At 52.2% G+C, this 57,671-nt stretch carries 52 protein-coding genes (2 of these 52 running past the window's edge); 16 read left to right on the forward strand and 36 right to left on the reverse strand.

Annotated elements, in window-relative coordinates; translation table 11 throughout:
* The 9 genes from IPM28_02385 to IPM28_02425 all read right to left on the reverse strand — a co-directional run.
* Window positions 1–835 carry the 5' portion of a glycosyltransferase family 2 protein gene (locus IPM28_02385; GenBank protein MBK9171839.1) on the reverse strand. Its footprint begins 341 nt before the window's first position, so the window shows 835 of its 1,176 coding nt (coding positions 1–835); the start codon lies at window positions 833–835; the stop codon falls past the left edge of the window.
* A 30-nt stretch (window positions 836–865) separates the two neighbouring features.
* Window positions 866–1,732, reverse strand: coding sequence for an O-antigen ligase family protein (locus IPM28_02390; protein MBK9171840.1), 867 nt, complete (start codon window positions 1,730–1,732; stop codon window positions 866–868).
* 619 nt (window positions 1,733–2,351) lie between these two features.
* Window positions 2,352–3,014, reverse strand: a complete 663-nt coding sequence (locus tag IPM28_02395; GenBank protein ID MBK9171841.1) for a hypothetical protein — start codon at window positions 3,012–3,014, stop codon at window positions 2,352–2,354.
* A 382-nt stretch (window positions 3,015–3,396) separates the two neighbouring features.
* On the reverse strand, window positions 3,397–4,125 hold the full coding sequence (locus IPM28_02400; GenBank protein ID MBK9171842.1) for a polysaccharide biosynthesis/export family protein: 729 nt from the start codon (window positions 4,123–4,125) through the stop codon (window positions 3,397–3,399).
* A 76-nt stretch (window positions 4,126–4,201) separates the two neighbouring features.
* Window positions 4,202–5,590: a TIGR03013 family PEP-CTERM/XrtA system glycosyltransferase gene (locus IPM28_02405; GenBank protein MBK9171843.1), complete on the reverse strand. Its 1,389-nt coding sequence runs from the start codon at window positions 5,588–5,590 to the stop codon at window positions 4,202–4,204.
* 61 nt (window positions 5,591–5,651) lie between these two features.
* Window positions 5,652–6,644, reverse strand: a complete 993-nt coding sequence (locus tag IPM28_02410) for a CpsD/CapB family tyrosine-protein kinase (GenBank protein ID MBK9171844.1) — start codon at window positions 6,642–6,644, stop codon at window positions 5,652–5,654.
* A 145-nt stretch (window positions 6,645–6,789) separates the two neighbouring features.
* The gene (locus tag IPM28_02415; GenBank protein MBK9171845.1) at window positions 6,790–7,734 is read right to left on the reverse strand and encodes an AAA family ATPase; all 945 of its coding nucleotides are present in this window, start codon (window positions 7,732–7,734) and stop codon (window positions 6,790–6,792) included.
* Between the two features lie 28 nt (window positions 7,735–7,762).
* Window positions 7,763–9,421 carry a hypothetical protein gene (locus IPM28_02420; GenBank protein ID MBK9171846.1) on the reverse strand — a complete coding sequence of 553 codons (1,659 nt, stop codon included), beginning with the start codon at window positions 9,419–9,421 and terminating at the stop codon, window positions 7,763–7,765.
* 236 nt (window positions 9,422–9,657) lie between these two features.
* Window positions 9,658–10,017, reverse strand: coding sequence for a hypothetical protein (locus IPM28_02425; GenBank protein ID MBK9171847.1), 360 nt, complete (start codon window positions 10,015–10,017; stop codon window positions 9,658–9,660).
* Window positions 10,018–10,810: 793 nt separating this feature from the next.
* On the opposite strand from IPM28_02425, the gene IPM28_02430 reads away from it, so the two are divergent.
* Together IPM28_02430 and IPM28_02435 are read left to right on the forward strand one after the other, a co-directional pair.
* Window positions 10,811–11,584: a thermonuclease family protein gene (locus IPM28_02430; protein MBK9171848.1), complete on the forward strand. Its 774-nt coding sequence runs from the start codon at window positions 10,811–10,813 to the stop codon at window positions 11,582–11,584.
* Between the two features lie 457 nt (window positions 11,585–12,041).
* Window positions 12,042–12,656: a DUF3761 domain-containing protein gene (locus IPM28_02435; GenBank protein ID MBK9171849.1), complete on the forward strand. Its 615-nt coding sequence runs from the start codon at window positions 12,042–12,044 to the stop codon at window positions 12,654–12,656.
* A gap of 58 nt (window positions 12,657–12,714) precedes the next feature.
* Here the strand turns inward: IPM28_02435 and IPM28_02440 are convergent, their stop codons facing one another.
* Genes IPM28_02440 through IPM28_02475 form a run of 8 tightly spaced genes read right to left on the reverse strand, consistent with a single transcriptional unit; the run spans window position 12,715 to window position 20,133 of the window.
* On the reverse strand, window positions 12,715–13,863 hold the full coding sequence (locus IPM28_02440; protein ID MBK9171850.1) for a divalent metal cation transporter: 1,149 nt from the start codon (window positions 13,861–13,863) through the stop codon (window positions 12,715–12,717).
* Between the two features lie 27 nt (window positions 13,864–13,890).
* Window positions 13,891–14,634 carry a LamB/YcsF family protein gene (locus IPM28_02445; GenBank protein MBK9171851.1) on the reverse strand — a complete coding sequence of 248 codons (744 nt, stop codon included), beginning with the start codon at window positions 14,632–14,634 and terminating at the stop codon, window positions 13,891–13,893.
* Window positions 14,635–14,664: 30 nt separating this feature from the next.
* Window positions 14,665–15,585, reverse strand: coding sequence for a biotin-dependent carboxyltransferase family protein (locus IPM28_02450; GenBank protein MBK9171852.1), 921 nt, complete (start codon window positions 15,583–15,585; stop codon window positions 14,665–14,667).
* Complete coding sequence (pxpB, locus tag IPM28_02455; GenBank protein MBK9171853.1) at window positions 15,582–16,256, reverse strand: 5-oxoprolinase subunit PxpB; 675 nt, start codon at window positions 16,254–16,256, stop codon at window positions 15,582–15,584. The genes IPM28_02450 and pxpB overlap by 4 nt, the downstream gene beginning before the upstream one ends.
* Before the next feature lie 6 nt (window positions 16,257–16,262).
* Window positions 16,263–17,072 (reverse strand): ABC transporter permease, encoded by an 810-nt coding sequence (locus IPM28_02460; GenBank protein ID MBK9171854.1) that lies wholly within the window; start codon window positions 17,070–17,072, stop codon window positions 16,263–16,265.
* The gene (locus IPM28_02465) at window positions 17,073–18,053 is read right to left on the reverse strand and encodes an ABC transporter permease (protein MBK9171855.1); all 981 of its coding nucleotides are present in this window, start codon (window positions 18,051–18,053) and stop codon (window positions 17,073–17,075) included.
* 57 nt (window positions 18,054–18,110) lie between these two features.
* The gene (ubiE, locus tag IPM28_02470; GenBank protein MBK9171856.1) at window positions 18,111–18,848 is read right to left on the reverse strand and encodes a bifunctional demethylmenaquinone methyltransferase/2-methoxy-6-polyprenyl-1,4-benzoquinol methylase UbiE; all 738 of its coding nucleotides are present in this window, start codon (window positions 18,846–18,848) and stop codon (window positions 18,111–18,113) included.
* On the reverse strand, window positions 18,832–20,133 hold the full coding sequence (locus IPM28_02475) for an insulinase family protein (GenBank protein ID MBK9171857.1): 1,302 nt from the start codon (window positions 20,131–20,133) through the stop codon (window positions 18,832–18,834). The genes ubiE and IPM28_02475 overlap by 17 nt, the downstream gene beginning before the upstream one ends.
* A 281-nt stretch (window positions 20,134–20,414) precedes the next feature.
* Between IPM28_02475 and IPM28_02480 the strand changes: the two genes are divergently transcribed.
* A complete protein-coding gene (locus IPM28_02480; protein ID MBK9171858.1) occupies window positions 20,415–21,734 on the forward strand; it encodes a TonB family protein in 1,320 nt (439 codons plus the stop codon).
* Window positions 21,735–21,806: 72 nt separating this feature from the next.
* On the opposite strand, the gene IPM28_02485 is transcribed toward IPM28_02480, so the two are convergent.
* From IPM28_02485 to IPM28_02515, 7 genes are all read right to left on the reverse strand, one after another.
* Complete coding sequence (locus IPM28_02485; GenBank protein MBK9171859.1) at window positions 21,807–22,190, reverse strand: hypothetical protein; 384 nt, start codon at window positions 22,188–22,190, stop codon at window positions 21,807–21,809.
* A gap of 22 nt (window positions 22,191–22,212) precedes the next feature.
* Window positions 22,213–22,485 carry a hypothetical protein gene (locus IPM28_02490; GenBank protein ID MBK9171860.1) on the reverse strand — a complete coding sequence of 91 codons (273 nt, stop codon included), beginning with the start codon at window positions 22,483–22,485 and terminating at the stop codon, window positions 22,213–22,215.
* A gap of 37 nt (window positions 22,486–22,522) precedes the next feature.
* Complete coding sequence (locus IPM28_02495; GenBank protein MBK9171861.1) at window positions 22,523–22,819, reverse strand: DUF971 domain-containing protein; 297 nt, start codon at window positions 22,817–22,819, stop codon at window positions 22,523–22,525.
* A gap of 26 nt (window positions 22,820–22,845) precedes the next feature.
* Window positions 22,846–23,178 carry a bacillithiol system redox-active protein YtxJ gene (gene ytxJ, locus IPM28_02500; protein ID MBK9171862.1) on the reverse strand — a complete coding sequence of 111 codons (333 nt, stop codon included), beginning with the start codon at window positions 23,176–23,178 and terminating at the stop codon, window positions 22,846–22,848.
* Between the two features lie 2 nt (window positions 23,179–23,180).
* Window positions 23,181–23,900, reverse strand: a complete 720-nt coding sequence (locus IPM28_02505) for a hypothetical protein (GenBank protein MBK9171863.1) — start codon at window positions 23,898–23,900, stop codon at window positions 23,181–23,183.
* Between the two features lie 80 nt (window positions 23,901–23,980).
* Window positions 23,981–26,122: an alpha-glucan family phosphorylase gene (gene glgP, locus IPM28_02510; GenBank protein ID MBK9171864.1), complete on the reverse strand. Its 2,142-nt coding sequence runs from the start codon at window positions 26,120–26,122 to the stop codon at window positions 23,981–23,983.
* A 189-nt stretch (window positions 26,123–26,311) separates the two neighbouring features.
* Window positions 26,312–27,025 (reverse strand): DoxX family protein, encoded by a 714-nt coding sequence (locus IPM28_02515; GenBank protein ID MBK9171865.1) that lies wholly within the window; start codon window positions 27,023–27,025, stop codon window positions 26,312–26,314.
* A gap of 116 nt (window positions 27,026–27,141) precedes the next feature.
* Here IPM28_02515 and mtnA point away from each other — a divergent pair, with 116 nt between their 5' ends.
* Entirely contained in the window at window positions 27,142–28,203 is a 1,062-nt protein-coding gene (gene mtnA, locus IPM28_02520; protein MBK9171866.1) for an S-methyl-5-thioribose-1-phosphate isomerase, read from the forward strand.
* Between the two features lie 73 nt (window positions 28,204–28,276).
* On the opposite strand, the gene IPM28_02525 is transcribed toward mtnA, so the two are convergent.
* The gene (locus IPM28_02525) at window positions 28,277–28,996 is read right to left on the reverse strand and encodes a hypothetical protein (GenBank protein ID MBK9171867.1); all 720 of its coding nucleotides are present in this window, start codon (window positions 28,994–28,996) and stop codon (window positions 28,277–28,279) included.
* Between the two features lie 214 nt (window positions 28,997–29,210).
* Here IPM28_02525 and IPM28_02530 point away from each other — a divergent pair, with 214 nt between their 5' ends.
* On the forward strand, window positions 29,211–30,923 hold the full coding sequence (locus IPM28_02530; GenBank protein MBK9171868.1) for an electron transfer flavoprotein-ubiquinone oxidoreductase: 1,713 nt from the start codon (window positions 29,211–29,213) through the stop codon (window positions 30,921–30,923).
* A 147-nt stretch (window positions 30,924–31,070) separates the two neighbouring features.
* On the opposite strand, the gene rpoZ is transcribed toward IPM28_02530, so the two are convergent.
* From rpoZ to IPM28_02545, 3 genes are read right to left on the reverse strand one after another with little or no spacing between them, the layout of a single operon-like run.
* Window positions 31,071–31,331 (reverse strand): DNA-directed RNA polymerase subunit omega, encoded by a 261-nt coding sequence (gene rpoZ, locus IPM28_02535; protein ID MBK9171869.1) that lies wholly within the window; start codon window positions 31,329–31,331, stop codon window positions 31,071–31,073.
* Between the two features lie 12 nt (window positions 31,332–31,343).
* Complete coding sequence (gmk, locus tag IPM28_02540; protein MBK9171870.1) at window positions 31,344–31,976, reverse strand: guanylate kinase; 633 nt, start codon at window positions 31,974–31,976, stop codon at window positions 31,344–31,346.
* A gap of 21 nt (window positions 31,977–31,997) precedes the next feature.
* Window positions 31,998–32,876, reverse strand: coding sequence for a YicC family protein (locus IPM28_02545; protein MBK9171871.1), 879 nt, complete (start codon window positions 32,874–32,876; stop codon window positions 31,998–32,000).
* A gap of 161 nt (window positions 32,877–33,037) precedes the next feature.
* Here IPM28_02545 and IPM28_02550 point away from each other — a divergent pair, with 161 nt between their 5' ends.
* Window positions 33,038–33,478, forward strand: coding sequence for a hypothetical protein (locus tag IPM28_02550; protein MBK9171872.1), 441 nt, complete (start codon window positions 33,038–33,040; stop codon window positions 33,476–33,478).
* Between the two features lies 1 nt (window position 33,479).
* On the opposite strand, the gene IPM28_02555 is transcribed toward IPM28_02550, so the two are convergent.
* The gene (locus tag IPM28_02555; protein ID MBK9171873.1) at window positions 33,480–35,276 is read right to left on the reverse strand and encodes an ABC transporter ATP-binding protein; all 1,797 of its coding nucleotides are present in this window, start codon (window positions 35,274–35,276) and stop codon (window positions 33,480–33,482) included.
* A 134-nt stretch (window positions 35,277–35,410) separates the two neighbouring features.
* Here IPM28_02555 and IPM28_02560 point away from each other — a divergent pair, with 134 nt between their 5' ends.
* A complete protein-coding gene (locus IPM28_02560) occupies window positions 35,411–36,952 on the forward strand; it encodes an OmpA family protein (protein ID MBK9171874.1) in 1,542 nt (513 codons plus the stop codon).
* Here the strand turns inward: IPM28_02560 and IPM28_02565 are convergent.
* Window positions 36,949–37,923, reverse strand: coding sequence for an ATP-binding cassette domain-containing protein (locus tag IPM28_02565; protein ID MBK9171875.1), 975 nt, complete (start codon window positions 37,921–37,923; stop codon window positions 36,949–36,951). The two genes, IPM28_02560 and IPM28_02565, sit on opposite strands and share 4 nt — an antisense overlap.
* 93 nt (window positions 37,924–38,016) lie before the next feature.
* Here IPM28_02565 and IPM28_02570 point away from each other — a divergent pair, with 93 nt between their 5' ends.
* Both IPM28_02570 and IPM28_02575 read left to right on the forward strand, forming a co-directional pair.
* On the forward strand, window positions 38,017–38,307 hold the full coding sequence (locus IPM28_02570) for a hypothetical protein (GenBank protein MBK9171876.1): 291 nt from the start codon (window positions 38,017–38,019) through the stop codon (window positions 38,305–38,307).
* A complete protein-coding gene (locus IPM28_02575; GenBank protein ID MBK9171877.1) occupies window positions 38,282–39,028 on the forward strand; it encodes a hypothetical protein in 747 nt (248 codons plus the stop codon). The genes IPM28_02570 and IPM28_02575 overlap by 26 nt, the downstream gene beginning before the upstream one ends.
* Here the strand turns inward: IPM28_02575 and IPM28_02580 are convergent.
* The gene (locus IPM28_02580) at window positions 39,025–40,830 is read right to left on the reverse strand and encodes a hypothetical protein (protein MBK9171878.1); all 1,806 of its coding nucleotides are present in this window, start codon (window positions 40,828–40,830) and stop codon (window positions 39,025–39,027) included. The genes IPM28_02575 and IPM28_02580 overlap by 4 nt on opposite strands.
* A 168-nt stretch (window positions 40,831–40,998) precedes the next feature.
* Here IPM28_02580 and IPM28_02585 point away from each other — a divergent pair, with 168 nt between their 5' ends.
* The 3 genes from IPM28_02585 (at window position 40,999) to IPM28_02595 (ending at window position 48,257) form a co-directional block, all read left to right on the forward strand.
* Complete coding sequence (locus IPM28_02585; GenBank protein ID MBK9171879.1) at window positions 40,999–43,248, forward strand: VWA domain-containing protein; 2,250 nt, start codon at window positions 40,999–41,001, stop codon at window positions 43,246–43,248.
* A 112-nt stretch (window positions 43,249–43,360) separates the two neighbouring features.
* Window positions 43,361–44,332: a hypothetical protein gene (locus IPM28_02590; GenBank protein MBK9171880.1), complete on the forward strand. Its 972-nt coding sequence runs from the start codon at window positions 43,361–43,363 to the stop codon at window positions 44,330–44,332.
* A gap of 136 nt (window positions 44,333–44,468) precedes the next feature.
* Window positions 44,469–48,257 carry a carboxypeptidase regulatory-like domain-containing protein gene (locus IPM28_02595; GenBank protein MBK9171881.1) on the forward strand — a complete coding sequence of 1,263 codons (3,789 nt, stop codon included), beginning with the start codon at window positions 44,469–44,471 and terminating at the stop codon, window positions 48,255–48,257.
* Between the two features lie 159 nt (window positions 48,258–48,416).
* Here IPM28_02595 and IPM28_02600 read toward each other — a convergent pair whose 3' ends face one another.
* Complete coding sequence (locus IPM28_02600) at window positions 48,417–50,159, reverse strand: S41 family peptidase (GenBank protein ID MBK9171882.1); 1,743 nt, start codon at window positions 50,157–50,159, stop codon at window positions 48,417–48,419.
* Between the two features lie 201 nt (window positions 50,160–50,360).
* Between IPM28_02600 and IPM28_02605 the strand changes: the two genes are divergently transcribed.
* The 4 genes from IPM28_02605 (at window position 50,361) to IPM28_02620 (ending at window position 55,278) form a co-directional block, all read left to right on the forward strand.
* Window positions 50,361–51,173, forward strand: coding sequence for a GAF domain-containing protein (locus IPM28_02605; GenBank protein MBK9171883.1), 813 nt, complete (start codon window positions 50,361–50,363; stop codon window positions 51,171–51,173).
* Between the two features lie 76 nt (window positions 51,174–51,249).
* The gene (locus IPM28_02610; GenBank protein MBK9171884.1) at window positions 51,250–52,059 is read left to right on the forward strand and encodes a S8 family serine peptidase; all 810 of its coding nucleotides are present in this window, start codon (window positions 51,250–51,252) and stop codon (window positions 52,057–52,059) included.
* A gap of 179 nt (window positions 52,060–52,238) precedes the next feature.
* Window positions 52,239–53,516 (forward strand): insulinase family protein, encoded by a 1,278-nt coding sequence (locus IPM28_02615; GenBank protein MBK9171885.1) that lies wholly within the window; start codon window positions 52,239–52,241, stop codon window positions 53,514–53,516.
* 64 nt (window positions 53,517–53,580) lie between these two features.
* Window positions 53,581–55,278: an insulinase family protein gene (locus tag IPM28_02620; GenBank protein MBK9171886.1), complete on the forward strand. Its 1,698-nt coding sequence runs from the start codon at window positions 53,581–53,583 to the stop codon at window positions 55,276–55,278.
* A gap of 87 nt (window positions 55,279–55,365) precedes the next feature.
* On the opposite strand, the gene IPM28_02625 is transcribed toward IPM28_02620, so the two are convergent.
* The 4 genes from IPM28_02625 to IPM28_02640 all read right to left on the reverse strand — a co-directional run.
* Entirely contained in the window at window positions 55,366–55,758 is a 393-nt protein-coding gene (locus IPM28_02625; protein MBK9171887.1) for a VOC family protein, read from the reverse strand.
* Between the two features lie 11 nt (window positions 55,759–55,769).
* Window positions 55,770–56,198, reverse strand: a complete 429-nt coding sequence (locus IPM28_02630; protein ID MBK9171888.1) for a VOC family protein — start codon at window positions 56,196–56,198, stop codon at window positions 55,770–55,772.
* 164 nt (window positions 56,199–56,362) lie between these two features.
* Window positions 56,363–57,334, reverse strand: a complete 972-nt coding sequence (locus IPM28_02635) for a nuclear transport factor 2 family protein (GenBank protein MBK9171889.1) — start codon at window positions 57,332–57,334, stop codon at window positions 56,363–56,365.
* Between the two features lie 20 nt (window positions 57,335–57,354).
* A protein-coding gene (locus IPM28_02640; GenBank protein ID MBK9171890.1) for a DUF1579 family protein crosses the window boundary here: on the reverse strand, window positions 57,355–57,671 show its 3' portion. It continues 160 nt past the right edge of the window; 317 of the gene's 477 nt are visible here — the last part of the coding sequence; the start codon falls outside the window, past its right edge; it ends in the stop codon at window positions 57,355–57,357.

The raw sequence follows: 57,671 nt of genomic DNA on the forward strand, positions 1-57,671 counted from the left end.
TCCATAGATCCGACAAGGTCTGGGCAATTATTCTTACTCGCATATTGAATTCTTTCCGGCCTTCAATATTCGTAACTTCGCTGCAAACCGCGTCAGGTTCAAATACTGTCACCAGGCCCTGTTTGTACATGACCGAGGCAATTAGAAAATCAGAGCAAGCCTCCGCATACATTGGCACATAAGCGTTTCGGCGAACCGCATAAAGACAACCCGAAACACCTATGAGAGAACAGATGTCGCTTTCCTTTTGTTTGATCAATGTCTCATAGTCCCAATAGCCACTCGAGTTTCTCCCGATCGATGATCCGGATTCGTCAACATATCGTAGTCGACCGGCCACACATCCAACATCCGGATCAGCGAATCTGGGCAGGAGTGTTCGAAGTATCCCCTTTGGATATTCTGTTGTTGCGTCAGTAAAAACAAGGATTTCACCAACAGCATTTTCAACGGCCAGATTCTGGGCCGCTGTCTTGCCAAGTCTGCGATCCGGTCTAATCAAGCGAACACCTTTGTCCGTAAACTGGCCGACGATCGAATCGGTGCCATCATCCGAAAAGTCCGAAACTACGAGAACCTCGAACTTATTCCGCGGATAGTCGATTTCGATCGTATTTTGAAGCTTTCTTTGGATGTGAAGCTCTTCGTTCCGCGCCGTTATAATTATTGAGACAGACGGCTCAATATCAGACGCAACACGATCACGTGTAAAGAACTTCGATATCAACGCCAATAGGGCCGGATACCCTATGTACGTATAGCCAAGTAGGACTAACGCTAGCCAAAAGGAAAATGCAGTGACTGTGTCGATATATGTATGGAGATTTTCAATCACGATTCGTACACAGATCTCGTCAGAATTCGTTCAACCAATTGAATCGGTAGGATCAAGGTCTTGTTCATTGATTATGTGGTCAAATCCTACCGCATACGCGATGGGAAAATAAACATACCAATGATAGGCAACGGATCCAAAAAAGCTAGCGAACATGTACCCAACAATGGCCGCCTGAATACCGACGGCCCAAAGAAAGTCCTTTCGACGCGCTTGGTTTTCGCCAATCGAATGCCCGATTCTCGACATACAGCGAATGGGGGTAACCAAAAGAATAATATACGCGCCTAAAGCGAACCATCCCAATTCAGAGCCGACTTGAGTATAGGCATTATGGGTTTGCAGATTACGAACGCCGACGATCGGAAAATTCCCCAAGCCAATTCCAAGTGGATTACGGATCGTTACCAAGATCGAACGTTCAAGGAGCTCTTGTCTTTGGCTCGACGAACCCGAAACGTCCATGCTCGAATCAAAGATTGAAAGAACACGAGCACTGTAATTTCCCGGCGCAATTGAAATCAGACCAATACCGATAATGATCGCCATGGCTAGGGCACTAATTCGTCGTTTTGGAAATAGTTTCCAAACCAACAACACCAGTACTGCAACAAGACCGATAAACCCGCCTCTCGATTGTGTGAGAATCAAAGCGTAAACCATAATGCAGGCCGAGGCACCATAGGCGATCTTAGCAAGCACGGACGATGAGGAAAGTCCGAGAACGACAGCGATCGGAATGAACATCACCAGGTGAATCGACATGTCATTCGGGTTTCCGAACATTCCTCCAAAGTCAACGCCGACCCGATATTCTTCAACAGCAAAGATGCCCTGTAGATAGAGATCGTAAGCCTGATAACTCAGATAAACGCCGATCCCTATCCCGAGCCACATTAGTCCCATTATTCGCCGACGTGTCGTAAGGACATTCGCCATTATTATGAAGATGATGAGTATCTTGCTCAGGTACTCGTCAAACGTTTTCCACGCAAGACTAACATCCTTGGCTAACGGCATCATTATAAGGGCCGAAAGAGCAATAAAAGTGACACATTTGACCTCGGTCGTCCACGTGGTCAATGTCATATGTGTAGAAAATTGCGTAACAAGGTAAATAACTAGTGTCAGGATCGATACCCAAAACGCCATCTTCGCGAACCCGGCGAGCGAAGGGAACATTTCGTAGGGGCGAAAATAAACGATGAAGGTAAACGCAAAAAGACCGACGTAAGTGAAGAGATGGCCACTGTCTTTAGCTTCTTGGCGCAATTCTGCCGTGCCAGAAGAGCGAAGGCTACCTCGGGACGTATGACTATGTGTCTCCGGCGTTTCAATTTCGTTCTTCGTGAAAGCCATGCCTGACGGAGTTGGATTGCGAAATACGGTCCCGTGATCCGAAGTATTATAGTTCAGCCGATTTGCCCGCTGCGGGCACGTCGAGAATCGACAAAACAGTCCACCGGTCTCTGAAGTCAATCAGCACAAACACGAGACAGCTTATCAGAGGTAATTGCTAACGGTGTTTCCGGATGATTGTCCCGCCAAAACCGACTGCAAAAATGTATTTGAGGGACGCGGCCACTCTTTCGAGCGTGTGTTGATTAGGTGATTGACTCCGAAACCAAGTTTTTCCTGAGTCGACAGTCTTTAGTATCACCCCATTCGAGCCGACGGCGATTCCGTTGAATGAATCGGTAAATATAACTGAATATAGATCTTCAGTTACGTTAGACGGGACCGATATCCATGAATTACCTCCATCTGTGGTCCGGACGATCCGACCTACATTACCAACTGCCACTCCAACCGACGAGTTGGAAAAAAAAACCGCATTCAGCCTGTGGCGTCGACCGCTATCTTTTAACACGGGGTTTTCCCATGTTCGGCCGAGGTCACTCGATCGAAGCAACAGCCCTGCTCCGCCAACAACAAAGAAAGTTCGGTTCGCGAGAATAGCCCCGTCGCTAACAATTCCCCGGTTAGCCAACTGAATTATCGAGGAAAATTCCCCGGCACTTTCGCTGAATGCAACCGATCCCTCTTCCCCTGCAACGAAAATGATCCGCTTCTGATCTGTGACAAACTTAATAAACTGTCTGTCTTTACCGTCAAAAGGTATAGTATGCCACGTTTGTCCGCCATCACGGGTCTCAAGAATGTGAGAAGTGCGTTCCAAAACACTTCCATTGGTTGGACCCTCACAAAGAAGCCATCCATTTTGAGGATCGGCGAAAAAAATGTCTCGAATGTTGTCTTTAGTTGGACGAGGCGATCTTTGCCAGGATTGACCACCGTCCGCTGTGAAAAAAAGGGCTCCAGAGCTACCTCCTATCCATCCGACATTGTCATTTGCGAAGTGGATCGCTCGCAGCCAAGAGAGGGTACCTGATTCGATCTTCACCCATTCGTTTGTGTGTGCAAGAGTGACTGATGAGCACGTGAGGTAGACACTCATCAACGTCGACATGATCGTGAAGCGCGCGATGCGGGCAACGTGAAAATGTGTATGCATTACCAAAAACACCAACGCTCATTTATCTCAGCACAAGTAGCGCAGATCAAAGGGGACTGCCAAGGATCATGCGCAATGTGCTAACTCGACCGATCGTCTCGAAGATCTTCGTTATACTCCATTTCTTTTCTGGGACAATTATCTGGTCGCCCGGAAGGATATAGGGAACTTGCGTCTTACCGCTGACGACCTTTTCGAAGTCAATAATCGTTTGGCTATATCCGCCTTGCGGGGTCATCCGGACCAATAACACACGTTTCTTGTCTCCCGATTTTGCGATCCCGCCGGCCTCGGCAACCGCCTCGTAAATATTATATCGTCGGTTCATTACTCGAACACCGGGTGAACCAACAAGGCCAAGGACACTAAAACGCGCCGACCCAACCTTATCGAGTGTCACAGTGACTTGCGGATCGATGATATATTCATCAAGTTCGCGCTTGATGATCGTGGCGACTTCGTCGGTTGTTTTTCCCCCTACAAAAATCCCGCCCTGAACCAACGGGTACGAAATTCGTGCAGTCGGCGGAATAACTATGCCGGCTTTTGAGTAATTCGGCTGTCCAAAAACATCAACAGTGATAACATCCTCAGGACCCAAATGATACTGGCGAAGGTAGTTGTTGTAATAAGGTACTATTGCCGCTTCCTCTTCCGAAAGTGCTTGCCCGTTTTGCGGTGTTGGAGTGGGACCCTGTCCGGATATCGCCGCAGAGGCGAACAAACAAAACGAGATCACATATAACCACTTACCACTACAAGTTGTTCTTTTCATAAAACCTCCAACCGAAAAGGAACATGTCCCGCAATTACTGCGACGCGGGCTTTATTCTCCCCCCAGGGGCGAATATCTATCGAGCCCCTCGTCCGAAGATCACCGTCTTTACCGTCTCGAACATTATAATAACGTCAAGTGCGAACGATTGATTCTTAATGTAATAAAGATCGTATTGAAGCTTCTGCCTCGCGTCTTCGATCGATGCACCATACGGATAGTTGATCTGTGCCCATCCCGTTAAGCCGGGAGCGACCAGATGCCGGTATTCGTAAAACGGAATATCGGCCGCAAGATGCGAAACGAAATGAGGTCGCTCTGGCCTTGGGCCGATGAAGCTCATTTCTCCTTTAATAATATTCCAAAACTGCGGTATTTCGTCTACTCTTATCTTTCTTATGATCTTTCCGACTTTCGTGGCTCTTTCATCGTCATCAGTGGCCCAAACAGGCTCGCCGTTAGCTTCTGCGTCCTGATGCATTGAGCGGAACTTATAGAGTGTGAATGAAACACCGTTCTTTCCAACGCGCTCTTGTTTGTAAAGGAAAGGTCCCTCAGTTTCTAGCTTAATCAGTAAAGCAGTAACCAAGGCTATCGGTAGCGAAATCAATAAACCGACAAGTGCGATCCCGCGATACAACGACTCTCGAACGAAGGTACTCAATCGAGTATCCCGCGGCCGAAATGAAAATATGAGCCATGACGGTCGCAAATTATCCAGATGTACCTTTCCAGTGACCCGTTCAAAAAAGGATGTACTTTCTTCGATCGAGACATTTCCCGCGAGCCTCAACTTCAAAAGCGATTCAGCCGGAAATGTGCCACGCCTCTCTCGAACTCCGAGGACGATCCTGTCGATCTTTTCCTTTTCGACCACCTCCTCAAGATCTTCGATCCTGCCAAGATCGCGAAGCAGCGGAGCGGACACGATTGCAGCCTCAGGGTCGTTTGCTAGATAACCAACGATTCGGTGTCCTGCGTCCCTTCTGCTCAACGTAGCCTGCGCTGTATCGATTATTACTTGTCGGTCGCCAATGATAAGAATCTTTTCGCCAAGATCGGGATGCCCTAAAAAATAGTGAATTGAGAGCCTAAAAGAAAGAAGGAGAACGAGGGTGACGAAGATCGAGAAAAACGCTGCTCCACGACCAACAAGTAGCGATGGAACAAAATAAAACAGGATCGCCAGAATGGCCCACGAAATGCCCAGCGCTTGAACGAGTCTTAAAACAAGCTCACGGCGGCTGTTGACAACCGCATAATCATACAAGTCAAAGATGTAAATCGAAATCAGGCAGACGACGGTAACTAGCGCGGTCTTGGCCCAACCGTTATTATCAACGAGTTGCTCGGCAGCCCCCTCGACTCCCAATCGCAAATAAAGTCCGATCAAGATACCGCCATATATTATGGCGAGATCCGCAATGATCAGGATCGTTGTCCGGGTACTTAATCGCGTATTCATCAACAATATTGAAAATCAAATGCATGAGTCGGCACCCGCACATCGAAACAACTGTGAAAAACTATGAATCACCCGATTTCTTGTAATATGAGTAGCCGTAATAGCCGCTATTCAATAACGATTCGTCGGAATCATTTAGTACAGAGCCAATTATTTTGTCTTTCGGGAACGTCTCCAGAATTCGATCGATGTCTTTATAACGAACCTGGTTCGTTCTGATCACCAGCAAAGAACTGTCTGCGGCATTTGCCATCAACGCTGCATCCGAAAACAGCCCCAGAGGAGGTGTGTCGATCACGACAAAGTCGTAAGTTCTATGAGCCTCCTCCAAGATCTCGCGGAAGGCGGACCCCGAAAGCAATTCACCCACGTCGTCACGTGTCTTTCCGGATGGTAAGAAATGAAGACCCGCGGGCTCTAGACAAATTACCGAGGTTGCCAGCGAGGACTTGCCAGTCAATATGTGCGAAAGCCCTACTTTAGGATTCACCGAGAGATAGCGTGCTAAGCTTGGCATCCGCAGATCGGCATCGATGACCAGGGCCTTTATACCGTCGGATTGTGCCAAGAGCCAAGCAAGATTCAATGCAGTTATCGACTTGCCCTCCCCGGGGCCTACACTCGAAACCACGATCGACCTGATCGTTTCTTTATGACTTCGGTGAATAATTTGCGTGCGAAGAACACGAAATTCCTCGGCGTAAATCGATTGCGGATCTGTAATGGCGACGACATGCGGGTTTACGGTGATTGGTTCGACCTTGAATTGGACGACTGGCCGCTCGATTTCACGAGGTACTTCGACGGGCCGGCCAATGGGGATGTTTTGTACGAACTCGTTAGTAATCGGATCGCGATCTTCGACGACATCATCGCGGCGCAATTCGACCGGGAGGACGGGTTTCCCGATTCGCATTTCCCGATCAGCCAAAATGCCGGCAGGCCGATTCGGCTCGAGCTCGACGATACGATCGGTCTGATCGTTACTGTCCACGGAGTTGGCTTGCCTCCGATGTTCCAGGTCGGCTCGTCGAAGGGTTTTTAAGAATCTCATCAATACACTATGACGTAAAATCGCCTATCCGCTTTTAATTCGGTATAGCGTAATTCTCGATCCGATCAATTAAAAAGCTACCGGATAAAACAGCAAAAGGACATCGATTTCCCAAAAATTCCGATCACCGGCGGTTGCTGTCGGATCAGCTTTCATCAACAAAGAGCGATTGTTCGATTCTGATATGATCGCTCAACAGTTCGTCCTTACCCATTGGGGTCAGCACACGGGCCGAAGTGACTCTTTCAACGGCCTTATCGCTTGCCATCAACATGTCCTTGTTCGGCAACAGATCTAGATTTTCTGCCACTTCCTCTACCATCTCGCGTTCGACCCGTCTCTGGTCCGCCGCAAATGCCGCAATCAAGGCGTTATCGCAAAGATTGTTTATGAGCCGCGGGATTCCCTCAGAACACTGAAATATGAAATCTATCGCGTCCGGTGTAAATATATGAGGATCCTTAGCACCTGCGATCGACATTCGCTCGGTCACGTATCTGGTAACTTCGTCAACATTCGGTAAAACAGGCATCGTGCAACGCAATGCGACTCTTTGCTTCAACTGACGAAGGTTTTGCTGCCGAAGTTTTTCACGAAGTTCTGGTTGTCCGGTAAGGACTATCTGTAGATGTTTGGAGCTGTCAGACTCGAAATTAAGCAACAGACGGATCTCCTCAAGAACCTCGTCCGAGAGTTCGTGAGCTTCATCGACGATCAAGATGGTTCTGAGGCCGCGACGATGGCGGTCTTCGAGGAGTTTACCCATCTGGGCGAGCATTTCAGTCTTATTATTCCACCCCTTGATCTCGAGCGTATCGGTCAAATGCTGGTAAAATTCGTCGATCGAGAGATGAGGATTGAAAATGTAGGCAGCCGATACACTAGAGTCCAATCTGCGGATTATCCAACGCAATGCCGTCGTTTTTCCAGTTCCGACCTCTCCAGTAAGCACAATTAGCCCTTTGGCCATTTCGATCCCGTAATACAAGCCGGCAAGTAGTTCGTTGTAGCTGGGCGTAAATACGATAAAGCGCGGGTCGGGCGTAAGACTAAATGGATATTCGTTTAACTCGAAAAATTCTTTATACATGCCTACTCTCGCGAAACAACATTACGGTTCAGCTCAGTCGTTCAAATATCTTGGTCATTTGCAGTACCACGATCAAAACAGGAACGCTCGCGATCGAGATCAGAACCGCAGCGAAAACCCGTACTAAATGAACACGCTTCAGCCGCTGTTTTTCTTCTTCCTTCAAAAGTGGCGGAACCGCAGCAAGCACCGGGATCCCGGTGTAATATTCCGCATCTTTGATAGTTTGCAGCTTGAACAATCTCGGGACCTCATAGACCCCTGCAAAGAAAAGGCCGAACGCCAGGCCGGCGGCCAAGCCGATTCCGAGGAAAAAAGGCTTCTTCGAAGCGGTCTCAGAAGTCTCAGGGAGATTTGCTGGATCGATCACCCGAATCGACTCGCCTTGAGCGTTCGTTTCGCGTTGAACCTGCTGCTGCGCATTGTTAAATTTCTTCAGAAGTTCATCGTAGTTCGATTTAGCCGACTGATATTGATTACTGATTCCTTCAAGAGCTACTTTCACATTCGGAATGGTGTTTATCTTTGCTTCCAATGCGGCGATTTGTACCAGATTCTGCTGTAAATCCCGATCGCGTTGCTGAATCTGGAGCTCGATCTGATTTATTTGTCCCTCGACCTTTTCTTTTTCGATTTCTATACTCTTTCGCTGCAGCTCCGCTTTTCTGGAAACGGTGAGATTTGCTTGCTTGACCCGCTTTTCGGTATTCAAGGCCAATTTTTCCAATTCGTCATTAATCTTATTTATCTCGGTCTGTGCTTGAAGGACCTCAGGGTGCTTCTCTCGGTACTGCTTTTTTAGCGATTCAAGTTTTGCACTGAATTCAGCACGTTTTTGAATCAATTGTCCGTAAGCAGGCGTGTCTTCGACACGAGCTGCCTGCGTAACAGCCTCTTGCGTCTCACGCTCACCGAAGTTATCGATCAATCTGATCTGACTGTTGAACGCTCGAATGCTCTCATGCAAGCGACCTTTCTCAGTAATGAGCCCCTCTTTATCTTTAGATATGGTCTGCTCACGTTGACGTAGACCGTTTAGCTGAGCGATCAAGCCCTGTGAGGACTCTGGAAGAGCCTCGACATTTCTTGTCATGATCTCAAGACGTTGGATCTCAAGCCCGTCCAGGTTAGACTTTGCCTGCGCGAGTTGGGCATCAATAAATTCCTTGGTAGTCTCGGCGTTCTGGGTCGATTCTGCCATTTGCGCAGCAATGAACTTATCTGCGATTTCGGCAGTTATGCGTCTGGCAACTTCGGCAACTGTGTATTCGTAACTGATCCGAAAGCCGCTAACTTTGTTATCGCTCGATTTTTCAGGTATCACCTCGATATCCGAACGCATCTTTTCAACTATCAATTCAAGCGGCACTCCTCCGCCACCCTCATTAGCATAAAGTGAATGTTTAGCAATTAGCCCCTCAAGCGATGAGCGGCTTAGGACGGTTTGGCTTATGGATTGTAAGCGTTGGGAGAGATCATCGTCGGTCAACGACGGAGCTACCTTTTCGGAGATCGTGGCCGGGGCAACCGCAAGAAACGTGGTCGATCGATAAACATCCGGAAGATTCGGAACGACCCATGCAAAGGCGAGAAAAACCGCGATTGTCGGCAGCATAATGTGCCAGATACGCTTTTTGACAATTACGAAGATCTCATCCGTCGTCCGTTTTCTAAATCCCACACTCATGAAATCCTCCTGTTATTAAAACGCCACTCGTGCGACTTGTAGCCTCTAACCCCCTCTTTCTCAGTGGTCGAAACCCGATAATTCCGAAAGCAACACTTCAAATTTCGTTCGTCACCCAATGTAATGCACAATTATACTCATAATTCGTTTAGAATCTTAGAAAAAATGACCGGCCGAATCAATGCCTACAAAACTAGGCGTTCTCAACGGCCGTTGATCGTTGAACGTGGTATGAATCAGCGCAATTCGGTTCCGTTAGACAATCGCCTAACGGCAAAACCGACCCCCGTGAGCCCGACTCCAAAAAAGAGGATGGTCAGGAATTCAGGTGTGGATAGGTTAGTGGAGCAAGCGCGATCGGAAACTACAGTAGATGAAGGCTGATTTTCTGCGCGGTTGATCTGCTGGTTCTTTTCCTGACAAGTATCAGCCGAGCTCTTCAATGGCAAAAAGTTCTCGGCTCCCTGAGTGATCGTGATAGTAAAAGAAACGACGATAACAAAAAGGCTGGCGCTCAAAAGTATACGGTTGTGGGCTCTGTAAGACATAACATCTCCTTCAATTTCGCTATCCCAGTGATCGACACCGAATGTCACAATAAAAGAGCGATTGAACGAAAATTCCTCATTTTCGGGGGGACTCGAAAGGAATCAACGAATCGCGTGCTCGTATGACTAACAGAGCAGACGCTGTCGGCTCTGGGATTTTGCTGAAAAACCATACGAACGATCGGGGGGGCCCTGAAAGTTCGTTAATGACCAATATTACGGTCGAAAGTATAAATCTATGTTAATTGCAAAGAGAAAATCTACACTCTCTTTTGCCTATTAGTCTAACCAACGATGCTATTTCGACAAAGTCTAGCTCTTTTATTTACTGCAGGCAAGCTTTTTTTCTTCAAATAACGCAATTAAAAAGACACACCAAATGCGAAACGATCTTTCGCTCAAGTTCGGATATTGCCGCGATCTTTCTATTTTGATGCAGACCATCAGCCAATTGGCGATAATTATTTCAATTCAAAGCAATTTAAAGGCCTGGGTAGCCGAAATCGGAGATCGCGACGGAAAGCTAGCAGATCCGAAAGGTCCGATAGCTTCTGATTTCAGACGAACCCGGTCACGGTCTCGACTCTTTGCAGTGCGTGAGAATTGCCATAAATGCTGGAAAGTTTTTCTTCCTTTTTGTTTTTTGCGGTGTTATACTCGCGACACGAACACAAATCTTGACCTGCCTGGTGGTTGATCGCCTCATTTGGCGATGATTTCCATTCGGCAGACTTCGGCATGTTTAATGAGTATTTCCTGAAACCCTTTATCAACGCATGAAGTATTTGCGTTCTGATCATTGGGGTCGGTCGAAACAGCAGTTGTTTGGAGGTTATAAGCAATGTTCAGATTATTCTCCGCCATTTTCGGGATAATTGTTTTGGCCGTTTCGGTTGGGGCTCAATCAACAACATCTTCGCAGACGGTCAAGCAAAAGGTCGCGGTCGTGGTCCCATCGGACACCGTCGATGAAAGTGTCAGCCTTATCGAAGGGAAAGTCGTTGTCGTTTATGATGGTGACAATATCGGAATCGAAGGGAAGGATTATAAGTTCTACTCGATTCGAATAAACGGTATCGATGCACCGGAAGAAGGTCAGGATCACGGCAAAGAAGCTCGGAAGAAATTGGTCGATCTGATAGAAGGTAAGGACGTTCGGGTCGTTGTAATCAAAAAGGGTGTTTTTGACCGTTATATGGGCAATGTTTACCTTGACGGTGCAGATGTCGGCTTATTGTTGATCAAGTCCGGGAATGCGTGGCACTTTAAGCAGATCGGATACGAACAAAACGCCGAAGATCGCAAGAAGTACACCCAAGCAGAGAAAAAGGCCCGAGCGGACAAAGTAGGGCTCTGGGCAAAAAATGCACCGATCCCGCCTTGGGAATTCAGGGGCGACGAATCTTCTGAAAAGGCAATTGTCGCTCCGGCCAAGCAAGCTTCGACAACAGCCGTCTCCTTGAAGTCTGCTTCAAATGAGAGTCGGGCTCCCGTTCAAGACAAGACGACCGGAAGGACCTACACTCTTGGCCCGCGGGGCGGATGCTATTACATGAGTGTTAGCGGCAGCAAGGTTTATGTCAAAGACAAGAGTCTTTGCGGAAAGCAGCAGTAAAAATATTATGAGAGCGCAAAGCAGTAAACTTAACGGAATGCGGCTCCCTTGTCCTCGCTGCCAACAGCCGGCGTCTATAGATGCTCGTTCGTGTTCGTGCGGATACCGGTTTGTTGCGGAACACTCGTCGCAGGTGAAACCCAGGATGCCGGAATTGAAAAGGGTTGTACCGGGCTTTAAGCCGATCGTGCATAAGTTTCCGACGCCCGGCGCAAATACTACGGCCGCGAAAACCGAAGGGACGCCAAAGATCGTAACGGGCGACGATGCTGTTGCCGCTGTTGCCAATGAAAGCCTTGGTCTTCCGGTCGCGTCACTGCAGAGCGAAATTGTCAAGACTGAATCTGTTGGATTGACAACTGTCTATTCAGAACCGCACATGGGTCTGCTTCCTCCCGGAAGATATAGCCTTTTCACTTATGTATTGGCAGGTACGTCGGTCGTTGCCCTTGCGTTCATGCTCGGAGCATTCGCCTTACTGAATAGTTGGGGGACGGGGGCTGCGGATACGCCAGATCAGGCACAGGCAACAGAAGTTCCCTCGGTGAAAACGGACGATCCGGCACCTTCAACAGAGGCCAAACCCGATGTTTCTTCCAACGGCGGATTTGCGTTCTCAAACGAAGATACGGCCGATATTGTCCGCGAAACGACTCCGTCGATCGACGAGAATTCGAGGGACAGTCATAAAAAGCCGATCGAGCATCCCAAACCTGTAGGATTGGTGGCAGAAAAAGCTCCCGAAGATTCTAAAGTGTTGGTCTCTTCAGAAAAACCGGCAACTGCGAACACGGTCGAACCCGCGAATACGGCAGTCGCGACTGCCCGGTGTGCGGACGGAACTTTCAGCTATCGGAAGACCCGGAGCGGGACTTGTTCGCATCGTGGCGGCGTTGCTGAGTGGTTGGACGGTTCTAAAGCCTCGACGAAGCCACCCGATGCAAAACCTGCTAAGACCGAGACCGCGACTCCGAACGGTGAACGTAAGTTTATACTTGGTTCGCGGGGCGGCTGTTACTACCTCGGACCGTCAGGCAACAAGAATTATGTAGACAAGAGTTTTTGCAACTAAAACTGACTGGTTTTAAGTTGCTGCCAACGGACGTGCTTGTAACCGGCACGTCCGTTTTTTATTGCTTTGGTAGAAGCGTAACGATGCTGAAGTAGAGCATCACTGCAACAACCCCCCAGCCTGCGGCCTGCAGCCAGATCGGATGACGATAGTCCTTCACGATCGAAGAGCGTCGTGATGCGAGCAGTACGATCGCCAGCCCGAAAGGCAAAATGAACCCGTTGACCGTCCCGGCCCACACCAAAACCTGCACCGGTCGTCCGACCGCGAGAAAGATCAACGTTGAAACAGTAATGAATGCGATGATCAAAAGATCGCTTCGCGCATTTAAGCGTTTGCTGAAGGTTTTCAGGAACGAAACCGACGTGTAGGCGGCGCCTATCACCGACGTTATCGCTGCGGCCCACATAACGACCCCGAAGATCCGATATCCGATATCCCCTGCAGCGCTCTGAAAAACTGACGCTGGTGGATTGGCATCGTCGATCGCAAAACCCGCCGACAGGACCCCAAACGCGGCAAGGAACAATAGGAACCGGATCGCAGCCGTCAGCATTATGCCGGTTATGGCGCTTCGGTTGACCTGCGGCAAGTTCTCGGTTCCGACGATGCCCGAATCGATCAGGCGGTGAGCGCCTGCAAAGGTTATATAACCTCCGACAGTTCCACCGACCAAGGTGACGATCGCCTGGGCATCGATAGTTAACGGGAGAACGGTCCGGTGGATGGCCTCGCCTATCGGTGGAGCCGATCTGAACACGACGTAGACGATCAACCCGAGCATCACGATTCCAAGGATCTTGACAAAAACGTCCATCGCCTTGCCGGCGTCTTTCGCCAGAAAGAGGCCAATGGCGATCAATGCGCTGAGAAATGCCCCGATCTCGACCGGTATGCCGAAAAGTACGTTCAGCCCTAAGCCGCTGCCCGCAATATTACCGATATTGAACATGAGGCCGCCAAATACGATCATCGCGGCTAGTATATAACCGCTGCCCCCGAGCGTTTCATTGGCTACATCCTGCCCGCGCTTGCCTGAAATTGTCAGTACACGCCAAACGTTCAACTGAGCAAAAATATCGAGTATGACCGAAAGCAGGATCACGAAACCAAAGCTCGCCAGGAGTTGTTTGGTGAAAACCGTTGTCTGCGTAAGAAATCCTGGGCCGACGGCGGAGGTCGCCATCAGGAAGGCAGCGCCCAGCATCGCTGAAGATGTCTTGACTGATGTCATTTACGGCTTTTCTATTGCAATCGCATTTTCTGCCAGCGCAGACTTGATCGAACGAGCGAAATCGACGGCGTGTGTGGCGTCACCATGTATGCAGATCGTCTCGGCTGTGATCTGGATCATAACGGCCTCTGTCGTTCGAACACGGCCATATCGGATCATATTAAGTACCTGTTCGATCGAAGTTGCAGAATCGCTTATCAAGGCGTTCACTTCGGTCCGCGGCGTCAGGCTGCCGTCGTTTTGATAGGTGCGGTCGGCAAAGGCCTCCGAAGCGGTCCGGAGCCCGATACGTTTCGCCTCAGTGATCGAATGGCTGCCAGAAAGACCAAACAAGATCATGTCGGCATCGGCGGCGTTAACAGCTTCGGCCACGGCAGCGGCGACCGTTGGATCTTTAGCCGATAGGTTATAAAGAGCGCCGTGCGGTTTGACATGAACGACCGCTGCTCCAAGGTCGTTACAAACCTCCTGGAGCTTCTGTATCTGGTTTGCAACCGTGTCAAAGATCTCGTCAGGGTTTAGATCGATAGCAATCCGGCCGAAATTCTGTTGATCTGCATATCCCGGATGTGCACCGATAGCGACGCTGTTCGCGATCGCAAGCTCTACTGTTCGCCGCATCAACTGCAAGTTACCGGCATGTCCACCGCATGCGATATTTGCCGACGAGATGTATTTCATCAGTTCAGCGTCGTTGCCGCATCCTTCGCCAAGATCACAGTTTATGTCGATGGACTCTCGCATTCGGATCAAAGAGTATCACAGACGACAAGGCTAGGAACGCATAGCGATCCCAGTTCGCAGCAGGGCCAGATTCGTCTCGAATTGAAGCGAGATGTCTTCGGCGGTCTCGATCTCGAGCTGTTCGAAAGAGACTGTGTCACCCGGACCTAGCTGTCCCAGGAGCGGAAGATCTGCAGAGATCACCTGTGCGATCCGCGGGTACCCTCCGGTCGTCTGATGGTCGACCATTAATATTATCATCTGACCGTCAGGGAGTAATTGGATAGTTCCGTATGTGACGCCTGACGAGATCAGTTCATCCGATTGCAGCAAATGCAGGGGCTCGCCGCTGAGGCGGTACCCCATCCGATTCGAATCTGATGAAATCGAGAATGTTTCCCGAAAGAACGTTTCCTCGCTCTTTGCGGTCAAAAATTGACTTTCATGGCCTTCTAATACTCGTACGGTGGGAGACCGAGAGTATCTTGGGATCAAATTCCTCGAAATGCCGAGTCCGGCGATCCGATGATTTGAAGAGAATGAATACGCAATTGTGAGATGTGTCCCGCCCTCGATCCGAACTGTCGGCTCGCCAAGCGGCGGATCGAATTCGAATCCGCCGGCAGCCGCGAGGTAAGCTCGTGCGCCTAGGCGTGGGCCGTTGAACCTCAAGACATCGTTCGCAGAAGCCCGGACGAGTCTCCAGTTATCGATCGGAATGCCGTTCAATTCAGGGGCGAAGTCGGCGCCGCCGATCGCAAATTCGATATCGTCTTCAAATTCGATCTCGGGCGCAGGGAAGTGCATTTCAAGGACCGCTGCATGGTCAGGATTTCCGAGAAGTATATTTATCAGACGGATCGCCGTTCGATCCATCGCACCTCCCGGTGGAACTCCGAGCGATCGAAAACCCGTTCGGCCAAATTTCTGAAGGCTAGTGAATATTCCGGGCTTCCTGATAACGACTCTCATTTTGCAATATTTACAAATCGGACCTCGTCACCCGGACGAAAAACACATGGCTCACTCCGGTTGGGGTCGAAGAGCTCCAATTCCGTGCGCCCGATCAGTTGCCAACCGCCGGGCGAATCACGCGGATAAATTCCCGTTTGAAACCCGGCGACGCCTACGCTCCCTTTGGGTACTTTTGTTCGCGGCTTCGATCGCCGCGGTACGGCAATTCGCTCATCGACCGAGCCCATATATGCAAAACCCGGGAGAAAACCGAGCATGAAAACGCGATAGGTCTTACCGAGGAATATATTTAGAAATTCATCAGGGGATAGGCCGCACAATGCCGATGCGTCGCGAAGATCGAGTGCTGATACCGGGTCAAAACTCACCGGGATCTCGATCGGCCGCATCTCGATCGGATCTGAGGCCGATAGTCGCTTGCACAGTTGTTCTACGATCGAAGCGACCGCAGCTGAAGCCGATCGATATTCGGGATATGCCTTACGAACGGCCATAACGTCGTAAAAGACGCTGGCCGACGCATATGCAGGAGCAGCCTCGATGAAGCCGGAAAACGGATCATCGGCAAATTTTTGGCAAAGCACGATCGACTTCAGGTTCAGTTCCTCGGAGATCACGTCACCGAAAGATACGATCACGGCATTGTCGCCAAGAGAGGATATGCGCATTTCGGTTCATCGAGTTCGCTGTTTTGGATCGAGATATTCTCGCAATCCATCGCCGATAAAATTAAATGCCAAGACGGTCAGTGCGATCGCGACACCGGGAAAGAAGAGCGTATGAGGATAGGTCGCGAAATAGTTTCTCGCTTCTTCGATCATCGTTCCCCAGCTCGGAGCAGGCGGTGGAATTCCAAGCCCGAGAAACGAAAGCGAGGCTTCGCTGAGTACCGAACCCGCCATTCCCAGCGACGCCTGAACAATAAGCGGCTGGATCGCGTTGGGCATGATATGAGTCACTAATATACGCATGTTGCTCGCTCCGAGTGCTTTGGCCGCCTGGACAAAATCGTACTCGCGAACCTTCAAAACCTGACCGCGCATCACTCGGGCATATCCGACCCAGCCGATTATGCAGAGTGCCAGGATAAGTTTGCCGAGTCCGGCTCCAAGAAATGCCACCAGTGCGATCGCAAGAAGCAATCCAGGAAATGCCAGAAACACATTGAACAAATATCCCGACAAGAGACGGTCGATCCAACCACCGTAAAAGCCGGCGATCGCTCCGATGATAATACCTATAAAAGCCGATACGGCAACGACCGTGATGCCGACCTGAAGCGAGATGCGGGCCCCGAACAACACTCGGGAAAAGATATCCCGCCCGAGCGAGTCGGTACCGAACCAATGCGCAGCTGACGGTTCGGCAAAACGCAGTTCGAGGTTCTGCGCGGTTACGTCGTGCGTCGCCAAATACGGCGCGAAGATCGCGACAAAAATGACGACGCTCGCAATAGCCAGCCCGATGTACGTAAGACGGTTCATCTACGAAAGTCTGATCCGCGGATCAAGCCAGCGGTAAACGAGATCTGTCAGTGAATTTGCGAAGATGTAAGTGACGCTGATGACCAGCACACAACCCTGGACCAGGCGGTAATCTCGTTTTGCAATGCCGTCTTCCAGCAGCAAAAGCCCAAGGCCCTGCCAGCTGAAGATCTTCTCTGTGATTATTGAACCCGCAAGCAGAACGCCGAGCTGAAGACCCAATATCGTAACGACCGGGATCAGCCCGTTTTTCAAAACGTGTTTGTAGACAACGGTTCTTTCACTAAGGCCTTTCGCCCTGGCAGTCCGGACGTAATCCTCACCGAGTTCTTCGATCACGCTGGAACGAACCATTCGAGTGAGTATGGCGGATAGAGCCGCACCGAGCGTGACGGCGGGAAGGATAATGTCCTCCGGATAAAGGCTGCCCGTGGCGGCAAGCCAACCGAGTTTGACCGCAAAGAAGTAAACAAGAAACGGCCCGACGACGAAAGTAGGAAGGGATATTCCCAGTAGCGCTATGAACGATGCCGCATTGTCGATCATGCCGCCTTTGTTCGTTCCGGCAAGCACGCCAAGCGGTATCGCAATAGCAATCGCAACCAGCATCGATGCCAGAGCGAGTTTTATCGTCGCAGGATAACGCTCAAGGATCATATCGCGGATCGGCCGATCGGTCCTGAACGATGTTCCGAGATCGCCCCGAAGAAGCCCGCCGAAATACTCGGCATATCTGTTATTCAGGCCGTTCCACACCAGACCGTTCTCACGGGAATAGGTTACAAAAAAAGCCGGACGGTCGAGTCCGTGTTTGACGTTGAAATTATCGATCTGTTCCTGCGTCGCCGTTTCGCCAAGGATCGCGGTCGCCGGCGAACCCGGAACGAATTCGATCAACAATGTGACCAGCGACACGACTGTCCAAATGACCAGAAGTATCAACCCGATCTGCCGGGCTAAATTTTGAAGCTTGTATTTCATTCGGCCGCGTATATTCTGGTATTTTTCGACTGACGTGGCAAATTGGCCGGCTGCTGATCAGCGAAGCGGTCGGATCCCGACATGGATCGCCGCGATGCCTCCGGAAAGGTTCGTGTAGCTGACGGATTCGAAGCCGGTCGCCGACATCAGATCTGAAAGTGCACCCTGGTCAGGAAACTTTGAAACCGAATCCGGGAGGTACTCATAGGCCCCGCGTTCTCCGCTGATGAGTCCGCCGATCCGCGGTAGTATATTTGAAAAATAAAATCGAAAGACGCCCCGAAAACCCGGAACTACGGGCGACGAGAATTCAAGAACGACCAGCCGGCCACCCGGTTTCAGAACACGATAAAGTTCCGAAAGGCCGTCTTTGAAATTCGCGAGGTTGCGCAGACCAAAAGCGATCGTTACGGCATCAAATTGCCTGTCATCAAAAGCGAGGCTTAACGCATCGCCTTCGACAAAGGGGATCGACTTTGATTTTGTTCGAGCGACCTCAAGCATCGGTCTGCAAAAATCAGTTGCTATCACCTTTGCGTTGCTGCCTGATTGGAGTTCGATCGAGAGGTCGCCGGTACCGCATGCGACGTCGAGCACCGAGGCATTGTCGTCTTCAAGGATGTCCGAGAGCTTTGAACGGACCTTTCTTCGCCATCGCTTGTCAATATTTGCCGAAAGCACATGGTTAAGAACGTCATAGCGCCCGGCAATGCCCGAGAACATTGCCCTGACGGCCTTGGCATGCTCGAGTTCACCGCGTGTTCGTTGCTGATCCAGGTTATTTTGCTTCGGCATTTGGACCAGTGACAATGATGATGGCCATCGGCGCTCCCGCAAGTTTCGCCATTACCCGTTTCACGTCTGCGATCGCGATACGGGTTTGAGCCTCAGTATCGGCCTTTACCGATACTATGCGATACGTGTCACCATCAAGCCAATCGGTGACCTTGTCCTTTCGTGCCCGTTCAGACCGAGCGACAGCGAGAGCAGCGGAATATTCACTGTCAGTGATCTCCTCGGAAAGTATCTTTTTTGTTAATTCAGCTGCCTCTAGTTTATTGGCCCCATCTGCCCCGGTGACAGGTTGGAACATGATGTTTGAAAAACCGACCACCAATGCACCCGGTAAGATATGGGATTCGAGTCTGACGAAAGCGGCGGTACTTCGTTCGGCACCGAGCCTCGACCGCAATCGGCTTTCGATGATCGATCTCGCGACCTCGGCCGCAAAATGATCCTTGTCATTGCGGGAAAAACCGCGTATCGCGATCCGAACCTCTTTTCGAGATGGGTCCGGCGAATCGATCATCTGAGGAGCTGCGTCGGGAGCCTCGGGCTGACGAAAGGTCGACGGCACTTTCTTGTCTGATTTGAGCCACGAACCAAAGAACCGTCGGGCAGCACGATACGCCAGGGCCGGGTCGAAATTGCCGCTTACGGCAAGCGTCGCATTGTCGGCACCGAAAAGCCGATCGTATGCGAACCGAAGGTCTGCGAAATCGATCTTTTCCAATGATCGCTGCGTGCCCAGGATCGGTCGGCCATAAGGAAATGAGCCAAACAGCTTCGCTGCGGCACCTCGATCCGCAACATATGCCGGGTCTTTTCCGGCTTCGGCCTCGAGGGCGGTCACCATCGCTTTGACCGCTGCTGTCGTTTCTTTGTCGAGACTCGGATTTGAAACTGCACCGGCAAGCGTTTCGAGAAGCGTCAGGAATGCATCCGGACGCGATGACGCATTGATCTGAATGTAATCGTAATTAGTGATCAGCTCGAGAGTGCCGCCAAGATCGTCTGCGAAGTATTCGCGGGACGAACTATTCGGGAAGATGGCCTCGGCCAACATCTTCATCTGGCCTTCCTTTCCCTGCGGGTCAAATGATGCTCCGGCATGTATCCGAAGTTTCACCTCGACCTTTTGCGATGTTTTGTCCGGCCACATCTGCACCTTGAGCCCATTGAGCAATTTCTCTTGCTGCGGCACAAGGACGGATGACTGGCCGAATGCCGGCCCAATTAATAACATTGCGGCGACGAAAATCGCCGCCGAGCGGGTAACAAAATCAATAAAGATCTTCATCTGATTAGTTCGTAAAAACAAGATGTTATCCTTTTTAGTTGCAGAATTCCATTACCGTGTTGTAAGCCATGGCGGGGACATCGCTTTTATGCCAAATTGTTTTTGCATGAGGCGGGCATCGCGTCAACAATCGCACGCATCTACAAGTATTGAACGGACACGCGGGCATGCGACGGCCGCGTTTTGTCAAAAGGGCTTAACATCCGGAGAAAACGCGGTATAATATTTTTTGGCAATTGGATTCCGGCCGTAACCGGTTGAGAGATCGAGAGGCGAAAGAGATGGGAAAGATTTTAAAGTATTGCAGTTCGTGTGATGAGGGATTTGCCGAAAGGTTTGCGTTTTGTCCTGATTGTGGTGCATCGCTGCAAGCTTTCGAGATGAATCCGATATCAAAGGACGAAGTTGTGGCTGATGCGGCTCCCACTCCGTCGATCTTGACCGTAGAGCCTTCAGCGTCGGTCGAAGCATCGGCAGATGCTTCGGTTTGGGAGCAGCCCGATATCACGATCGAAGAGCCGGTCGACGAAGTGCCGGTCACTCCCGAAGTGGTCGCGTCGGAGCCGAACGATGTTTTTGAACCGGAGATTGCGGCGGTAGACGAAGTGCGATCTTCGGTTCCATACATCCGATCACGTCCGGTTTCTGCTGATGAGCCGCGAGCGGTCTCGCAGCCGTCCAATGTTACCCGCGACGATGACGGCGGTTATTACGTAACCGTAATTCAGGAGACGAATGTAAAGCAGAGGAACGTTCTTTTGCTTGGCTCGACGTTTTTTGTCATTTCGGCCGTTCTTTTGAGCTGGGCCGTCTCTCTATTTCAAAAAGACCTAGGAGTCGGGTCGATCGGCGACGATTATTCGATCGCATTGTTGCTTGACAGCGTTCCGATGCCGGTCGAGGAAGAGGAACAGCAGAAAAAAGACGATAAGGATGGCGGCGGAGGCGGCGGTGGTGGCCGCGAAGATAAAGAAGAGACTTCGCAGGGTGACCTTGCCGATCAATCAAGGACGCCTACACGTCCGCCCGATGCAAAGGTATTTCGCAGCGACAATTTTGAATTGAAAACCCCTCCGCCGCAAACCGAAGGCGACCGGAAGTTTGACAAGCAATATGACCGTTGGGGTGATCCGAATTCGAAATTCGCGGGGATTTCCAATGGCCCCGGGACCGGCGGCGGTCAGGGCACCGGAACCGGTACCGGCCAGGGAAGCGGATCTGGAACCGGAACCGGCAGCGGTACGGGATCGGGCAGTGGCAGCGGTATCGGTGACGGCAACGGCGGTGGAACGGGTTCGGGCGGTTCAGGCCCGCCTCCGCGAGCTCCGGCGGTCACGGTCAACTATCGCATACTCGCAAAACCCAAGGCGACCTACACCGATGCGGCCCGTACGAACAACGTTCAGGGCAACGTCCGTTTGAAGGTCACGCTTTTGGCATCCGGACAGGTTGGATCGATCACTCCGGTCACGCGTCTGCCGCACGGTTTGACGGAACAGGCGATCGCGGCGGCGAGGCAGATCCGTTTTGAGCCGAAAAAGGTAAATGGCGTGCCGGTTACCATCAACGTAACGATCGATTACGGATTCACGATGTATTAAACTGACCGGGATGAAGAAATAAAGGGCCGGGACTAGCTGTCAACGGCCCTTTTTTCGTATTTGAGCAGGTTTTCAGATCTCGTTACGGGTCGATTTCGAATCCTCGTTAAGCTCGAATCGGTCTCGATCGCGTTTTTCCATCTTTCGAACGAAATCGAGCGGTTCGTTGTCTTCGAAGTCAATGCCCATAGCATGTGCATTCTCCTCGACATCGGACTGATCGGGAGTAGGGTTGTGGCCAAACACAGCCTCCGAGCCTGAACTGTTCACCTCTTCCCACGAGGCATCTATGTCACCGCCCGAATCGGCCGGCGACGACGAATGATGTTCGGTCAGCCGTTGGAACAGTTCTCCCGGAGCCCGAGGAGCGTGTTCGATCTCTTCGTCCATCAGCTCCTTTACTTCCTGATCGGGCAGCGGCTCGTCAGCGTAGAATTCCAGGTTTTTTCCGGTCATTGTCTCAGTTCCTCCCGGTTGCTCAGATAAATACCACGGATTGCGAAGACGGTATCTCGAAACGCTTTCGACATCGCATGTTCTTGCACGCCAATTGATCATCGATCCGGACCATATAATCGCGTGATTTCTCGTAACGGGCACGGTCGTGTTCATTAAGGTTTCGCGGAGCCTGCTTTCGCTTGGTCCGCTTCATCCATCTGATATCGTAGTCGTTTCGCTCACGGCAATGCGGGCATGCAAAGCTTGCAGTCTTTATCTCTTGCCGTTCGTCAAAAATATCGCGTTCCTGCATACGGTCATTGTAACCGTTTTGAGGAGAGAAAGCAGATTTATTGTTTGGAAGAAAATTTCCTGAGGTACTCGAAGCTGAATATGCCGGTGTCGTGACCATCTGAGAAATGGAAATTCAACGCATAGCGCCCGACAATGGAAATGTGCCGAAACGAGATATCATCGGCCACCTGATCGTCACGAAGCATCTTTTCACCGGTCCATTCATTGATGCACCCGGCACACGGACACGCACGCCTGAGTCCGGGCGCTTGGTAATGTGTAATGCTGTCATCGGACCATTCGATCGTGATCTCAGCGTCGTTCTCTTCGATTATCTTGACCGGTTCGATCATAAACTACTCATCACGGGTCATCTGGCCTATTCCGACTCCCTTACCGCCCGGCCGATCGCTATTGGGTCGATCGCGTAATGCGTGGCGTGATATACCGCACGGCCGTCTCTGATAACGAAAGCCTGCGGCGATTGATGCCGATGGCCTGTTCGCTCGGCAACCGCATCCGAAACCGCTCGCGATTCCTGGATGACGACGACATTGACCTCACCGTCAAAATCGTGCATCTGCTCGAAGATGTCGAAGCTGATACCGCAGCGGTTGCTGTGTTTCAGAACAACGACCGGCTCGACGTTCGATCGCTCGAACGCATCATCGAGGTCGTCAAATGATCCAATAGTTCGAAATGATGCCGGCATGACTATAAATTCTGATAGAGATTTGGCGGAGGCGGCGAGACGAACCTTTCAGCCGGTCCCGGAAACACTTTTCGATATGCCACGACGTTGGCCATGAAGATCAACGGGATCGTAAGGTAGATCCCCACGCATAACACCAGGTAACCGAGCATCGCGACGACGAACCCGACGGCAAAAAGGCCGACGACGCCGGCCATGTTCTTCCATACTGCCGAGGCACTTAGCCGGATCGATTGCCATGCCGAAAGCCCCTTGTCAGCCATCAAAGGAAACGCAAACATCATCAGAGTGTGCAGACAGACCATGATCACTGCAAAAACGAGCTCGACGGCGATCATGCCGATCAGGAACGGCAAAAGCTCGTCTTCGCTCATCCGTGTGCCGGCAACCGCCATAGCGATCATCGGAACATAGATCAGTACGACCATCACCAGCACCGGTATAAAGATTATCAGTGAAAGGATGAAGCTTTGCAGGAAGAGATCAAAGCCCTTGAAGAGCTTGTCAAAGCCGATGGTCCTGCCATCGTACTTCTCAAAAAGGCAAAGATAGACGCCGATCATCATCGGGCCCATGATCACGATCGGTATCACGCTTGCCACAAGCAGGCCGACGATGACCACGCCGAAGACCATCCAGTATTGGTCCTTGATCCGATCCCACGCCTCTTTGAAGCACTCGACCGGCCGTATCACGCCGGTATTGAATTCAAGATTCTGCATCGTTCTCGCGTGTCTTACTTTTGATTCGAAACGGACATTCGACCTATAAGACTTAAACGCCTAAGAGGCCGTTGTTTCAGTTATCGGACGGTATAGATCCGCTCGATATAATCGCTCACCATCCTGTCGCTCGAAAATTGAGGCGTAAGCGTCGCGATCGAATCCTTCATTCGTGCGATCCATGCCGTTGGCAATCCCGTCGCATCGCGATCGTAAAATGCCGGTATCACCTCATTCTCAAGCGATGAATAAAGTGCATCGGCCTCGATCGCATCGATCTCTTCGTCGCTTTGAAAATCCCGCATATCACCGATCGAAAAACCATTCGTGCCGTTGTAGCCTTCGATCCACCAGCCGTCGAGGATCGAGAAATTAAGCACGCCGTTCATCGCAGCTTTCATCCCGCTCGTCCCGCTCGCCTCATGAGGACGACGCGGTACATTCATCCAGACGTCGACGCCATGGACAAGGTATCTGGCGACCTCCTGATCGTAGTCTTCGATGAATACAGCACGCCTCTGCCAATTCGATTCGTGGTTTATCGACATCAGGTCCTGAAGTATCTGCTTTGCGGTGCGATCCTGCGGATGAGCTTTGCCAGCGAATACGAACTGGACCGGCGTATCGGCGTGGTCGACCATTTTCAATAATCGATCGATGTCCGAAAGGATAAGGTTCCAGCGTTTGTACTGGGCGACACGCCTTGCGAATCCTATCGTCAGTACATCGGGCGAAAAAAGTCCGGCCGTTTCCATCCGTTCGTTGATCGTGTCGCGGACGCCTGTTTCCTTTGCCCGCGTCCGGCTGCGGATGAAGGATATCAGCAGATTCTTGAGCGTCATGTGCCGCTGCCAGATCTCGGCATCTGGCAGGTCGCTTACAGCCGATGCCCAGCTGCCGCTATCGTGCGTAAGATCTTTCCAATCGGGACCGATGATGTCGAGATACAGGTCCTGAAAGGCCGGTGCGATCCAAGTCGGCGGATGAACACCGTTGGTGACGTGTGTGATCGGGACCTCGGCTTCATCAGGGAACATCGCACGCCACAGCTCTCGCGAAACCTCGCCGTGTTTTTCGGCAACGCCATTGGCAGATCGTGTCATCCGTAAAGCGAAAGGCGTCATCCCGAACGCCTCATCTTTGTTCGCCGGGTCGACGCGTCCGAGCGCGTTGAAAGCGTCGGCATCAAGCTTTAGCGATGCGATGTATTCAGGGCTGAAGCAGCCGGCGAGTGTCTCGGGCAGGAAAACATCGTTGCCTGCGGCGACCGGAGTATGTGTCGTGAAAACGCATTGCTGACGGACCGCTGCTTGAGCCTCTTCGAAACTTGCCTGCGGGTTTGCGGCGATGTACTCATGCACCAGCTCTAAGGTCGAAAACGCAGCGTGGCCTTCGTTCAGGTGGAAAACCGAGGGCGAGATCCCCAGCTTTCTCAGCAATCTGACACCGCCGATTCCGAGCACCTTCTCCTGAACGATCCTCGTCTCGGTGTCCCCGCCGTAGAGATGTCCGGTGATCATCCGGTCGACCTCGCTGTTGCCTTCGACGTTCGTATCGAGCAAATAAAGCTTGATCCGCCCGACCTGAGCAAGCCATGCCTGAGCGTGGACCTCGCGTCCGCGGATCCGGACCATTATCCTTACCGTCTCGCCCGTCGGCTTTACCACAGGCGTGATAGAAAGGCCAAGATCAAAGATGTTCGAGTAATGCTCTTCCTGCCAACCGTCGTGAGCGATGTCCTGCCGGAAATAACCATATCGATACAAGAGGCCGATGGCGACAAGCGGAACGTTCATGTCGCTGGCCGATTTGAGATGATCGCCGGCGAGTATCCCGAGACCGCCGGAATAGTTCGGCAGGGAATTGTGAACGCCGTATTCGGCACAAAGATAGGCTACCGGATGTTCGGGTGTCGGCCCGTTGTCAAAATATCTCGGACGCTCGGCCATATAGGCATCAAACCGCTCGGCAAAGCGGTTAAGCTTCTCGACGTAATCGGGCTCTGCTGCTTTTTGCCAAAGCCGGAGCTCGCCGGCATCGGCCAGCATCTTCAGCGGATGCTGTTCGCAGTCATCCCAGAGCTTCGCATCGATCTCGCGAAAAAGTTCGACGCCTTCCGGATGCCACGACCAATAGAAGTTCTTCGATATGCGGTCCAAAGCCCTGATCGGCTCAGGAAGCTGAATGCCCAAGGGGTTGAAAGAGCGAAAAGTTAGATCCATCGATTCAGAAACAGCATGTTGCATTGTGTATCGCAAAACGCCCGTGCCGAACGGAGCGTTCATGGGAGGTCTACTTTGTTGCGTTGATGAGCAAAGTAAAAAGAGACTATAAAACAACTAAAGGCGAGTATCAAACTGACGGGAATGTGCACTAACTGACATTTCTGAGCGTTAGCGAATGAAAGAAGATCACTGATGATCGGATGTATTTGCCCGAGGCTGCTGCGTTTCGCTTCCGTGCTCATCGCCGGCAAGGCTTCCGACCGGCATAAAACGGTAGTGCATGGTCACGAGAATGCCGAATACAAAACCGACGGCTGCCAGTACGGCTCCGGCCCAAAGATAGTTACTTAGGTTTCCGAGCATCATCAGTCGCCAGATTCCGCTCATCGCAAATCCGCCTGCCGCAAAGAACAGCGGTATCGTCAAGAACTGCCAGCTGTATCCCGATGCCCGCTGCGAACGGCTGCGAAAGACGATCGGCTTGAGACGGTCGTATTCCCAACAGACCAGATAAAGTCCGGCCAACGACATCAATATCGTGATCGCCCACGTGCCCTTAAAGCCGACAGAACTCGTCAAAACGGCGATGTTCACGATTATCGGAAAGAAAATGAGCGTTCCGATGTGTGACGTTCTCGGAATCAGCAGCAAGATCGCCGCAATGAGCTGCGACCAGCCCAAGAAGTCGTAATAGTAGCCAGTGTTGTAGAGAGCGTTGAAATACGCACCGACCGGATTGCTGTCAGGCAGCACGGTGAAAGGCTTATGCATTATCTTCGGGATGCTTGGTGGTATGAATGCCAATCCGAGCAAAACGCGGACAAATGCAGTGAACAACTGTGTCCATCGCCGCCGCGTTACCGATGCGTGCAGGCCGTCCAATACCGTCTCGATCTTCATCGCCGCCCTCCCAACTTATCCCGACTATAAACGCGAAAACATACCGCAATTGTTTCAGGAATTTACGCGATGTTGTAAAATCACCGTTTCGCACTCTCGACCGCTTAAGAATATATATGAACCTGAACATCATTCCTGTTAAATGGTCTGACGAAGGCGTGTTGATGCTCGACCAGCGTCTGCTGCCGACCGAGGAGAAATGGCTGACGCTCCGAACCTATGTTGAGGTTGCCGCCGGCATCAAAGACATGGTCGTCCGCGGAGCTCCGGCGATCGGCGTTTCAGCGGCCTACGGCGTAGCCCTCGGTGCCAGGCAATTTGTTGGAACGAATATCGACGATCTTGAAGAAGAGCTCGATTATATCTGCAGCGTGCTTGGTGCAACGCGTCCGACGGCGGTAAACCTATTCTGGGCGATCGACCGCATGAAACGCACATTTCAAAAGGCAAAAGCGGAGGGGAAATCGGTCAGCGAGGCCAAGCAAATACTTGCCGACGATGCCAGGGCGATACACGACGAAGATATCGAATCGCAGCGTCTGATCGCCAAGTTCGGCGGCGAGCTGATCGCAGATAATTCGACTGTCCTGACCCATTGCAATGCCGGAGCACTCGCCACCGGCGGCGTTTGGGGAACCGCCCTTGGCGTTATTCGCGGAGCCGTCGATCAGGGCAAGACGATATCCGTGATCGCTGACGAAACAAGGCCCTATCTGCAGGGAGCACGCCTGACGGCATGGGAATTGATGCAGGACGACATTCCCGTCACGCTCATCACCGATAATATGAGCGGCCACATAATGAAGAAAGGCGACGTCCATGCCGTCGTTGTCGGCTCTGACCGGATCGCCGCAAATGGCGACGTTGCCAACAAGATCGGGACGTATATGGTCGCCGTGCTCGCACAGCGTCACGGCATACCGTTCTATGTCGCCGCTCCGCTTTCGACCGTCGATCTCAATTGCCCGACCGGCGAAGAGATTCCGATCGAGGAACGCGATATCCGCGAGGTAACACACGTCAAAGACATTCAGCTTGCGCCCGACGACACGCTCGTCAGCAACTATGCTTTCGACGTTACGCCGAACGACCTCGTCACGGCGATAATCACCGAAAAAGGCGTCGCGCGTGCCCCGTACACCGAGAGCCTGAAGAAGCAATTCGAAGGTACGAGCTAAAAAGGGACTCTGGTTCGTTGGTCAGCGTTCAAGTTGCGGATCGCAGGCATTTCGCATCGCTCCTGAGGTTCGTTCAGGTATTGCCTATCGGGTCATCGCGTTTCCAGGGCGTGTTTTTGAAATAATAGATACGTCTGCCCGCTTTGCGGCCTTCGATCGGCGGTTCATCGACCGAGACGCCGTAGCTCTCGCGGCAGATCGGCTCGGTCCAGTCTTTTCCGCTTTTGAGGTACGAACGGACGCGTTCGGTATCGGCACCCATCACGAATGCCATCGGCACTGCCTCGTCAACATCCATTCCGTTCAGCCATTTGTCGCCGATGCACCAGGATGCAAGAGCGGTGATCGTTAGCGGTGTGTTCGCGGGCAGCCTCGAACGCAGTTCGGCCACGAGTTTGCGGTAGAACGGACGTTCGGTGACGACAGCATCGAAATCGGTCTGAATGCCGCGCACGTGCGGCCGGTTGAGCGTATCGGCGATTAGCGAGGTCAGGCGTTCAAGTTGACGGGGCGAATAGACCGGGCTGCTTTCGGTCCGTCTGATGCTTTCGATGCGTGTGACGGCGATCAGATACGTCCCATCGGGCACCTCGAGCGGTTGGCGTCTAGGCGCGAATCTGACCTCGTCATTCTCAAGCGTCAGGGTCTGTGCGAGAAACGCGACACCGGTCGTCGCAGGGTCGATGAACCGAAGATCCTCGGGACGCTCCCATGCCCAGAGCATCGTCATTGGAGCTTCAGACCGCTTCGGCAGCCTTGGCGATCCGGAGCATGCCGATAAACCGATCATCATTATTACAAAAAGCTTCCGCACACCAGGATTTTAGAACACCCTTGGCCATAAACCGAACGACGACTTGAAACTCGCCTCACATCCGGGAGCGGAGCTTTGTTCGTGAAACAAGATGCCGCTGTTGCCTGAATACCTTTTTGGCTTCTAAGAAATGTTTCGCCACTTTGATATACTCTTCACGACTGAATCATTATTCATTTATTCGTACAAGATTATGATCGAACGCGAACAGATCGAGATGGACGTCGTCTTCGTCGGAGCCGGACCGGCGAACCTTGCGGCGGCTTTACACCTTAAGAGCGAGATCGCACGTCATGACGAGCTGATCGACCGCGGCATCAAACACGGACGCAAGATCGGCGAGATCGAGATCGGCATCGTCGAAAAAGGCTCGTTCGTCGGGGCACACATCCTGTCGGGTGCCGTTATGGACCCGAAAGCGATCCGCGAGCTTATGCCCGACTTTCTTGAGCAGGGCTGTCCGGTCGACACCGTTGTGACGGAGGATGCGGCGTGGTATCTGACCGAAAACCGGAAGATCAATGCACCGATCGTTCCTCCGCCGCTCAAGAACAAGGGCAAGTACATCCTCAGCCTATCAAAGATGTGTGAATGGCTTGGCGAAAAGTGCGAAGAGGCCGGCATCAACGTCTTTCCCGAATTTCCGGCCGCCGAGGTGCTTTACGACGAAAATGACCGTGTCATCGGCATCAGGACAGGCGATAAAGGGATCGACAAGGAAGGCCGTCCGAAGCCGAATTTCGAGCCCGGTGTTGACCTTTTGGCAAAGGTGACGGTCCTCGGCGAAGGCTCGCGAGGTTCGCTTGCAAAACAGCTTATGGCAAGGCTCGGCCTGATGGAAGGCAAGGAGCCGCAGGTCTTTTCGATCGGGGTCAAAGAGCTGTGGGAATTGCCGGCAGGACGATTTCCGGAAGGCAAGGTCGTCCACACGCTCGGCTTTCCTTCAGACACCCAGACCTACGGTGGCGGGTGGGTCTACGGTATGAAGGACAACATCGTCAGTATCGGTTACGTTACCGGCCTTGATTACGTTGATCCGAACATCGACCCGCATGCCGAGTTTCAGAAGTTCAAAACGCATCCTGCGATCGCCGAGATACTCGAAGGCGGCAAGATGATCAAATACGGTGCGAAGACCATCAATGCCGGCGGCTATTGGACGATGCCAAAGCTCTTTGCCGACGGTGTGCTTCTGGTCGGCGATTCGGCTTCGTTTCTCAATGGCCAGCGGATCAAAGGCATCCATACGGCGATGAAATCAGGGATGCTTGCCGCAGAGACCATCGTAGGTGCACTGGAGCACGAAGATTTCACGTCAAAAACGCTCCGTCATTACGACGAGAAGGTGAACCTGAGCTGGATATACGACGAGCTTCATCCTGTGAGGAATTTTCATGGTGCGTTCCAGAAAGGGCGCTGGTCGGCTCTTATCAATTCGGGTCTGCAGTTCCTGACCAAGGGCCTTGCCTGGGGCTTTATGCCGAAAGAGCATCATGTCGCCGGACACGAACGGATGGCTAAATTGACCGAGAGCGGAAAATGGCAGACGGAGAATGGAAGCCGCTATTCGAATGTGCCTTTCGACAAGGAATATACTTTCGACAAGGTGACCGACGTCTTTCATGCCGGCGTATCGCATGACGAGGATCAGCCGTCGCATCTTCATGTCCTCGATACTGAGATCTGTGCGACGCGATGTGTCGAGGAATACGGCAATCCGTGTCAGCGGTTCTGTCCGGCAGCCGTCTATGAGATGGAAGAGAACCCGGGGACCGGACGAAAGGAACTGAAAGTGAATTTCTCGAACTGCGTCCACTGCAAGACGTGTGACATTGCCGACCCGTATCAGATCATCAATTGGGTCACTCCCGAAGGCGGAGGTGGGCCGAATTACAAAGGGATGTAAGGCGGTCAGGCGGGTTCGACCGAAAATAACGACGAGCGGTAAGTTCGCTTTACTGCAAAATCACGGTAAGTAACGTTGGCTGGTCGATAGTCAAAAGAAGAGCCGCCCGATGAAGGCGGCTCTTCTCATTAAATCAATGGCTCTCTATTACTGCGTCAACGGCTGTTCGGTCTGGTCGGTAAATTTGAAGTTCACCTTTTTCTCGCTGAGCTCACGCATCGCCACACGGGTCGGTTTATGCTTACGTATGTCGATCTCGGTTCGCGAGATAGCACCGCGTTGAAGCTGCTTGCTTCGCTGAGCGGCGAGAATGATCATTCGGTATTTGGAATCTATCTCAGGCGGGTCGATCAATTCACCAACGCCTTCTTCGATCTCTTCGATAGCTTCTTCCTTCACTTTAGCCATAATTAACGGTCCTTATCCAGTCGTTTTCTCATTCGCCGCTGCGAAACTATCTAGGATACACCCTATCGCCTCACTTTGTCTATTTCGCTTTTGGCGTTCGGCAAGGATGATCGACGACAGCAGCCTCGCTGCGACAGGGACCTCTTCGTTGACGATGACGTAATCGAACCGCTCGTACTGCATCACTTCGGTGATCGAATTTCTCAAACGCAGGGCGAGACCGGCGGCATCTTCGGTGTTTCGTGCAGTAAGCCTTGCTTTAAGGACCTCGAAAGACGGCGGCAGAATAAAGATGCTCACGGCGTCCGGCACCTTTTCTAGAACGGCGATCGCACCCTGGACGTCGATCTCAAGTATTACGTCGCGTCCCTCAGCGGTGATGCGGTCGGTCTGGTCACGCGAGGTTCCGTAGAGATTTCCGTGAACTTCGGCGTATTCGAGAAAGCCCCCGCGATCTATGCAGTCCTGAAACTCCTGCTGTGTGACAAAGTGGTAGTCGCGTCCGTCTTCCTCGCCGAAACGAGGTGCACGCGTCGTTAGCGAGACCGAATATCCGATGTCGGGAACGGACTGGAGTATCTCGCGAATAAGGGTGCCCTTTCCTCCGCCGGAAGGCGAGCTAATTATGATCAGGTTACCTTTCATCGGGCACGAAGCATACAAACGTCATTCGACATTTTGCACCTGTTCGCGGATTTTCTCAATCTCGCTCTTTATCTGCAAGGCATTTTCTTTGACGGACATGTTGTTGGTCTTTGAGGTAATTGTATTTGCCTCGCGGTTGAGCTCCTGGGTCAGGAAATCGAGTCGTTTCCCGACCTCTTTCTCTTCGTTCATTATTGTCCGGAAATGCTCGATGTGCGTCCGAAGCCGGGCGATCTCCTCCGAGATGTCGGAACGGTCAGCGATGTACGCTATCTCCTGGGCAAGCCGTCCCTGATCGATCTCGATCTGCGATTCGCTTTTTGCGAGCATCTCACCGATCCGCTTTGTCAACCTCAAGCGATATTCTTCACCGATCGTTCCGGCTTCGGCTTCGATCGGCAGCAAACGCTTTTCGATCTCGTCAAGCCGCTGCGAAACCTCGGCCTGAAGCATTGCCCCTTCACTTTCACGCATCTGTTCAAGGTCATCAAGGGCGAGGTTCAGTGCGTTCTCGGCTGCCGTTGAAAAGGCATCCTCAAGCTCTGCTTTCTTGGTCAGCAAAACATTCGGAAGGCGTGCAACGACATTCAGGTCCGGTTCGCCTGAGAGGGCGAATTCGTCCTGCATTTCTTTTATCGCCCTAAGGTAACCTTCGATCAACGGTCGGTTAAGTTCGTAGACGACGGCCTCTTCACGGTCATATTGGACGTTCACTTCGACGCGTCCTCGGCTCAGCCTGCCGCTGATCAGCCTTTTGAAATTCGATTCGAGCGCCTGCATCTCGCTCGGGAGGCGCATGTTCACGTCGAGAAAGCGGTTGTTCACGGTCTTGAGTTCGACCGCTATCGCGAGCGACTCGTCGGTAAATGATCCGCGGCCAAAGCCTGTCATTGATCTCATGAATTCAAGTTATCGGGCGAAAGTACTTGACCGGGGTATTATGCAACAGATCAGTGGGATGGCGAAGTCGAATGGATAAAAGGCTTTACACCTTGTTTATCTGTTGGTATTCTTTTTCGTGTCGGATTCCCACAAAACCAACCGTCCGGAGTAACCCAAAAATGTCTGTTGATGCAAAGGCGGAGATCGTTATCGATCGGCCGAGAACCGATGTAGCGAACGTTATGTTTGACCCGAAGTGCGACAGGCTCTGGATCAGCGGGTTGACGAATGTCTTTCCGCAAACACAGGGATTGATGAAAAAGGGTTCTAAGATCGAGCGTGTCGGCAGCTTTCTCGGCCGAAGCTTTTCGACGGTCTATCTGGTCACAAATGACGAACCCGAGACCTTTGTTGAGATCGCCGCCGACGAGCCGTTTCAGATGATCATCCGGTATGATCTAAGCGATACGGACGGCGGTACACTGGCCAAGATCAGAGTTCAGAGCGTCGGTGAAAACCTTTACCAGATCCCGCCTCCCGCTTTGAATCGTGCCGTGTCTGAATGGATCTCTTCGGATCTGAAAAAACTGAAAAAACGCGTTGAGGATCATTCCGACTGAACTAATTGTCAACGCTCTCTTCACCCGCGAACTGCAATTCGTAAAGACGCCGGTACTTACCATTGTTTTTCATGAGTTCGTCGTGCGTGCCCGTTTCGACTATTTTTCCACGCTCCAGCACGACGATCTTGTCTGCTCGCCGGACGGTCGAAAGCCGGTGGGCGATCACTATCGACGTTTTTCCACGCATCAGATTTGAAAGCGCCATCTGCACCAGACGTTCCGATTCGGTATCGAGGGCCGATGTGGCTTCGTCGAGGATCAGGACGGGGGCGTTTACGAGCACTGCTCTTGCGATCGCTATCCGCTGACGTTGGCCGCCGGATAACTGCGTTCCCCTTTCACCGACAGGCGTGTCAAATTTGTCAGGCAGTTCGTCGATGAAGTCCGCCGCAAAAGCTATGCGGGCGGCCTCTTCGATCTCGGCATCGGTCGCGTCAGGGTTTCCGTACGAAATGTTGTAACGGACCGTGTCGTTGAACAAGATCGTCTCTTGTGTGACCAACGCTATCTGCTTTTTCAGGCTAGACAGCTTAAGATCGCGAAGGTCGTGTCCATCCCATAAAATGCTGCCTGACGTTGGGTCATACAGCCTCTGGATCAGCTTGACAAGAGTCGATTTGCCGCCTCCGCTCTCACCAACGAGCGCAACGACCGAGCCTTTTTCGATCGACATAGAGATCTGGTCAAGAATCGATCTGGAATCTTCACCGTAGCTGAAACCGACATCGCGAAGCTCGATCTTCGATCCAAGTCCGTTGACCTCTTTTGCCGAGGGCTTGTCTTCAAGCCGCTCGCTCTTATCGAGCACGTCCCAAACGTCGCGTGCGGCGGCAAACGCCCTTGAGATTTCGTTGTGCTGACGAGATATCTTTCGCATCGGGTCATAGCTTCTGAACAGAAAAAAGAGAAACGTGAAAAAGTGCTTCGCGTCCATTCCCGCTGTATTGATCTCTCGCAATCCAAAGTATAGAAGGATCACGACCGCGAACATCCCGATCATCTCGATGGTCGGCGGTGAGGTCGCGGCGATACGGCCGGAACGTAGGTTTGCTTTAGCGATTACCTCTGCAACACGCTCGAATCGTTCTAGTTCGCGTTTCTCTGCACGGTACGCGGTCACGATGTTGTGATTTGCCAAGGTCTCCTGTGCGGTGTCGGTAAGCAGTTTATTTCCCTCAAAAGAGACTTCAGCAAGCTTTCTCAATGCCCGACTGAACATGCTGGTGAGAAATGCGATTATTGGGGCAATGATGATCGCGCCAAGCATCAGTCGCCAATTGAAGTAGAATGCGGCGCCAAGAAAAGCGACCAGCATTATGCTTTCGCGTAACACGTCACGGAGGTTCGCAGACACAGCCAATTCGATAGCAGAACAGCTCACGACCAACCGCGACACAAGAAAATTTGTTCGATTACGTTCGAAAAACGATGCCGATTGCATCAGAAGATGCTGATAGAGTTCCTTACGAAGCTGCAGTACGGCCGATTGCCCGATCTTTGCCATCAAATACGACGATGCGTATTCAGCTATTCCTTTCAGTAGCGTGAAGGAGAGGAGCATCGCGGTAATCGCCGTCCAGGCGCTCCACCAGGGCTCTTTCGGGATGAGATCATTCAAGCTGAACGGAATTTCGGCACCGGTGCCGGATTCCGGAACAAATTGCTCGAAGATCGGAACGAGCAGCGTGCCTATCGCGGTTTCAAAGACAGCAACCAAGAACATCGCGACGAGGGCGAGGATGAACGAGGGCCAATGCGGCCAAAGATAAATAAGTAATCGCTTGAGGTCCTGCATCGGAAATCGAAGATTCGACTATACTTTACCGAACATCAGGTTGTCCAAATTTGTTATGTTTGCAACGTCCAAAACAAATGTGGCATCTTTTTCATAACGCCAGGCAGCCTCGGAGACGAAACACAATGCTAAAAATGAAAGTAACTATAACCCTAGTGATCATATTTCTACTACTGATTTCCGGAGTCTCGGCTTTTGGTCAAACCGATCTTTCACGCCGAACAACGGCGATCACATATCCTTTGAACGAAAGGGTGTTTGTGCAGTTTCGCGGCACGACGCGATTTCCGCGAATGAAAGGCGAGGCGACGATCCGGCGGACGTCGCGGAACGGGAGCGAGATCGACCTGTCGGTTTCAAAAATGCCGCGGCCGTTCGAACTTGGTGCGGGCTATGCGACCTATGTGTTGTGGGCGATCTCGCCCGAAGGACAGGTTGATAATCTCGGCGAAATAAAGCGTCGCGGATTTTTTGAATTCGATTCAAAGATCAGCGTCACAACAAAGCTGCAGACCTTTGCGCTGATCATCACGGCCGAACCGCACTTTCTTGTCCGGCGTCCGAGTCAGGAAATAATGCTCGAAAACCTCAATCCGACCACCTTGACCGGAAGGCCGATCACGACGGTTCCGGCGGTGCAGTATTTCGGAAATTCAAGCGACTTTTTTCGCGACGCACGTACACCCGAGATCGCCGAGCTCGATTATTCCCGAACACCTTCGACGATACTCCAAGCGAAGCAGAGCATAGCGTTGGCTCGATTTGCCGGTGCGGAACGCGATGCTGCCGAAGATCTTCGCGAAGCCGAGACCCTGTTGAAGAATTCGGAAGATGCGTGGAAAGCGGGCCGCAAAGAAGATGAGGTCGATATTACCGCAAGGCGTGCGATAAGTACTGCCGTGAAGGCAGAATCGACTGCCTACGCGAGGGCCGAAGCGCGCGAAAAACGCAATGAGCAGACGCGGACAGATGCCGAGATGCGTCAGGTCGAAGATCGGCTCCGCGATGCGCAAAATGAGATCTCCGAGCTCAAGCAGCTTCTTGCAAGCGAGACGCGGAATCGCGAACTCTCTGAGCGTGACGTCGTCAACTACAATCAGCAGATCCGCGAACTGCGTGCTGAGAATGGCCGGCTTCGCGAAGAGTTAGGAAGACTTCAGGTCGAATCGGCCAACACCAAGTCTCGTCTCGAGGCATTTGAGAATGAGCGCCGTGCCGCCGATGAGCAAAAGAAACGCGACGAGCGGCTTGCAGCCATACAGGCAGCCGAACCCGCTTTCATGCGGTCGTTACGCCAGTTCGGTGCCGTCTCGAAAAGCGAACGCGGGATCATTTTGACATTGCCTGAGTCGTATTGGGCATCAACGCGAGAATCTGATTTCGCCCCGAACATCGATAAGCGGCTTGGTTCCTTAAGCGAACTGCTTTCGAACCATTCCGATTATCGGATCACGATCGAATCGCACACCGACAACCAGGGTGAGACACAGGTTCTGGACATGCTCACGCAACAGCGTTCGCGAGCCATCGCAATGCGTTTGAACGCTTATGGGATTCAGAGTGAACGGATCGAAGCTCGTGGAATGGGAGCAAGTCTGCCGATCGCACCAAATACGACGAACGCGAACAGGGCTAAGAACCGAAGGGTTCAGGTGATACTCGCTCCGTCGATCTAAGAACGGAGCACGGTCAATCGGTCGGGTGGAAGACCGACCATGCATTCGTCGCCGATCTTTAGCCCAACGAGTCGAAGGACGAGAGCTTGCAGCTTGAGGCCGTCTGAGTCGAGATGGACGATTGTGGTTGGGCCATGGCATTGGACCTCAGTGATCGTCGCCTTCAAGAGGTTGTCTTCGGGGAACGAGGCTCCGAATGAGATCGAAATGTGTTCGGGCCTGATCGCCAAGGTGACGTCCTGATTCAGTGAACCTAGAGCCGACCTATCCGTTTTTCGGGCAAACAGCCTGTGATCCCCGTTCCGCGTTTGAAATTCCGGAAGCTCTGCTTTACTTGATGTGAGGCGTCTTGCGGCAAACAAATTGTTTAGGCCGAATATCTCGGCTACAGCTCGGTTCGCCGGCCCTTCATAGACCTGAATCGGATCTCCGGCCTGAGCAACAGTTCCATTCGCCACGATGGCAACCGTATCACACGCCGCGAAGATATCTTCAAAACTGTTCATCGCGATCAACGCGATCTTGTTCCGGGATCTTATCTCGCGTCGCAGGTCGGCGATCATTTCTCGTTTTGACCGTCCGTCAAAAAAACAAAAGACGTCGTCCAACAGCAGAAGTTCAACATCACTGGTGAGGGCATTCTTCAGCAGGTCAGCCTGTCTGGCCGTGATGTCGACGGTATCGCCAGTTCGATTGCCAAGAGCTTTGTGCCAAAACCCGCTTACCGGTATTGTCGGGATAAACTCGACCCCGCCCTTCGATCTGAGCTCACTAATCGCGACGCCATCCATTTCGATCGATCCGCTGTTCGAGCTTTCCAGTCCTGCGATAATTCGCAGAACGGTCGTCTTTCCACAGCCTTTCGGGCCAAAAACGCCGATCACGAAGCCGCGGTCGGCCTCAAGATCAACGTCCCTGAGGACCCATTTCGTTCCAAACCGCTTGGAAACATTGTCGATCCTGAGTGGCATAATGAAGGAAAACGGAACTTAAGCGGGTCTTATTCGTGCAAAGAAAAGTATGCTGTTGTCATCCAATTTTGACAAGTATAAACTCGAACGGCAATGGCAACAAAGAAAACTACTATCACGCGAAAGATCGTCCACGTCGGCGGATGGCAGCTTTTTAAGCGAGGTGCAAAGATGCTGCCATTTGGCGGTACGATCGTCGTCGTCGCCCTTGTGGGATCCGACATACGAAAAAAGGGCCTTGTTAAGGGTATCGTGAATTCCGGATTGGATGCGATCCCGATCGTCGGTCTCGTGAAAAACGGGGTTGAGATCTTTGTCGGCGACTTTATTCCGGACAAAGATGCGAGCAATGAAAGCAATGAAAAGAAGAAGATCCGCAGTTAAAGATCTGGTGTCGCGTGTGTCGGCTGCAGCCGCCTCGGCCCTGATGTTAATGATCGCACTGACGGTCGTTTCTGAAGCGCAGACAGATCGCCGTAATCGAAGTCCGATCGTGCGTCCGGCAGCAACACCAACGCCTAAGATAGAGCCGGAGATCATAAGCATGGCAAACGACTTTCCTGACGACGATGCGGAACGCCCAGTTCAGCAGACCGATGTCGCGAGCGGTCGAGCGAACGGGGACACAAGTTCCGCTCAGCTGATCGAACGGCTCGAGGCAAGGATCAGGCAGCTGGAGGCGCAAAGGGGATCTGACCCGGATGCGGTCCAGAAGCGCTTGATGCTGAACCTGGATATTCTGACGCGAGCGGAACAGCGAAGCGAGTCTCTGCGAAAGCAGATCTTCGAAATGATCGAGAAAGAGAATGCGATACAGATGCGGCTGGATTCTATCGAGTTCGACATTCGGCCCGAGATGATCGAGCGGAGCGTTGCAACTGCAGGCTCGCTTCGTCCCGAAGAGGTCCGCGAATCCCGCCGCCGTCAGCTCGCGGCTGAGCGTACGAATCTTCAAAATCTGCTCGCTGAGGTGCAGCGCAATAAAACAAACCTGGAAACGGGCATCAAAAAGGCCGATGAATTGGTAGAGCGTCTTCGCCTTCGGCTTGATAAAGAGATCGATGAAGCTCTGGCCGACGGTACGGAGCAGAAACCCGACAATTAATTCGCGGACGGCCGAACTGTTTTCTTTGTCCGCGGCTTATCGAGGCAATGTTTTGCAGTTGAAAGTACCGCGATCGTTCGCAGGAATTTATCATCGAGAGCTCTCGCGTTCGACAGTGTCAACCCGAAATCACGTTCGCCGATCCTTCGAAAGGTCCCTTCGATGTCATAGCCCGGGACACTGTAAACTGCGTACGACGCGAAATCCTTCCCGATTATCTGACGGAAAACCGACATCGACGACATATCAGGGTCCTTCGTCCGATTCAAGACCCTGACGGCCTCAGCAAGCTCTTCGATCGCAAAACCCAGATTGATCTTCTCGTATTGCGTCGCAAGACCGAGCAATATCTTGGCCTTTGTTGCTGAATTGTCCGTAAGGCGCACGAGTTTAGCAACCTCGTTCAATGTCTGATAGGCTGAAGCCGTGTCGTTGATGCTCTTAAGCTGAGCTTCGGCAAGCTCGAACGCGAGTATCGAACGGTGATCGATCTCAGGTACTTTTGCTGCGTAGGTCTCAGCATCACGAAATCTAGATTCCTTGATCGCAAGCTGCGACCGGACGAACCAAAAGTACGCTGTGGTCTCACGCCGAACATTTTCATCTTTTATTTTATCTAGCCAGGGTTCGACCTTCGCATACTGTCCTTCGGTGCGGCTGGTGCCAAAGATCAGATTTACGATCATCGCGTCATTGAGTTTGCCTTCCTCGTCGGCCTTTTCGAGCCTCTCGATGCGTTCTTCAAAACTCAATTGTGAACCGCTATTCTGACGTTCACGCGTTTGAAGAGTGCTCCGCATCTCGTCGGTCAAAAGTGACGTTGCCTGTGCACGAGCGGCCGAAAGCCGCTGGATCATATTCGGGATCTCAGCGACGACGATCGGTTCAAATTCCGCCAGCGCCGAGATCATGTATACCGGTTCGGGCAGCCGAAACTGCTCGGGCGGGTTCATCCGATCTTGTGGATTCGAGGCGAACGTACCGATACGATCAAGGAATACGTTCAAAAAGGCCTGTTGCAGTTCCGGATTCGATCGAAGTTCCCCGGGGATCGGAGCTCCATACTGCATTTGGTCGGGGCCGAAAATTTTGTTTCGGCTAAATGGAAATGCCGAAAGAAAAAGCAGTCTGCGAGGCGTTTCGTTTCTATATCGCGGCAGCAATTCGCGATAGAGTGTTTCTGCAAAAGAAGGATCTTTGGCGGCGATCGAATAAAGCGTAAAGTACCAATGCCGATCAAGCGGGTATTGCATTACTTTCCTAAACAGGTACCAACTGAGATTCGGATCGCTCTCAAGTGACATGACCGCAATGTTCAGTAACGAGTCGATCTCCGCAGTCTCCGACCCCGGCTTCCTATCCTTTACGGCCTTTTCGAACTCGGCCATTATTTCGTCTGATAATTTTCGCGCCCAGACCGAGTCCCGTTTCGCGATAGCCCGGATGACCTCAAACCGATAATCCGGTTTCGGCACTGAAACCGACCCTTTCTCATTACCGACCGTTGTTGATTCGAAGCCTTTTTCGCGGAAATGATCGACCGACAGCTTAAAGGCCTCAGTGAAATAGCCTCGAGACGCGGGCTGGTCGTAAGGCCATATGAAATCGGCGCCGAGTATCAATATCCTGATCCGCTTTGCCGGTTCGCGAACTGTTCCGGCATCGCTCATCTGCTGGTTTGCGAGAAAGATCGCAAAATCGGTGTCACACGATTCGTTCGCTTCGGCCGGTTCCTGTGAACGCACGATCGAAGGGAATAGAAGAGATACGAAAAGTAGAGCAAGCAACGCTTTTGATCTCATATTGTTTATTGAGACATCGAACCGAAATTAAGATCGTATCATCTTCGTCAAACGCCGTTCTTTGTCGGTAGTTGCATTTTTTGATGCAAGTGGCTGCAACCATTGCCGTTCATCTAATGTCCAACAAAAGAATGCACTCTGCTCCCCGCTAAATTTTGGAGAATTAGAATGAAACCGATAAGTATCACAAGTATTGTCTGCATTGTATTCGCCGCATTTTTTGCCGCGGCATCCGTTCCTGCACAGGGTGTCATAATTCCGATCGTCTGCGACGTCCGTCCGTGCCGTCCGCCGCGGCCGATACCGAGGCCGCAGCCGCTGCCGAATGTCCTGCCGGTCAAATCGATCAAGCTCGATACAAAGATCAACGGACAGGTTGCCACGACCCATGTTGAACAGGTCTTTCGCAATGATACTAACTTCACACTTGAGGGAACATATTTCTTTCCGATCCCGGAGTCGGCTTCGATCGTTGAATTCTCTATCTGGGAAAATGGAAAGAAGCTCGTCGGTGAGGTCCGAAGCCGCGAGGAAGCTCGACGCATCTACGATCAAATAGTGCGACAGCAGCGCGATCCCGGCCTATTGGAATATGCGGGCAAGGACCTTTTCCAGGCCTCGATATTCCCGATCCCGCCAAATTCTGACAAAAAGCTTGAACTGACGTACACCCAGGTCCTGAAAGCCGAATCGGGAACGGTGTCATATCGGTACCCGCTCGGAACAGGCCGCAATCTGTGGCGCAACCAGGGTCTCGGAAACGAAACGCGGCCAGGCAATATGCCGCCGCAGAAATTCGGAACCGTCTCGGGCAAGATCGAGATAACGGGTAAAGATGCCCTGCGCAATATCTATTCCCCATCACATTCGATCGACGTGAAACAAAAAGGTGACCGATCGGCATCGGTGTCATTCGAGACAAACAGCAACGACAACGATCTGCAGCTCTTTTTCGGGATCTCAAATGAAGATTTCGGACTGACGCTGCTTACCTATCGTGAACCGGGCAAAGACGGCTATTTTCTGCTTATGGTTTCCCCGCGCGACGATGTCTCGGAAAGGGAAGTCGTCGCAAAGGACATCGTCTTTGTCCTCGACACAAGCGGCTCGATGGCTGATGCGGGCAAGATGGACAAAGCCAGATCGGCGTTGATGTTCGGCATCAAGACCCTTCGCGACGTCGATCGATTCAACGTGATCAATTTCGCCGGTGAGGAACATTTGATGGAGCGCGAATTGATCAGAGCTGATGCAGCCGGAAAGAAACGCGGCGAAGATTTCGTTTCTAAACTAAGGCCGACAGGCGGCACTAATATCAATGATTCGGTCATCGCATCGCTTAAACAGTTTCAGAAAAGCGAACGCCCAAAAATGCTCGTCTTCATGACGGACGGTCTCCCGACCGTCGGCGAAACGAACGCTGACAAAATAATCGCTAATCTGAAAGCAGCAAAGAACATCGATGTTCGGATCTTTCCATTCGGTTTCGGGTACGACGTAAACACTGCTCTGCTCGATAAGCTCGGCACCGAAAATGGTGGTATTTCAGACTACGTTCAGCCTAAAGAGGATCTTGAGGTAAAGGTCTCGAACTTCTTCGCCCGAGTTAGTTCTCCGGTACTCTCTGACCTCGAACTCGACCTTGGTCCGGTCGAGACGGAAGCGGTATATCCGCGAAAGCTCGGCGATCTCTTTAAGGGAATGCAGCTGGTGGTCATCGGCAGATACAAAAACGACTCGGACCTTCGAAACGCGGCTCTGATTCTAAAGGGCCGTTCAGGAAAGGACGCCCGGAGTTTCGCTTACAATGACCTCGATTTTCCGGCCCGTGCCACTGAGAACGACTTTTTGCCGCGGCTTTGGGCAAGTCGCCGGGTCGGTTGGCTGGTCGAAGAGATCCGCATCAACGGCGAGACCAAGGAACTGAGAGATGAGGTCGTCGACCTGGGAACGCGTTTCGGCCTCGTAACGCCATATACCTCGTATCTGGCGATCGACGGTACAATGGCCAATGCTCCTCGCGATTCGGCTCAGCTGACGACGCTGCTCAGGGCCGCTCCGGCAAAGGTAATGGAGCGCAGCGGCTCCGGGGCCGTTCAGATGAGTGTTCAGCAAAATGCCGCGAAGGCTAATGTCTCGATAGCTTCCGATGATTCGAAGTCCGAGCAAGAGCGTGTCATCGTGAAAAACTCGACGACGAACCAGTATGTCGCCAACAAGAATTTCTTCAACCAAAACAATGTTTGGACTGACGCGGATTACTCGCCCAATGCCAAACTGAAGGAAGTCACGGTACGGTTCGGAAGCGAGGAGTACTTCGACCTCGTGCACAAAGATGCCGAGCTTGCCCGATACTTTGCTCTTGGTGAGGAAGTGGTCGTGGTCTTCAGGAATACGGTTTTTCGGGTTACGAAGTAACTGACGCGATGGCAAATTCTGCCTAGCCCGGTCGTCATAAAGGGTGATTTTCGATCGCAAAGAATGTATTCTTGCAATCGGGATCACCCATCGTTTTTAAGGAGAATTGTAAGTGAGATCAGCATTAAAGGTCATAGCCGTCTGGGTTTGTGGTGTTTTGTTAGTAATTTCTGCTGAAGGGCAGTCGTCATGGCGTTCGGTCGCTGCCGAAACTCAAAACGATCTCGTCGCTGTTTATTTCACTTCCTCCGATAGCGGATGGATCGCAGGAGACGATGGTTTCCTTGCTTCGACGAACGACGGCGGCCGATCGTGGTCGAAACACGATCTGAAAACGACCGAAAACATCAACGAGATCTACTTTCGCAATGACGACAATGGCTATCTGGTCGCTGGTCGTAAGATGTTTCTGACTCGTGATGCTGGAAGAACCTGGCAGGAAACAGTGCTCTTTCGAGCAGGCGACTTTAGAAATGGGACTCCCGAATTTCTGAGCATTCGGTTCGCCGACAAGCGTCGCGGCGTCGTCGTTGGCTCAGTTCTTAACCGCAAAGGCGACGTTGTTGATTCGCTTGTAATGAAAACCGAGGACGGCGGTGAGACCTGGCAACGCATCATCGTACCTTCAAAAACTGAACTCTTCCATTTGGACTTTGTCGGCAGCAATCGCGGGTGGATAGTCGGTGACAAAGGGTTGATACTCGCGACCACAGATGGCGGCCAAACGTGGCGAAAACAGGAATCCGGAACCGAACGCGCATTGTACAACGTCGATTTCCGCGATGAAAAAGCAGGATATGCCGTTGGTGGGCGCGGGACCATCCTCCGTTCGGAAAACGGCGGGGAAACCTGGGAACTGATCTCGACCAATTTCCCGTCTACGTTCATGCGTGTCGACTTTGCCGACGACAAGAACGGCTGGATAGTCGGGCATGGCGGAACCGTGCTACGCTCCGGTGACAAGGGGAAAACCTGGATCAAACAAGAGAGCGGTACTACATCAAATCTCTTCGGCCTGTTCATGATGAAAAAGTACGGTTGGGCGGTCGGCGCCGGCGGAACAGTGATCGAACATCTCAAATAGCCATAAAAACTGCGCAATTCACGAATTTCATTAACACTTTTGTAAAAGGTGTGCTATCTTACATCATTATTTCTGCACGAAGTCCTTAATACCATAAGGAAAAGTTATAAAACTAAAACCAAATTGGAGGAGTAAGATGGGCAATCTACCTTTCGCGAGAGCATTTGCAATCATGGTTGTAGTGCTTTCTTTGAGTATCCTTGCTATTGCGCAGGGTACGACGTCGCGCGTCGTTGGTGTAGTAAACGACACCTCGGGGGCAGCAGTCGCCGGGGCGACGGTCACGCTTACGAATGAATTAACGAACGCTAGCCTGACAACTGTCACCAATAACAGCGGCGGCTACGTTTTTGATCTTATTCAGGCCGGTAATTATACGGTCTCGGTTGAAAAGGAAGGGTTCAAGAAGTATGTGTCCGCCAAGAATACTGTCTTGATCAATCAGCCGGCAACGGTGAACGTCCGGCTTGAGGTCGGTGACGTTTCAGCTATCGTATCGGTCGAAGGAGCAGCAGAGCAGGTCCAGACCAGCAGTTCTGGAAACCTTGGCGGAACGATCGAACAGCGGACGATCGAGAGCCTTCCGATCGTCGGAACCCGCGGCCGTAATCCTCTCGATATCCTCAATTTTCAGCCTGGTGTTGCCAACGGTGCAAATACCGGAGGCGGCGTTCACGTCAATGGATCGCGCGATCGGTCATTCAATTTCACCCTTGACGGCATCGATATCAACGAATCAACGGCAGGCGGCTCGAATTTTACTCCTCTTCGGCCAAATCCGGATTCGATCCAGGAATTTCAGGTCGTCACCAGCGGCTTTACGGCCGAATTGGGACGCAGCAGCGGCGCCCAGGTCACGTTCGTAACCCGATCCGGTTCCAACAATTTCCGCGGCAGTGTTTTTGAGTACTATCAGACCAAAGGCGCTATGGCTCGAAGCTACGCAGCAAATGTAAACGGAACCGCAAAGGAAAATTTCATTCAGCATATCTTTGGCGGCAGCTTTAGCGGCCCGCTGTTCAATCCGGGGTTTGGCGAAGGAACCAAGCCTTTTGATCTGCTCCGTGACCGTGCATTCTTTTTTGTCAATCTGCAGATCCTGCGCGCTTCGGATACGGTCCTGCAAACCAGGACCGTTTACACGCCGACCGCTCGTCAGGGAATTTTCCGATGGGTCCGCGGAGGTGTGAATGGAACAGGGTCTGTCGATGCAAGCGGAAATCCGGTTCAGCCTGCCTGCAGCGTCACGATCACCACAAATTGTATCGATTCATATAATGTCGCGGCAGGAACCTTGATCTCGCTCGACCCGCTTCTGATGGGCTACATCAACCAGATGCCGGCCCCGAACAGTTATAGTGCGACCGGCGATGGGCTAAACATCGCGGGATTTTTGTTCAATTCGCCGCAGACCGAGAAGCAGTACGATTTTGTATCGAAATTCGATTTCAAGCTTAACGACGCGAACAACTTCTATGTCCGGTACGCCCAGGGCGAACAGAACACCTTTGGCGATGCGGCGAATGGCGGACGCCCTCGATTCCCGAACGCTCCGAATTACGTCGACACCGAAAGAACGCCGAAAAATCTAGCCGTTAACTGGCGCTGGTCCGGCTCGTCCAAATTCGTTAACGAGTTCATCCTGGGTTACAGCCAGTTTGGATTTAAGTTCCTCACGCCCGAACCCGATCCGAACTACGCGTTCATCTTCAATCTCCCGACCGATATCAATACGAACTTCAGCTACAACGCTCGAAGTTTCCGCACGTGGCAGTTCGTCGACAACATGACGTTCGATTTTTCGCCGCATGTCATCAAGGCTGGTGCAAACATCCGGCTTGGAACGAGCACGGATGACCGTTCAAGCGTTGGCGGCGGAGCGATCGAACTCGCTTTCAACTTTTCACGAACAGTAAATAGCAATTTCAATTTCCCGGGCGGGACGCCATTGCCAACCGGAGCTGCAGTTATCAACTCGGCCGACAGAACGCGTCTTGAGAATATGATCAACGATATGCTCGGCCGCGTTGGGACGATCACGCAGGCTTACGTGAACGATCCGGCCAATCCATCCCAATTTGCAGCGCCGGGGACACGGTATTTGTTCGATGCAAATCATCCGGAACTGGACTTCTACGTACAGGACACCTGGCGTTTGCGCCCGAACTTCATTCTTGACCTCGGCGTTCGATGGGAGATCCGGCTTGCCCCGAGTGCTGCGGGCGGGCGTCCGATCCTAGTTCCCAATCGGTCTGTCGTTCTCGGTGCTGCTCCGGCGAACAACATTTCGTGGACCGAGGGTCAGCTATTTGATGACAACTACGGCCTGTTCCTTCCAACGGTGGGCTTTGCCTGGGATCCGTTCAGTGACGGCAAGACGTCGATCAGGTTGAATTATCGAAAGGCGTCCGACCGCTTTTCAACATTCCTATTCAGTTCGTTCATTTTCCAAAGCACTCCGGGCAACACCGCACTTGGTTCGAATACGGCGTTCGGACAGAGCGGCGGACTGCTTCGAAATGGGTTGCCGTCCGTTGCTCCGACCTCATCGCCGACGCAGCTTCGGACGCCTCCTACGTTCAGCACGAACGCGATAACGGTCATCGATCCGGATATCAAATTCCCGGCGATCCACAACTGGAGCCTTAGCTTCCAGCGTGAACTCTTCGGCGGGAATGTGCTTGAGGTCAACTACATCGGAAAGAAGGCGACAAATCTATTTGGTGCATATAATTCCAATCAGGTCGACATCAACGGAACCTTGCCGGGAACCGGCGAGACGTTCTTGCAGGCATTCAATTCGATTCGGGCCAGTACGTCCTACAACAGCCCGTTGATCAACCTGCTGTTGGGCGGGAATGTTGCGAACAATGCAGGAACGGCCCTGTTCCGGACGCTGAACGCCACTGCGATCACGCAGGGGAGCGTCGCGACGTTGGCTCTCGCCGCATCGCAGCGTTTATGTCTTGCAGCGGATGTGACGGCGGGCCGTTGTACGAGTGCTAACCTCAACCAACAGTTGGTCGCGGTTCACGGCAATGGTTCATTCTTCCAGCGGTTCTCACAGTACACCGGCGGATTGAACGTCGTTGACAGCAATGATTTCTCGTTCTACAACGGGCTTGAGGTCATCTTCAAACGCCGCATGAGAAGCGGGATCAGCTTCCAACTCGGTTACACATACGCATTGTCGAAAGACACAAGGTCGTTCGACCCCGTGTTTACGGCCGTTTCGGGCGGAACAGCACAGTCGTCTGCAAATACACCGCTTAACAATTTCGACCGTAAGGCAAATTATGCGTGGTCTGACTTTGACCGGCGTCATTCGCTGCTCGGCACTTATGTGTTCGAACTCCCGTTCGGAAGCGGCAAGAAGCTCAGAGCCGATAACGCAGTCTTGAACTACATGATCAGCGGCTGGCAGCTGGCCGGAACCGTTCGTGTGACCTCCGGACGACCGTTCACCGTGTTTTCGGGAACGAACACCGTTAGCCAAACGAGCGGATCGTACGCGAACTGCAACAACTGTCCGCGAGACCTCGGCGGCCTTGTTCAAGGTAATTTCGAGAACACGGCTAATCCGCTGCTTCGGAATTGGTGGTTCAATCCGCAGGAGCGAGGGTTGTTCTCACAACCGAATCCAGGCGAGCCGGGCAACACGGGCCGAAATTACTTTATCGGTCCGAAATACACGGAAACGGACATATCGCTTTCGCGTAACTTCCGTATTCGCGAGCATCTCAGCTTTGATATACGTGTTGATGCCAAAAATCTGACGAATACGCCGAATTTTGCATTTCCGACGGCGGTCATGCCGGCCGGATTCACGCAATCGGGTTATGGGACGAGCATTTTTGGACGCATCAACGCCGATGTGACCAATGGCGCACGTCGCGTTCAGTTCTCCGGAAAGTTGAATTTTTAGCTCTCCGAGATCGAAATAATAGAATGACCCTGCAGCTTTTTGTCTGCGGGGTCTTTTTTGTCGATGGGGCAACCGGACTCAAATAGCAGGCATCAAGAATAACGGAAGAGAAAGATAGAAAATATTGTGTTGCGTTTTTCTTTCTAATTCCTCCTGTTTCTACCTTAGCTCGTTGGGCAATTTGCTCAACGAGCGTTTTTCTTTAGCGCGTCGTATCTCAAATGCTCGTGCCGCCTCGGTTGCAAGTCGATCCGATCGGCCGATGTTCTCGATCGCGAGTTTGACCAGAAGGTCGTCCATCACCTGCTGCCGGCCGGCCATTTCCAGACCGAAGGTCGCAAGAGCGAGATCATACCGCAATTGCGACCTGACGAACTGGCCTTCCCGTTCTGCCAGATCGGCAAACTGCTGCCGTCCGTACTGACGATCGAGAAAGATGGCCAGATCCGCTAGTATCTTGTCGTCGACTACGTTCTCACCAAAAATGAAGCGTTGACGTATATTCTCGACGCGGTTCTTGCCGTCTGCACGATCGTTGATCAGGTCACGGACAAAAAAGAACAACGGGTCGATCAATTGAGCCTGGTCGCGCGTCAGCTGAGTCGCTCCAAGATCTATATCAGGAGCAATGCCATCGCCTCCATATACCGTTCGGTCGGTGAGCGTTTTGACGGCGGTCACAGATCGATCTATCAGATCAGCTCGATGCGTTTGCGAGAAGTAGTCATACATGCTGCCGTCTGAGTAGTCACGCTGTATCGAACGTCCGGCAGGTGTGTAGTAACGAGCGGCGGTAAGCGTCAATCCTGCACCGTTGCTGAGTTCCAGGACATTCTGTACAAGGCCTTTGCCGAAGGTCTTTGTCCCGGCGATCAGGGCTCGGTCGTTATCCTGCATCGCCCCTGCCACGATCTCGGCAGCCGAAGCCGTATCGCCATCGACCAGCACCACCATCGGCATCTTGATCGGCGACTTGTTTGTCGAACGCCATATCCGCTCGTCGATCGGATACCTGCCGCGTTGCGTTGCGATCAGAGCTCCGTCAGGAAGAAAGCGATCGGCCACGGCCGCAGCCGAATCGACGATACCGCCTGTGTTTCCCCTCAGGTCAAGTATCAATGAAGTGATACCGCGGAGCCTCAGATCGCTTAGGGCTTTGTCGAGTTCCCCCGGCGTTCCGAAGCTGAAGCCGACGCTCATCTCGATATATCCAACACCGTCCCCAACAACGAACGCGTTCGGAACGGTCAATTGCGGAACACGGTCTCTTTTTATCGCTATGGTCTCGATCAAGCCGCTCGCAGCCCTTTCGACGGTGATCTTTACGATGGTGCCGAGTCTGCCCCGGACCATTTCGCGAACACGCATCGAAGACAGGCCCGGGACCTTTACGCCATCGACGGCGACGATCCTGTCGCCAAACCTTAGGCCGGCGGCCGATGCCGGCGTGTTCGGCGCAACGGCAATGATGAACGTCTCGCGCAAGCCGTTGACCAGATAATTCGTGATGGTCGAGCCTGTGCCGAAATATTCGTTCTGGTGCTCGCCGATGAGCTCGGCAAATTCGGATGCGTCGTAGAAATTCGAATGAGGGTCGAGGGAGTGCAGCATTGATTCGATCGCCGATCTTACCAGCCTCCCGCTGCCGTCTTTTTTTGATACGAGGCGGTTCTTTTCGATTATCTCCAGTGCCTCGCGCAGATCGTCGACGATCATTTCATATTTCTTTGCGTTGGGCTGAGGCCTTGTCCAACCATCGCCGCCATTTGCCGCAGAAAAACTCGATCCGGGTGATAGTTTGAATGGTTCAACGACCGGAAGATCCGATACGGGGGCATCTTCGGGCGACTGAGCGGCTGCAGCTGCTGGCGTACCGGCTAGCAAAATTGCGGCTAAGATCATTGAACGACAGTACATATTTGGGCACCAAATGACGGCGGCGACGTGGCCTCATCGGACCTGATCCGATCCGCCTCTGCGGGCGACGTTCCAAATCCGAGAATGCGATCGACGTTGAGCGACGGCGTATTTCTAATTCGTTTGAACGGACAAACGCTGAATAGTTGCCGGTTTCCAATCAATTCTTGTCAAACCTCAGTTGATTTGCTTACGATCCGTTTTTGGGGTAAGAATGAGTTCATGGTCGACAATGAATCTGACGGAATAGGCAGAAAACTGCACAGGCTGATCGAGACGATCGACATTGCCAATCTGCTGACCGAACCGCTCACGGATTCGATCACAAAGATACTGACAATATCGGCCGCGGATCTTGATTCTGACGAAGCTTCGGTTTTGATAAGAGACGGCGACCAGGGGGACCTGCGATTTCTGGCGGCGATAGGCCAGGTCGCTGAACAGCTTCTCAACATCAAAATACCGGCCGGGAAGGGCATCGCTGGATTTGTCCTGTCCTCGGGACAGCCGATGGTCGTCGCAGATGTAGGTGAGGAGGAATCGTTTTACGTCGAAGTCGATCGTTCGACCGGTTATTCGACGCAAATGATCCTCGCGACGCCGCTTCGGTACAAGGACGAGGTCATCGGCGTGCTTGAGTACATCAATCGCCGTGGCGATCCGCCGTACCGGCCTTTTACGCCGGACGAGATGGATAAAGCGGCTCTGTGTGCCGAGGCGATCGCGTCGCTCGTCAACGCGTACCAGTCGGCAAAGCTGTTTCGAGATTTTGGAGAAAAGCTGCTTGCCGACGATGCATCGTTCGAAGTAAACGAAGTGCGGGAATGGCTTATGGGTATTCGCGACTCGGCCGAACATCGTGAAATGATGGACCTTGCCGTCTTACTCCGAGAACTCGCCAGCCGCGGAGAGGCAGAACGAACCCTCTGCCGCGAAATGCTAGAGTCGTTCTTGCGTTATTCTGACGGCAAATCCGAAACAAGCTTTCTTGGTTTTTGAGCAAGACCCTTTGTTCAAACCGGACTGATCGCGTGTAAAAAATCGCCGGGCTCCCAATAGTGTGACCGACGAAAATATGACAACTGTAACGGGTTTCGAATCAAGCTCACTTTCATCTCAGTCGACCTATTTTCAGCTAGACGATAGCTGGAGGTCGGCGACCGGCAAAGGTGTGAGCATTGCTATCGTCGATAGCGGCATCGATGCCACGCATCCTGAGATCGCAGGTCGTGTCATTGAGTCGGTCGAGGCGCGCGTTGATAACAAACGAATAATGTTTGACCCGTCGGATGCCGGTGATTCGGCAGGGCACGGAACAGCGTGCGCCGGGATCATCACACGTATCGCTCCTGAGGCCGAGCTATACAGCATCAAGGTTTTGGGTGCGGGAGGTCTCGGTGATGGTCACTCATTTCTTGCGGGTCTGGAATATGCCGTCAAGAACAAGTATCGGGTGATAAACCTTAGCCTTGGCACGACCAAGCCGCAGTTTTTTGCGCCGTTGCACGATCTGCTGGATAGGGCATATCTTGCGGGCTGCGTGGTCGTGGCGGCCGCCAACAATCTGCCACAACCCAGCTTCCCGTCGGTCTTTTCGTCGTCTCTGATCTCTGTTATCAAAAGCGACGAAACGGACCCGCTCAGGTTCGGCTTCAGATATGGCGAGGTGATCGAACTTACGGCTCCCGGCGTGAACGTTCGCACACCCTGGCCGGGCGGCGGGCACCGAAGTCTTACGGGTAACAGCTTCGCATGTCCCCACATTGCGGCGATCATCGCACTGCTTTTGGAAAAGCATCCCGGACTTACGCCATTTCAGGTCAAGGCCGCACTATATGCCATCGCCCAGGAAAACCAGGCTCGGGACGATAATTCCCCAGAATGATCTCGCATCGACCCCACTTTAGAGTTGCATCGAAGATCGTATTTGCTCTCTGTTCGCAGTTCGGGCAGGTAAATGATTTCGAGTGAACGTGATCGTTTCGATCCAGATGTCGTCCCACCACCTGAGCAAGATGTTGGGCGGTTGTCGTTTACACAAGGAAAGTTTAGTAGAATAGTGATATGTCGTTGAAATTCGAACTTCCGCCGCTTGAGATCGAGGAATACACGCTGGCAAACGGCCTGCGTGTTGTTTTGAACCGTGATACCGCCGTGCCCGTCGTTGCCGTCGCTGTATATTACGATGTCGGTTCCCGGAATGAACGCGAAGGCCGCACGGGTTTTGCGCACTTGTTCGAGCACATGATGTTTCAGGGCTCTGAAAACGTCCCGAAGGCCGGGCATTTTCAATACGTGATGAAGGCCGGCGGCACGATGAACGGTACGACGTCGAGCGAAAGGACGAATTACTATGAGACGATGCCGGCCGATCAGTTGCCGCTCGCTCTCTGGCTCGAGTCCGATCGAATGCGTTCGCTTGCCGTAACGCAAGAGAATCTCGACAACCAGCGTGAGGCCGTAAAAGAAGAAAAACGCCTTCGGTACGACAATCAGCCCTACGGACAGATCTTCGATATGCTCAATTCGATGATCTATAAGAACTTTGCGAACTCGCATTCGACGATCGGGTCAATGGAGGATCTTGATGATGCAACGGTCGACGATGTGCAGGAGTTTTTCAGAGTTTATTATGCTCCGAACAATGCGGTCCTGACTTTGTCGGGCTCATTCGACCCGGCAACGACAAAAGATCTGATCGAGACTTATTTTGGCGACATCCCTGCACAGACCAAACCACCTTCGATCGATGTTTCGGAGCCGGTCGAGGTAAGCGAAAATTACCGTGAGTGGCATGACCCGCTCGCTCCTTTACCAGCATTTTTATTGGGCTGGAAAATACCCCCGCGCCGATCGCCTGAGTACTACGCACTCTACCTTGCCGGCAAGTTGCTGTACGACGGCGATAGCTCGCGTTTGTATCAGAAGTTGGTAAAGGGTGAGGAATCAGTCGTTCAATTATTCGGATTTACCGACGAGCGACGCGGTCCGTCAAGTATTTTTATCGGTGCGATACCGAAACCCGAGCAGGACCTGAGCCAGATCAGAGCGACGATAATGACCGAGATCGAAGACATCGCTGCGCATGGGCCAACCGCCGAAGAGATGCAGAAACTGCACAATCAATTGATCAACGATGCCGTGCGAATGCGACAATCCTCAATGACCCGTGCTCAGCAGATCGCTGAATTCGCGCTTTATGACGGCGACCCGCATTTCGTCAATTCAGAGCTCGACGAATTGCTTGCGATAAGGCCGGATCAGATACGAAAGGCCGTTTCTGATTTTCTTGACACAGAGAACCGGGCATTGCTCGACGTAGTACCACCGGGCAAGGGCTAGTGCCGCGTCTCGTTCATTACGATCATATCAGGCCGGCCGCCGTCGGGTCCGGAATTCAAAATTTATGACATTGAATCGCAAAGCAGCTCCGGAGCCACTGGATCCGGTACCGTTCAACATCCCAAACGCTTTTGTCACGACGCTCGCAAACGGGTTGCGCGTCGTTATTTTTGAGAATGGACGCTTACCGGTCGTCTCATTTCGACTTGCGTTCATGTCGGGTGACGCACACGATCCACGCGATCTTACCGGAGCTACTTCGGCGATGGCGTCGATGCTCACCGAGGGAACCGAAAACTACTCAAGCCGCGAACTGGCAGAAAAGATCGAGCGTTTGGGCGCGGGGCTTTCGGCGTCTTCCTCAGACGATTTTACAATCGTTGCGGGCTCGTCGCTTTCGATGTATTCCTCTGAGATCATGCAGCTGATCTCTGAGGCCGTGTTCGCGTCGACATTTCCTGAGGAAGAACTCGATCTATATCGCCGCAACACGCTCGAGAATCTTAAATATCAGCGTTCGCAGCCAAACTTTCTTGCCGCCGAACAATCGGCTCGTCTTCTTTATGGCAGCCATCCCTACGGTACTGTCTCACCGAAGCCGGCGGACATCATGCGGTTGACCCGCGAAGCGTTGATCGCAGCGAAACGATCGAGTTTTCTGCCGAACAACGCCGTCCTGATCGTGGTTGGGGACATTCAGAAAGACCTTTTGCTTTCCGAGATCGAAGACCAACTCGGAGATTGGGAACCTGGCGAAAGAGACACGCATCAGTTTCCGATCCCGAAGGCGTCCAAGGAACGCACGGTGACCATAGTTGATCGTCCCGGTTCGGCGCAGGCAAATATTGTCATCGCCAATCTGGCTTTCGATCGCGGGCATAAGGACTATTTCCCGGCGATCGTGATGAATCAGATCCTTGGTGCAGGGGCATCATCGCGGGTATTCATGAACCTCCGCGAGGAAAAAGGCTACACATACGGTGCGTATACGAAATTTGATCCAAGAAAACTCGCCGGCGATTTTGAGGCCACGGCTGAGGTGCGGACCTCGGTAACGGGCGATGCACTCCGTGAATTTTTCTATGAGCTGGAACGGATCCGAAATGAAAGAGTGCTCGATGAGGAGTTGGATGATGCTAAGAATTTTCTGACAGGTGTTTTTCCGATACGGGCCGAAACACAGGAAGGCTTGACCAATCTGCTTGTCAACCAGGAGTTGTACTCGCTGCCGCATGACTATCTGCAAACTTATCGCTCGAATATCGACGCCGTGACGGTCGAAGACGTACAACGAGTGGCGAACATGTTCATTCATCCTGATGAAGCGTCGATCATAATTGTAGGCGACGCATCAGAAATATTACCGCAGGTCAGCGAATACCCCTCTTTGATCGATATCTACGATACTGAGGGAATGAAGCAGGATGGATCAAAATATTCGTTTACCGAAAACGAAGACCTCGCTGATGTTGCCGGGAAGTGGACCCTGATGATCGATTTCCAGGGACAGCAACTGCCGGTTTCGCTCGCTCTCGAACAAAACGGAGCGAGTGCAACCGGGATACTCGAGACCATGCTTGGCAACGGAAATATTACCGAAGGAAAGGTGACAGGAAGCAGGCTAGCCGCGACGGCCGTTGCTGAAATGCAAGGCCGATCCATCGAGTTCACGATCGCGGGCAAGATCGAGGGAAACGCGATGAGCGGCACTCTTACTGCTCCGATAGTCCCGGAACCGCTTACGTTCACTGGTACCAGATAGCGCTGACCGAACGGCAGAACGCGAAGTACACTACACCGTTCGATTCGGTCGTTCGTAAACTTCGCGTTTTGCCATTTACACGCTGGTCTATTCGGGCTGGACGAATTGAATGATCGCGAAGTCGGCGCCTGATGGATCGGCGACCATTGCCATTCGCCCGACGCCCGGTGCGTCAAATGGCGGTACACGAATGCTGCCGCCGTTTGCGGTGATCTTTGCTGCCGTCTCGTCTGCATCGGCAACCGCGATGTAATTTGCCCAGTGCGAGGGCGCGTCGCCCCACTCATCGGTCATTGGCATCATACCGCCGGTGGCGGTGCCATCCCTGATGATCTCTTTGTAATCCATTGGGGTAACTTTCGATTGTTGCAGCGACCATCCAAACAGCTTTGAATAAAACGCTGATGCTGCATCGATGTTTCGTGTTCTCAGTTCGCGCCAGCACACATCACCGGCTTTAGGTATTTCAAAATCTGCCATGATAACCTCCATTAACCCTGCATCTTGAATGTTGCAAATATCGCTCCGGTTGGGTCGGCAATTACCGCCATTCGACCTGTATTCGGAATGTCCATCGGTTCTCTAAGAACCTTGCCTCCAAGTTCGACCGCCAGTTTTGCATTTTCGTCAACGTCGTTAACGGCGATATACGTCATAAGATGCGGCGGCGGCAATGGCTCGCCTTCCGGACACATCTCGGGAGTTATTTCATAAAGCCCGCCTGCAGGATAACCGCTGCCGGTTGAAAATTCGTGATACGCAAATATACCGGCAGCATCACTATCTTTGAAGGTCCAGCCAAAGACGTTCGCGTAGAATTCCTTACATTTTGCGGCATCATTGCTGGCTATCTCGGTCCAACAGAACTCGCCGTGGCCCGGCCCGGCATAACCGGCCATCTCACTTGCTTCTTGTGTCATGCGTTTACTCCTATTGAGTGATTTATCGAAAGCCCGCCCTGGTTGGTTCGAATACAAACTCTTACGCAATTGCCTTCATTAGGGTTCATACCGGTTGAATTACGGATCGCTCGCCTGAAATGTCCGATATCTCAAACAGATAGCGCTCGACCGCCTGACCTTGTTCAGCCTGAACTGGTTTCGAACTGGACACTCGCGGGAACTGCGTGCGATGCGACGAATTGCCACCCATTCACATTTTTGACGAGGGCAGCTAGATAAAACACCGAACTTCCGCGATCCGTGGTTCCTAATCGTCCACGCGTTCGGAGCCGAAATGTGTAGATCGCGGAACTCCCAAGTACCTTAAAGTGTTCGAGATCGATCGATTGACGTTGAGATGGCTCAGCGGCTGAGCGAAATACCTGGATCAGCGACATCCCGCTGTTTGAGCGTTCTCCGTTCGTATCGGTCGAAACATACGACCACGAAAAATATGCCTTCAATGCATCATCGAGCCGAGCTTGCTCGACGGCTGACACCTTAGCGAGCATCGCAGTCAGATCTTCCGGCACCGTCTCCGTCTTTGCAGGATCCGCAAGCGGGGGATCAGTGACATCGCCGATAGCGGCAACGGCAGGATGAGGCGGATGCCAAGGAACCGGCGAGCATTGAAAAGTGTTTGCAGATCCGGCGATCAAACGCCAGGTCGAACCGTGTCGCTGCCAGACCTCGGTTGCCTGATATTTTGTGAGACATGTCGACCCACGAAATTGCCAATCATTGTTCTTTAGTACCGTCGCGACCGCGATGTCGCCAAATATCCTGATATCCGGCTCTTCATTTGTGAATGCAATTGTCTCGAAGTCAAGCTTTTTCCGAGCTTTCAGCAACGCACTATCCGCACGCATCATTGCCACCAATTGCTGTTTGGAGTTGTAGATCGGCCGGCCGCGAACGCTAACGAAATCATCGGCGTAGATCTTTTCGAATGGCGCGGCGTTGCGGACAACGAACGCATCAGAGATCTCGTTCATCAGCCTTCGGATCTCGGCCTGATCACGTACGTCGGCGCTTGGTCCCATACCTGTGGTCTGGGTAAAGCAAATACCACAAAGTGGGATGATCACCAATATGAACGATCGTAAAAAGACCATCGCGAATCGACCGTAAAAGTTCAATTGAGGTCGGTCTGATTTTTCCTGACGAAATCGGTTTCTACCGCAAGTTCCTCGTCGCCGTCCGGCGATACGTTGTACATCACATATCTAAACCCGTCCCCTTTCGGTATTACGTCTGTCCGCCAACCCCAGTCCGGATGATCCGGAACGGGATAGCTGCCAAACAGAACGAGCGCGCCGACATCGGTGACCTCGCCTTTACACGCCATTAGAACGTTCGCCGAATGCCAAGAATCGGTCCAAAATGCGGTCGCCGACCCGTCCTTCTGAATACCGAACAATAATAGCCCTTCTTGCGGCTTTCCCTCGTAAG

This window comes from Chloracidobacterium sp. (genome assembly GCA_016716305.1).
Taxonomy (GTDB): Bacteria; Acidobacteriota; Blastocatellia; order Pyrinomonadales; family Pyrinomonadaceae; genus OLB17.

Coding starts and splice junctions, on each gene's coding strand:
- IPM28_02390 (MBK9171840.1), bottom strand. CDS start 1,732: ATGTGGCTCGGGATAGGGATCGGCGTTTATCTGAGTTATCAGGCTTAC.
- IPM28_02400 (MBK9171842.1), bottom strand. CDS start 4,125: ATGAAAAGAACAACTTGTAGTGGTAAGTGGTTATATGTGATCTCGTTT.
- IPM28_02405 (MBK9171843.1), bottom strand. CDS start 5,590: ATGAATACGCGATTAAGTACCCGGACAACGATCCTGATCATTGCGGAT.
- IPM28_02410 (MBK9171844.1), bottom strand. CDS start 6,644: ATGAGATTCTTAAAAACCCTTCGACGAGCCGACCTGGAACATCGGAGG.
- IPM28_02415 (MBK9171845.1), bottom strand. CDS start 7,734: ATGTATAAAGAATTTTTCGAGTTAAACGAATATCCATTTAGTCTTACG.
- IPM28_02420 (MBK9171846.1), bottom strand. CDS start 9,421: ATGAGTGTGGGATTTAGAAAACGGACGACGGATGAGATCTTCGTAATT.
- IPM28_02430 (MBK9171848.1), top strand. CDS start 10,811: ATGTTCAGATTATTCTCCGCCATTTTCGGGATAATTGTTTTGGCCGTT.
- IPM28_02435 (MBK9171849.1), top strand. CDS start 12,042: ATGCTCGGAGCATTCGCCTTACTGAATAGTTGGGGGACGGGGGCTGCG.
- IPM28_02440 (MBK9171850.1), bottom strand. CDS start 13,863: ATGCTGGGCGCTGCCTTCCTGATGGCGACCTCCGCCGTCGGCCCAGGA.
- IPM28_02445 (MBK9171851.1), bottom strand. CDS start 14,634: ATGCGAGAGTCCATCGACATAAACTGTGATCTTGGCGAAGGATGCGGC.
- IPM28_02450 (MBK9171852.1), bottom strand. CDS start 15,585: ATGAGAGTCGTTATCAGGAAGCCCGGAATATTCACTAGCCTTCAGAAA.
- pxpB (MBK9171853.1), bottom strand. CDS start 16,256: ATGCGCATATCCTCTCTTGGCGACAATGCCGTGATCGTATCTTTCGGT.
- IPM28_02460 (MBK9171854.1), bottom strand. CDS start 17,072: ATGAACCGTCTTACGTACATCGGGCTGGCTATTGCGAGCGTCGTCATT.
- IPM28_02465 (MBK9171855.1), bottom strand. CDS start 18,053: ATGAAATACAAGCTTCAAAATTTAGCCCGGCAGATCGGGTTGATACTT.
- ubiE (MBK9171856.1), bottom strand. CDS start 18,848: ATGCCGAAGCAAAATAACCTGGATCAGCAACGAACACGCGGTGAACTC.
- IPM28_02475 (MBK9171857.1), bottom strand. CDS start 20,133: ATGAAGATCTTTATTGATTTTGTTACCCGCTCGGCGGCGATTTTCGTC.
- IPM28_02480 (MBK9171858.1), top strand. CDS start 20,415: ATGGGAAAGATTTTAAAGTATTGCAGTTCGTGTGATGAGGGATTTGCC.
- IPM28_02485 (MBK9171859.1), bottom strand. CDS start 22,190: ATGACCGGAAAAAACCTGGAATTCTACGCTGACGAGCCGCTGCCCGAT.
- IPM28_02490 (MBK9171860.1), bottom strand. CDS start 22,485: ATGCAGGAACGCGATATTTTTGACGAACGGCAAGAGATAAAGACTGCA.
- IPM28_02495 (MBK9171861.1), bottom strand. CDS start 22,819: ATGATCGAACCGGTCAAGATAATCGAAGAGAACGACGCTGAGATCACG.
- ytxJ (MBK9171862.1), bottom strand. CDS start 23,178: ATGCCGGCATCATTTCGAACTATTGGATCATTTGACGACCTCGATGAT.
- IPM28_02505 (MBK9171863.1), bottom strand. CDS start 23,900: ATGCAGAATCTTGAATTCAATACCGGCGTGATACGGCCGGTCGAGTGC.
- glgP (MBK9171864.1), bottom strand. CDS start 26,122: ATGGATCTAACTTTTCGCTCTTTCAACCCCTTGGGCATTCAGCTTCCT.
- IPM28_02515 (MBK9171865.1), bottom strand. CDS start 27,025: ATGAAGATCGAGACGGTATTGGACGGCCTGCACGCATCGGTAACGCGG.
- mtnA (MBK9171866.1), top strand. CDS start 27,142: ATGAACCTGAACATCATTCCTGTTAAATGGTCTGACGAAGGCGTGTTG.
- IPM28_02525 (MBK9171867.1), bottom strand. CDS start 28,996: ATGATGATCGGTTTATCGGCATGCTCCGGATCGCCAAGGCTGCCGAAG.
- IPM28_02530 (MBK9171868.1), top strand. CDS start 29,211: ATGATCGAACGCGAACAGATCGAGATGGACGTCGTCTTCGTCGGAGCC.
- rpoZ (MBK9171869.1), bottom strand. CDS start 31,331: ATGGCTAAAGTGAAGGAAGAAGCTATCGAAGAGATCGAAGAAGGCGTT.
- gmk (MBK9171870.1), bottom strand. CDS start 31,976: ATGAAAGGTAACCTGATCATAATTAGCTCGCCTTCCGGCGGAGGAAAG.
- IPM28_02545 (MBK9171871.1), bottom strand. CDS start 32,876: ATGAGATCAATGACAGGCTTTGGCCGCGGATCATTTACCGACGAGTCG.
- IPM28_02550 (MBK9171872.1), top strand. CDS start 33,038: ATGTCTGTTGATGCAAAGGCGGAGATCGTTATCGATCGGCCGAGAACC.
- IPM28_02555 (MBK9171873.1), bottom strand. CDS start 35,276: ATGCAGGACCTCAAGCGATTACTTATTTATCTTTGGCCGCATTGGCCC.
- IPM28_02560 (MBK9171874.1), top strand. CDS start 35,411: ATGAAAGTAACTATAACCCTAGTGATCATATTTCTACTACTGATTTCC.
- IPM28_02565 (MBK9171875.1), bottom strand. CDS start 37,923: ATGCCACTCAGGATCGACAATGTTTCCAAGCGGTTTGGAACGAAATGG.
- IPM28_02570 (MBK9171876.1), top strand. CDS start 38,017: ATGGCAACAAAGAAAACTACTATCACGCGAAAGATCGTCCACGTCGGC.
- IPM28_02575 (MBK9171877.1), top strand. CDS start 38,282: ATGAAAAGAAGAAGATCCGCAGTTAAAGATCTGGTGTCGCGTGTGTCG.
- IPM28_02580 (MBK9171878.1), bottom strand. CDS start 40,830: ATGAGATCAAAAGCGTTGCTTGCTCTACTTTTCGTATCTCTTCTATTC.
- IPM28_02585 (MBK9171879.1), top strand. CDS start 40,999: ATGAAACCGATAAGTATCACAAGTATTGTCTGCATTGTATTCGCCGCA.
- IPM28_02595 (MBK9171881.1), top strand. CDS start 44,469: ATGGGCAATCTACCTTTCGCGAGAGCATTTGCAATCATGGTTGTAGTG.
- IPM28_02600 (MBK9171882.1), bottom strand. CDS start 50,159: ATGATCTTAGCCGCAATTTTGCTAGCCGGTACGCCAGCAGCTGCAGCC.
- IPM28_02610 (MBK9171884.1), top strand. CDS start 51,250: ATGACAACTGTAACGGGTTTCGAATCAAGCTCACTTTCATCTCAGTCG.
- IPM28_02615 (MBK9171885.1), top strand. CDS start 52,239: ATGTCGTTGAAATTCGAACTTCCGCCGCTTGAGATCGAGGAATACACG.
- IPM28_02620 (MBK9171886.1), top strand. CDS start 53,581: ATGACATTGAATCGCAAAGCAGCTCCGGAGCCACTGGATCCGGTACCG.
- IPM28_02625 (MBK9171887.1), bottom strand. CDS start 55,758: ATGGCAGATTTTGAAATACCTAAAGCCGGTGATGTGTGCTGGCGCGAA.
- IPM28_02630 (MBK9171888.1), bottom strand. CDS start 56,198: ATGACACAAGAAGCAAGTGAGATGGCCGGTTATGCCGGGCCGGGCCAC.
- IPM28_02635 (MBK9171889.1), bottom strand. CDS start 57,334: ATGGTCTTTTTACGATCGTTCATATTGGTGATCATCCCACTTTGTGGT.